This is a genomic window from Brevundimonas huaxiensis (assembly GCF_014218725.1).
In the GTDB taxonomy this organism is placed as follows: domain Bacteria; phylum Pseudomonadota; class Alphaproteobacteria; order Caulobacterales; family Caulobacteraceae; genus Brevundimonas; species Brevundimonas huaxiensis.
The window spans coordinates 1-57,265 of the sequence record NZ_JABBJE010000002.1 but is presented as its reverse complement, the minus strand read 5'-3'; the positions used below and the strand labels follow the sequence as shown (position 1 = coordinate 57,265).

The following is a 57,265-nucleotide window of genomic DNA, read 5'->3' as shown; positions in this document are numbered from 1 at the left end:
GCGTTGGCCAGGGTTTCCTGCGTCGTGAAGGTCTTGGACACGACCACCACCAGGGTGGTTTCGGGATCGAGACCCGTCAGCGCCTCGGCCAGGTCGCGCGGGTCGATATTGGCGACGAAGCGAAGGTCGATGGCCGGGTCCAGCGGGCGCAGCGCGTCCCAGACCACGCGCGGCCCCAGGTCCGATCCGCCGATGCCGATATGGACGATGGCCGCGAACCGCTTGCCCGTCGCCCCCGCCTCGGCGCCCGAGCGCACGGCGTCGGCATAGGCCCTCATGTCCGCCCGCACGGCGTCCACCTCGGCCGAGATCGGCTCGCCCAGGGCCTTGAAGTCGGCGCCCGGCGCGGCGCGCAGGGCCGGGTGCAGCACCGCCCGCCCCTCGGTCAGATTGACCGCCTCGCCAGCGAACAGGGCCGCGCGACGTCCCTCGACGTCTGATGCCCTCGCCAGATCGAGGCAGGCGTCGAAGGCGGCCTTGGTCCAGCTCTGTTTCGACAGGTCCAGATAGAGCCCCGCCGCCTCGACCGACATCCGCGCCAGCCGGTCGGGATCGGCGGCGAACTGATCCACGATGCGCGCAGAAGCGGCCTCGGCGGCGGCGTGGTCGAAGGCGGTCCAGGCGGCGTCGCGGGTCATCGTCGTCTCCATCGGGAATGACAGGGTAAACACTCGTTTACGGCTGGGGCGTATTCAGGTTCAACGTCCCAGCGGACGCTGAAACAGGAAGTCACCTCCATGTCCTGCGGCCTTGCTCTCACGATCGCCCTGGCGATGTCCAATCCCTCGGTGGCCCTGGCCGCCGAACAGCCGGCCGCCGCGCCCGGCGCGCCAGTCTCGGTGGCGGGTGAGCCGCTGTTCGCCGACATCATCTCGCGCTCGGCCAGCCTGAAGGCCGTGGTCGACGGTTGGGCCGCCGCCAAGGCCGCCGACGACGCCGCCTTCTTCACCAGCCAGGCCTTCACCGGCTTCAAGGCCCAGGCCGAACAGTTGGCCGCCCTGGACATGCAGGGCCACCTGATCCTGAAGGAACGCGGCACCGACGGCGATCTGAAATGCATCCTGCGCGGCATTTCCGAGGACATGCCCAAGAAGGTTCAGGCCGTTCAGGCCGCCGCCAACCCGGCCGAACGCGCCGTCGCCCTGTCGGAACTGTCCTATCTGCTGAACGACAACGTCGAAGTCATCACCGCCCCGCCCAAGCCGGAAGTCTGATCCGGCTATTATGATCCGTCATTCCGGGGCGTCCGAAGGACGAACCCGGAACCCAGGAGGCGGGCCCGGACGCCTGCCGTTTCCACGATACGCCTCTGGCCCTGGCTTCCGGGTTCCTCGCTGCGCTCAGCCCCGGAATGACGACGGGGGCCGTAACTAAAGGGTGGCCAGCGCCTCCAGCACACCCTTGCCGTAACGATCCAGCTTGGACTGGCCGACGCCGGAAATCGCGCCCAGACTGTTCAGGTCGCCCGGCTCGGCGTGGGCGATCTCCAGCAGCGTCCGGTCCTGGAAAATGACATAGGGCGGGACGTGCTGTTCCGAGGCGCGGTCGCGGCGCCAGGCGCGCAAGGCCTCGAACCGGGCGCGGACGTCCGCGTCCATCGTCTCCAGCGCCGCATTGCGCCCCTCGCCTGATCGGTCACGACGACGCGGGGCCGCATCGGCCCTCAGCGGCGCGCGACGCACCTCGATCTGGCGCTCGCCGCGATAGACGGCGCGCACCGCTTCGGGATCGCCCAGCCCGACCAGCGGCTTGCCGTCGTTGGGATCCTCGGCCAGCAGGCCTTCGAATAGCAGGTGATCGACGATCTCGCGCCAGCTGTTCAGCGAAATCTCGCGCCCGATGCCCCAGGTGGACAGTTGCTGCTCCCACGGCTGCACATCCTTGGTGCGGGCGGTCAGGTGATCGACGACGCGACCCCTCCCGAACCGGCCGCCCAGCCGCTGCACCGCCGCCAGCGCCTTCTGGGCCGGGACGGTCGCATCATAGAGCTGGGGCGGGTCGCCGCAGATGTCGCAGACGCCGCAAGGCTGGGCGTCATGCTCGCCGAAGTATCGCCGCACGGCCTGGGCGCGACAGACGGCGCCGTCCAGCATGGCGAACAGCTGACGGGTTTTGCGCACCTGGACCGATTTGACCTCCTCGGCCATCGGGCGGCTGTCGAGACGACGCAGGGACCAGGCGATGTCGGAGGGGCCATACAGGGTGATGCCCTCGGCCGGTTCGCCGTCGCGACCGCCGCGCCCGATCTCCTGCCAATAGGCCTCCAGGCTGCCCGGCGGATCCGCGTGGATGACGAAGCGGACATCGGCCTTGTCGACGCCCATGCCGAAGGCGATGGTGGCGACCATGACGGCGCCCTCTTCGGCCAGGAAGCGTTCCAGCCGGCGGTCGCGCTCCTTCGTGTCCATGCCGGCGTGATAGGCGATGGCGTTGGTCCCGGCGTCGCGCAGCGCCTGGGCCACGCGGTCGCAGCCGTCGCGGCTGCCGCAATAGACCACGCCCGACTTGCCCCGCCGCTCGCGCACCAGTTCGATGACCCGCGCATCGGTCTTGGCCCGAGACGCGCTTTCCTTGCGCTCGGCCGACAGTTGCAGGTTCGGACGCGCGAAACTGTCGACGAAGACCGTCGCCTCTTCCAGCCGCAGCGAGCGCAGGATGTCGTCGCGGGTGCGGGCGTCGGCGGTGGCGGTGACGGCGATGCGCGGCACGTCGGGGAACCGCTCGGCCAGCAGACCCAGGTTGCGATAGTCGGGGCGGAAGTCGTGGCCCCATTGCGAGACGCAGTGGGCCTCGTCGATGGCGATCAGGCTCAGCGGCAGTTCGGCCAGCCGGTCCATCATGGCGCCCGCCGCCAGGCCTTCGGGCGAGACATAGAGCAGGTCCAGCTCCCCCGACCGCGCCGCCGCCCAGATAGCCGAGCGCTCGTCCAGCGACACGCCGGAATCCAGCCGGGCCGCCGCGACGCCCTGCTGCTTCAACGCCTCGACCTGATCGGTCATCAAGGCGATCAGCGGCGACACCACCAGCCCCAGTCCGGGACGCAGGATGGCGGGGATCTGATAGCAGACGCTCTTGCCGCCGCCGGTCGGCAGGACCGCCAGCACATCCCCGCCCGACAGGATCCGCTCGACCACCCGCCCTTGCAATCCCCGGAAGTCGGCGTGCCCCCAGACGCGCGCCAGCAGCGCCCGCGCGTCGTTCAGGTCAGGGGTATCGGTCGAGGAGAACTGGGGGCGCGTGGCCGGCATCCTTAAGCTGTGCACTCTTTGTTCCCGAACAGAAGACGCCGCCGGCCGCGAAGGCGACCGGCGGCGGCGTCATAGGGAAGGGGTTTTAGTGGGCGGGCGCTTCGGCGAACTGGCCGCCGACGCGGTAGCGCCACAGATAGGACGGGGCGATCGCCGCCATGCCGGCCGGATGGTCGATGCCCAGATCGCTGAGGCCGAACGCATCGGCGGCGACCACATTGTCCTTCTCCAGCATCAGCACCTGATCGCGCGTCAGCGGCGGGGTCAGGCCGACGAACCGGCTCAGTTGCAGCAGCGACCCAAGGAGCTTGGCGACGATGAAGGGCACCGAAACCAGCATCCGGTCGCGGCCCGTCTCACGACGCACCAGCTCCAGCACCTCACGGAAGGTATAGAGGCTCGGCCCGCCCAGTTCATAGGTGCGGCCGGCGGCGTCCGCGCGGGTCACGCCGCGCGCGATGGCCTCGGCGACATCGCCGACATAGACCGGCTGGAACCGGGTCTCGCCGCCGCCGATCAGCGGCAGGGCCGGCGCCATCGTCGCCATGGCGGCGAAGCGATTGAGGAAGCCGTCGCCCGCGCCGAACACCAGCGACGGACGCAGGATCACCGCATCCGGATAGACCGCGCGCACGGCCGCCTCGGCCTTGGCCTTGGTGCGACCATAGGCCGAAGGGCTGGCGGCGTCGGCGCCGATGGCCGAGATCTGGACCAGGCGCTCAACGCCCGCCGCCTTTGCGGCCTCGGCGATGGTCTTGGCCGCCTCGGTGTGAACGGCGTCGAAGCCGCGCTTGCCGCCCGCGTCATGCAGCACGCCGACCAGATTGACGACGGCGTCCGCGCCGCGCACGGCCTGCGCCACATCCGCCGGGTTGGTGATGTCGCAGCGCATGAACTGGATCTGGCCGGGATCGCCCAGCGGCTGGATTTCGATCGCCAGGACCGGGTTGCGCACGGCGACCCGAATGCGCCAGCCGCGACGCGCCAGGGCGCGCACCGCCTGCGACCCGATAAAGCCCGAACCTCCGAAGAGGGTCACGACGCCGGGGGCGAGGTCAGCCATGGGGAAAGCTCCAGTCGAAATCCGTTTCGGCGGGATAGACGATAGGGCGCCGCACCGCAACGCGGGCCTTCACGGTCACGCTGGCGTTCGACGCGCGGCCGCCCATCTGAGGCGGATGAAGCTTTTCACCATTGGCTACGAGGGCGCGACCCAGGCCGACGTCATCGCGCGGTTGAAGACGGCCGGCGTGCAGACCCTGGTCGATGTCCGCGCGGTCGCCGCATCCCGCCGCGCCGGCTTTTCCAAGACGATCCTGGGTGAGAGCCTAAAGGCCGAAGGGATCGACTATGTCCACCTGCGCGGGCTGGGCACGCCGAAGGCTGGACGTGACGCGGCGCGCAAGGGCCGTGTCGACGAGATGCGCGCCATCTTCGCCGATCACCTGGCCGAACCCCAGGCGCAGATCGAGTACGAGCGGCTGAAGGCGCTGGCGGCCGACAGACCCGTCGCCCTGCTGTGCTTCGAGGCAGATCACGCCGGCTGCCACCGCGCCGTCCTGGCGGAACGACTGTCGGCGGAAACCGGCGTGGCGGTCGTGGACCTCTAGGCTTACGGCCGTCCGACCAACTGATCGACCGAACCGCTGGTGACCGGGTGATACAGCGGCCGGGCCTCGGCGTAGATGCGTCGCGCATTGCCGCGCCCCCAGTCGCCCTCGTTCCAGAGGGTCTGGAACAGCGGCAGGACGAACTTGCGACGGCCCTGGCTGGTCAGGAACTTCTCGGCCGTGGCGACCGACGGCTGATAGCGATGCGCCAGGGCGATCTGCAGCCAGGCGAAGGTCAGTTCGGCGTTGCCTTCGTTCGCCAGGTTCAGCGTGCGCTCCAGATCGGCCAGCTGCGCATTCGTCAGCCAGTCGGCGCCCGTCCGCAGGCCCTCGGGACGCCAGCCCAGGAAGCGCTGGCGCTGCTGGGTGTTCCAGTCCGCCCACGGAATGGCCGAGGCCAGTCCCTTGTCCTTGAAGAAGGCGGAGGCGGCCGCATCCACCGGCTCGAAGGCATGGGACACCGGCGCCACGGCGTTGGACGGCAGGCCGGGCTGATAGACCCAGGCGTCCATCTGCAGCTGGCTTTCCAGCGCCGCGTCGCCCTTGATCAGGTTGTCGCGGATGTCCTGCAGGAACATGGCCGTGGTCATCGGACGATAGGCGTTGCGGTCGAAATAGCCGCGCAGCCAGGCGTCGAACCGATCCCGTCCGACGGTGCGTTCGATGGTCCGCAGGAACAGGGCGCCCTTCTCGTAGGCGATGTCGTTCATGCCGTCGTCGGGGTCGCGGCCCTTCAGGTCCAGATGCAGGCGGGTGTCCGCCGCCGGCAGGGACTTCAGCGTGTCTTGAAGACTATCCCAGCCCAGCACCTGCTCCTGCATGGCGCGGTCATGGCCATAGACCGACTCCATGATCCGGTTCTCGAAATAGACGGTGAAGCCCTCGTTCAGCCAGAAGTCGTTCCAGGTCGCATTGGTGACCAGATTGCCCGACCAGGAGTGCGCCAGCTCGTGCGCGACCAGCGACACCAGCGAGCGATCGCCGGCGATAATGGTCGGGGTGGCGAAGGTCAGTTTCGGGTTCTCCATCCCGCCGAACGGGAAGGAGGGCGGCAGGACCAAGAGGTCGTAGCGGCCCCAGCGATACGGGCCGTACAGCTTCTCGGCCGCCGTCACCATCTGGGCGGTCGGTTCCAGCTCCCACTGGGCGGCGCGCAGGCGGCTGGGCTCGGTCCAGACCCCGGTGCGGCCGTCGAACGGGGCAAAGGCGATGTCGCCGACGCCCAGCGCGATCAGATAGGGCGGGATCGGATTGTCCATCCGGAAGCGCCAGGTCTTCATGCCGTTTGCGGCCCGCTCGCCGTTCGGCGTCAGGTGATCGGCGCTCATGACCACGGTCAGGTCTTCGGGCGCGGTGATGCGGGCGGAATAGGTCTGACGGATGCCGGGGCTGTCCTGGGTCGGCACCCAGGTGCGGGTCAGGATCGCCTGGCCCTGGCTGAACAGATAGGGCTTTTGTCCGCCCGCCGTCTGGCTGGGGTTCAGCCATTGCAGCGCCGCCGCATTCGGGCGGGTGGAATAGCGGATGGTGATCTTGCGTCGCTCATTGGCGGCGAAGGCCGGGAAATAGACCGTCAGCGGCTGGCCCAGGATCGGGTCGCTGTCGCCGACGACATAGCGCAGCGGCTGGCCCGCCGCGTCGCGCACGTCCTGAATGTCCAGATCGCGGATATCCAGCACGATCTCGTTGGCGCCCGGGATCGCCAGGATGTCCAGGGTCGCCGTGCCCGCCAGGGTTTTGGCGTTGAAGTCGGCGGTCAGGTCCAGGGCGACATCGACGACGCGGGCGATCTCGGGCCGGGCGTGGGTGTGGACGTCCACCGCTTCGGGACCGGGCGCCGGGGCGATGGCGGGCGGGGTCATGGCCGACCCTCCCGTCGTGGTGGAGCAGGCGCTCAGACCCATGGCCGCGGCCAGGGCGAGGGCGGAGACGAGACCTAGCGCTTTGCGCGTCATCGAGGTTTTCCTGGGCTGATCTTGACGATTGGCCCGGAGAACGCGCGGAAACGCGAAAAAGATCAAGCCTTGGCGGCGACCGGCGCGTGATGGGCCCGGAACAGCCGACCCCGCTCGGCGAACAGCACCCAGGCCAGGGCGATCAAACCAAAGACGGTGAAGCCGATCGACATCGGAATGGTCGTGCCGTTGAACTGTTGACCCACGGCAAAGCCCAAGAGAGAGCCGACGATGGTGGAGACGAACCCCTGGATCGAGGCCGCCGTGCCCGCGATCTTGCCCATCGTCTCCATGGCCATCGATCCGAAATTGCCCGCGATCAGACCGAAACAGAACATGGTCAGCGTCTGCAGCACTGCAAAGGTCCAGATCGATTCATGACCGCTGATCGCCACCACCGCATGGATGGCCGCGATGCTGGTGAAGCCGATCAGGGCCGTGTGCGAAATCCGGCGCGACCCCAGCTTCACCACCAGACGCGCATTGACGATCGAGGCCACGGCGATGCCGCCCGCGATCAGGGCGAAGATGGCCGGGAACGCCGCCTCGGCGTGAAAGACGTCGGCGAAGATCTGCTGCGACGAGTTGATGAAGCCGAACAGGGCCCCGGTGATCGCCGTCATGGCCAAGGTATAGCCGACGGCCGTGCGATCGGTCAGGGCGATCTTGTAGGCTGCGGTCAGCCGCTTGACCTGGATCGGCAGGCGATCCTCGGGCTTCAGCGTCTCGGGCAGACGCAACGACGCCCAGACGATCAGGCCGACCCCGATCAGGCCCAGCCCGGCGAAGATCCAGCGCCACGGCCCGACCAGCATGATCATCTGACCCAGCGACGGCGCCAGGATCGGCACGCCCAGGAAGACCAGGAAGCTGAACGACATGACCCGCGCCATGGTGCGCCCCTCATATCGGTCGCGCACGATGGAGACGGCCAGCACGCGGGTGCAGGCGCTGCCCAGACCCTGGCCGACGCGGGCCATGATCAGCGTCTCGAAGGTCGGGGCCAGGGTCGCCAGCAGGCTGAACATCACATAGACGCCGACGCCGAACAGCAGGACGGGTTTTCGGCCGAACCGATCCGCCAACGGACCGTAGAACAGCTGCGCCCCGCCGAAGCCCAGCAGATAGGCCGTCACCACCCATTGCCGGTCGTTGTCGGTCGCCACGTTCAGGTCGGCGCCGATGTGCGGCAGGGCCGGCAGCATGGAATCGATCGCCAGCGCATTCAGCGCCATCATCAGGGCGATGAGACAGACGAACTCGACGAAGCCGAGGTCCTTCTTGGCGGGCGCTGAAGCAAGGGAAGAAGACATCCGGGCCAGATGCGCCGTCACGCCCCGATCCGCAACCGCACGCCCGTCATAAATTGCTGCAATGCAGCGAAATCGGGTTTGAACGGGCGGCGCCTCGCCAAAGCCGCGAAGCTTCGCTAGAGGAAGTCATGACAGAACAGATGACAGCACAGGCGGCGCTGGACCGCCTCGAAACCCTCTACACCCAATCCGTGACCAACCTGCGCGACGCCGTGCGGGATTTCGTCAACACCGGCGCGCGGCCCGATCCGGTCAAACGCGCCGAAGGGGTGTTCGCCTATCCCGAACTTCGCATTCGCTGGGACGGGGATCGCCCCCAGGACCTGGAGCCGCGGGCCTACGCCCGGCTGTCGAGACAGGGCAGCTATTCGACCACGGTCACGCGGCCCGACCTGTTCCGCCCCTATCTGACCGAACAGCTGGGCCTCTTGGAGCAGGAATATAACGCGACCTTCGAGGTCGGCGTCTCGCGCCAGGAGATCCCCTTCCCCTATGTGACCGACGGCCTGGAGGTCGCGCTGGACCGGTCGATGACAGCGGCCTTGGCGCGCTGGTTCCCCACCACGGACCTGGCCCATATCGGCGACGAGATCGCCGACGGCCTGTTCGAAATGGGCGGCGACTTCCCCCTGTCGCACTTCGACGGCCTGCGGACCGACTTCTCGCTGGCGCGGCTGAAACACTACACCGGCACGCCGGTGGACGACGTTCAGTCCTATGTCCTGTTCACCAACTACAATCGTTACGTCGATGAGTTCGTGCGTTGGGCCATCGAGCAGCTTCGGACGCCCGGCTCGCCGTATCAGACCCTGTCCTGCGCCGGCGGCGTGGTGATTACGCGCGACACGCCCAACCCCGAGGCGGCGATCAGCGACACGGCCTGGAAGAAGCACCAGATGCCGGCCTATCACCTCACCGCGCCGGGCCATAAGGGCGTGACCCTGGTCAACATCGGCGTCGGCCCGTCCAACGCCAAGACGATCACGGATCACCTGGCGGTCACCCGTCCGCACGTCTGGCTGATGATCGGTCATTGCGGGGGCCTGCGCGCCAGCCAGACCATCGGCGACTACGTCCTGGCCCACGCCTATCTGCGCGACGATCACGTGCTGGACGCGGTCCTGCCGCCCGACATTCCGATCCCGTCGATCGCCGAGGTCCAGCGCGCGCTCTATGACGCCACCAAGTCGGTCAGCGGCATGCCCGGCGACGAGGTCAAGCTGCGCCTGCGCACCGGCACCGTCGTCACCACCGACGACCGGAACTGGGAGCTGCGCTACTCCAAATCGGCCCTGCGCTTCAACCAGTCCAGAGCCGTCGCCATCGACATGGAAAGCGCCACCATCGCGGCCCAGGGCTATCGCTTCCGCGTGCCCTACGGCACGCTGCTCTGCGTCTCGGACAAGCCGCTGCACGGCGAGATCAAATTGCCGGGTCAGGCCAACCGCTTCTACGAAGGTTCGATCTCCGAACACCTGCAGATCGGCATTCAGGCGGTGGACCTGATGCGCAGCGAAGGATCCAAGCTGCACTCACGCAAACTGCGCGCCTTCGACGAGCCGCCGTTCCGGTAGGCGAGAAAGTCTCCTCCCCACAGCGTGGGGAGGGGGACCGCGAAGCGGTGGAGGGGTTGTTGAAGTCCCACCGACGGCTGCGATGCGGGAAAGAATCCCTCCGTCTCTCCGCTACGCTTCGAGCCACCTCCCCGCTTCGCAGGGAGGAGACCGATCTGAGGTCTCTAGACCGCCGCCTTCTCCAAGGCGCCCGGCTCGACCGGGCTGGGCGCGGTGTTCGCCTTGCGGGTATCCTGACGGCGCGGCAGGCGCCAGACCTGGTGCGAGCGATAGCTGGTTCCATCCCAGGCCAGGGCCGTCACGGTGATGGTCTTGGCGTCCCAGTCGATCTGGTTGAAGCCGGGCGGCGCGCCGCGCTCGCGGTGCGACAGCGTCCCGCAGCCGACGGCGTAGGAGCAACGATCCGCCAGCGGGATCGGCATGGCGAACGGCACATGGACGTGGCCGGTCATGATCAGATCGACGCCCGCCTCGGCGAAGATCAGGGCCGCCTCGTCGCCGCGCTTGACGTCGCCGGTCATCGGCGTGCCCACCATCTCGATCAGCGGATGGTGGCAGGCCAGGATTCGCAGCGCGCCGATCGGCGCCTGACGCAGGGCCTCGGCCGCACGCCGCGTCTGATCCAGATCGATCACGCCCTTGGACCAGTTGGGCCGCGCCTGCCAGCCGCGCGCGGTGACGACGCCGCGCACCATGACCGCATCGCTGCAGAACTGGCCGTCGTGGGCCGGAAAGCCGGTCGCCGTCTCGAACGCCCGCCAGGGATGGAACACCCGCGCGATGGCGTCCCAATAGGGCACGTCGTGATTGCCGACGATGACGAAGCGCGGCTCGGGCATGGCCCGCATCCATTCGCCGGCGGCCTTGAACTCGTCGGGAAACCCCTTCTGGGTGATGTCGCCGGTGATCAGAACCAGATCGTTCGGCGTGGCGTGGGCGTATTCCAGAGCGGCGGCGCAGGCGCGTTTGTGCTCGCAGCCGAAATGGACGTCGGAGAACTGAAGAACGCGTCCCATCAGACGCTGTCCTCGGCCGAGGGCGGCTTGGGAGCCAGCGCTTTGAAGGCCTTGGGCACGAAGCGGATCACGGCCTCGGGCTTGAGCAGCAGCGGCTCGCCGTCGATCACGGCCGGGATCTTCGATCGCGCTCGCACCTCGATCCGTTTCGCCGGGCGGGTCGAGACGGCCGGATCCTGGCGCCAATCGCTGAACAGCGCCGTCGCGGCCAGGCGGAAGGCCTGGGTCGTGTCGCTGGGATCCATGGCCGCGGCTTCCAGGCCGACGGGATCCTCCATCGCCTTGGAGATCATCGGGCTGATCAGCACGAGCGCCTCGGTGCGTCGTTTCTCGCCGCCATCCAGGGTGAACCGCAGACGACCGGAAAAGGCGCGTTTCAGAGCGCGGCGGCCGTATTGCCAGGCCAGCTTGATCTTGCCGGTCCGCATCGCCTCGCGCGCCGGGGCCCACAACGCCGGCGATCCCAGAATGGCGGCGCAATAGAAGTATTCGCCCTGAACCTCGCCGCCTGAAACAGCCTGGGGCTCGCCTTCCTCCAGCGCCCGCTTCAGCGCCAGCTTCCAGTCGGCGGTGCCGTAAAGCGCCTTGGGCAACATGTTCATCGTGCCGCCCGGCAAGGGGGCGATCATCGGACCGTCCGGCTTGGCCTTGGACGCCACCGAGCGCGCCGTGCCGTCGCCGGCCAGAACGAAGATCACATCCGGCTTGGCGTCGAACGCCTCCGCGATCGTCTTGTCGAAGTCGCCGCCGCCCAGCGTCATGACCTCGGCCTTCAGATCATAGTCGGCCAGGATCGCCTCGGCCTCGCCCGCCGCGCGCGGTCCCACGCTGCCGGACAGCGGATTGACCAGCATCACGACGTGCCGGATCTGAGAGCGAATGGACGGCGCGCAGCGCACGTCTGTTTCGGGCGTATCGGGAGCAGCGACATCGGTCATGGCGGCCGAACGCCCCGCAGACGCCGTCGTTCCGCCCAAGCGTCACCATAGTTGCCGATGCAGTCTGTCGGTGCGGAACCTATGCCGCGAGGACACGTTTGCTGCCCACAGGGGCCAACACCCAGGGACAAAGGAATTCATCATGAAAAAGGCGATTATCGCGATTGCCGGCGCCGGCCTGCTGGCTTCGGCCTGCGCCAGCGACCCGTACGGCTATAACAACGGCTCGAACGAAACCGTCCGCCAAGGCGCCATCGGCGCCGGTCTGGGCGCTGTCGCCGGCGCCATCATCGGCAACAACGTCGGCGGCGGCAATGCTGCGACCGGCGCCCTGATCGGTGGCGCCCTGGGTGGCACCGCCGGCGCCATTCGCGGATCCAACCAGGACCGCAACAACCAGCAGCGTTATCGCGACAGCCAAGGTCGCTACTACTACTGCTACGACAACCGTCAGGACGAGTGCTACTGGGACAACGGTCAACGCCGTTATTGATCAGTGATCAAATGCCGGTCGCGAAGGTCCGCGACCGGCGTTAGGTTGAAGAGGCGGCCTGTCGGACGACGGGCCGCCTCTTTTGCGTAATGGGCCGGCCGAGCCGGAGGAGGGCTGAAATGAAGCGATCGATGGGTCTGGCTGTGGCGGCCATGGGTGTGCTGGCGGCGTGCGCGCCGATGCCCAAGCGCGAGGCGCTGGTGGTGGGCGAATCGCTGTGCGCGCCGGGGCGGTTCGATATCTATTTCCTGGAAAACCAGGCGCGGCTGACCGAGCCGGCGGCGATGGTGCTGAAGGCGGCGGCGACCAAGGCGAAGGATTGCGACGTGCGCAAGGTGCGCGTGGTGGGCCTGGCCGACGCCACGGGAACGCCCGAAGCCAATCTGAACCTGTCGCAGCGGCGCGCGCGGACCGTGGTCGAGGCGCTGACTCAGGCGGGCATGCCCGCGCCGATCTTCGAGCTGAACGCCGCAGGCGATGCGGGCGCCACAACGGCAGCCGGCAATGACGAACCGCTGCGGCGCCGCGCGGAAGTGATCTACGAGGCCTATCCGCGCTGATCGACGCGGGGGCGGGCGAAGCGATGGCGCGGGGACGCGTGACGCATTAGGTTGCGGCGCTCCCCTCGCCTGCCGGAACACGCGTTTGCGCCTCTTCGCCCTTCTCCTCGGCCTGCTGTTCAGTTTGACGGGCGTTTCGGCGGCCGTCGCCCAGCCGGTGCAGGCCCAGCCCACGGGCGTCGTCGCCTTCGGGCCGCAGCGGACCGAGCGGATCGAGGCCGAACTGGTCCCGATGTCGCAATGGGTCGCGCCCGGTTCGACGACCGTTGTGGCGGTGCGCCAGAAGATCGCGCCCGGCTGGCACACCTATTGGCGCAATCCGGGCGACAGCGGCGGTGCGACCAGCCTGATCTGGACCCTGCCCGCCGGGGTGACCGCCGATCCGATCCTGTGGCCCCTGCCCAGCCGCCAGCGGCTGATGAGCCTGATGAATTACGGCTATTCGGGCGCGGTGCTCTTGCCCGTGCCGATCCATGTGCCGCCCACGGCGCGGCCGGGCGAAGTGCTGACCCTGACGACGGATGTGCTGTTCCTGGTGTGCAGCGACCAGATGTGCGTGCCCGAGCCGATGACCCTGTCGCTGGCCCTGCCGGTGCGCGAGGGCGCAGCGCCGCTGGCCAAACCCTGGGGTGAAGAGATCGAGCGGCTGGTCGAAACCGCGCCGCGCCCGGCCGGGATCGAGGCGCGCGTCACGCGTCAGGGCGGCCAACTGATTCTGACCGCCACCGGCGGGCCGCTGATTGGGGCCGACATCGGACAGGTCTATTTCTATCCTTTCGACGGCGGGCGCATCGACCATGCGGCGACCCAGTCGGGCCAGCGGGGACCGAACGGCCTGACCCTGACGCTGACGGCCGGCAAGGATGCCACGCAGACGGCGCTGAGCGGGGTCCTGGCCACCGACAAGGGCGCCTGGGAGGTCACGGCGGAGCCGGGCGCGCCTCTGGCGGGCGCCCAAGGCGGCGCGGCGCTGAAGCCGCTGGACGAGACCACGCCCACGCCGGCGAGAACCGGCGCTCTGGTCTTCCTTCAGACGCTGGGTCTGGCGCTGTTGGGCGGGCTGGTGCTGAACCTGATGCCGTGCGTCTTCCCGGTTCTGGCGATGAAGGCGGCGTCGCTGTCGGCGGCGGCGCATGATCCGGCGCGGGCGCGGCGCGACGGCCTGGCCTTCACCGCCGGGGTGCTGGTCAGCTTCCTGGTTCTGGCCGGCGCCCTGCTGGCGCTGAGGGCGGCGGGTCAGGCGATCGGCTGGGGTTTCCAGCTTCAGTCGCCGGGCGTGGTCGCGGCCCTGGCCCTGGTCATGCTGCTGGTCGGGCTGAACCTGTCGGGAGTCTTCCATGTGGGCGCCGGATTGCAGAACGCGGGGTCCGGCCCCCTGTCGCGCCTGCCCGGTGCGGTAGGCGCCTTCTTCACCGGAGTTCTGGCCGTGGTCGTCGCAGCGCCCTGCACCGCGCCCTTCATGGCCGCAGCGCTCGGCGCGGCCCTGGTCCTGTCCTGGCCGATGGCGCTGGCCGTGTTCCTGGTGCTGGGGCTGGGTCTGGCCCTGCCCTATCTGGCGGTCAGCCTGTCGCCCGGCCTGCTGTCGCGCCTGCCGCGACCCGGCGTCTGGATGGAGCGGCTGAAGGGTCTGCTGGCCTTTCCCATGTATGGGGCGGCGCTGTGGCTGTTGTGGGTGTTCACGCGGCAGGGCGGCGTCGACGCCCTGGGCCTGCTGCTGACAGCGGCGCTGCTGCTGGCTCTGGCGGCCTGGTTGACGGGCCTGGCGCAAGCGGCGCGCCAGCGTGATGAACGGTCGATGCTGACCACGATCTGCGCGATCGTCATCGGCGTTCTGGCGCTGGGCCTGGCAGGCGTTGCGGCCGGTGCGGCGCGAGATATGGACGCCGCGCCTCAAGGCGACAGCGGCCCGCTGGCGGCCCAGCCCTGGTCGGCGGCGGCGGTGAATGCAGCGACCGCGTCGGGGCGACCCGTGCTGGTCAATCTGACCGCCGACTGGTGCGTGACGTGCAAGATCAACGAACGCGCGGCCCTGTCTTCGCCGCGTGTCGCCAAGGCGATGCGCGAAGCGAACGCCGCCTATCTGGTCGGCGACTGGACCCGGCGCGACGACGCCATCACCCGCGAGCTTCAGGCGCATGGGCGTTCAGGCGTGCCGCTGTATCTGCTGTATCGACCGGGCCGGGCCGATCCGGAAATCCTGCCGCAGCTGTTGACCGAGGGCGTGGTCGTGGATGCGCTGAAGGATTGAGCGTCAGCTCAGGAACCGCTGCACCGCCGCCAGAAACCGCTGCGGCTGCTGCATCATCACCTGGTGTTCGGCGCCTTCGATCCGCTCGAACCGGGCCGTGCGCGGCAAGCCTTCGAAGCCGTAGCGATACAGCCCCTCCAGCCGGTTGCGCGGCGCCTCGGGATTGCGGGTCCAGCCATAGACGACGGTGACCGGGGCGGTGATCTCAGACAGGCGGGGGCGCAGATCGACGGTCAGGGCCTCATACAGACCCTGAGCCAGGACGCGCCGGTCGCCGCCCTGAAGCCCCAGCCCCTCGAACACCATGTCGCCGGCCAGACCCATGTCCACGCCAAAGGCCGCGACCTGGGACTTCAGCGCCTGATCGCCGAACAGGAGCAGGGCCTGATAGCCCAGACGGGCCAGGGGCTCGACCTGATCGGATGTGGTGCGGGCATCGATCAGGGACGGGAAGAAGGGCGAGGAATCGACCACCATGACGCGCCCGATCCGGTCGCCCATATCGGCGGCGACGCGCAGGGCGATCTGGCCGCCCAGCGAATGGCCGATCACGGCGGGACGATCGATGCGCTGTTCGCGGATGTAGCGTTCGATCTCGCTGGCGGCGGGGCCGGCCAGACCGCCGCTGACATTGTCGCCGATCTGGGTCTCGCCAAAGCCGCGCAGGGTGACCAGATGCACCCGGTAGCGGTTATCGAGCCGATCCGCCGTCGACCGCCAGGCCGAGCCGGTCGAACCCAGGCCGGGAATGAAGATGATGTCCGGCCCCCGCCCGCGCGTCTCGACGATGATGCGGCTGGAGCTGAAGGCCGGGGCGGCCTGTGACTGCACCTTGGCCTGGACGGCGACCGGGGCGAGGACGAACAGGGTTGCAAGCAGCGAGGCGAGAAGGCGGATCATCATCCGCCCCTAACGCCCGATCACGGCGATCGGTTGACGCGTGCGTGCGACCTATCGCCCCTTGAACTCGGGTTTGCGCTTTTCGACGAAGGCGGACATACCTTCCTTCTGGTCCTCGAAGGCGAACAGGGAGTGGAACAGGCGGCGTTCGAACTGGACTCCTTGCGTCAAGGTCGTCTCCAGCGCGGCGTTGACCATCTCCTTATTGGCAATGATCGCCAGCGGGCTTTGCGAGGCGATTTTGGCGGCGATCTTGCGCGTTTCGTCCAGCAGGGTGTCGTGCGGGAAGACGCGCGAGGCCAGGCCGGCGCGTTCCGCTTCCGCCGCATCCATCATCCGGGCGGTCAGGACCATGTCCATGGCCTTGGACTTGCCCACCAGTCGGGTCAGGCGCTGGGACCCGCCGATGCCCGGCGCGACGCCCAGGTTGATCTCGGGCTGGCCGAACTTCGCCTTGTCCGAGGCGACGATGAAGTCGCACAGCATGGCCAGTTCGCAGCCGCCGCCCAGGGCGAAGCCGTTCACCGCGGCGATGATCGGCTTTCTGAACCGGGTGATGCGGTCGTGACCGAGGGCGAAATAGTTGCCCGTGTACATCTGGGCATAGGTCTGGTCCGCCATCTCCTTGATGTCGGCGCCGGCGGCGAAGGCCTTTTCGCCCGCGCCGGTCAGGATCAGGCAGCGCACGCTGTCGTCATGCTCGACGCTGTCCAGGAAGTCGGCCAGATCCTTGAACAGGGCCGCGTTCAGCGCGTTCAGAGCCTCGGGCCGGTTCAGGGTCACCACCGCATAGCCGTCGGCGTGGCGTTCGATCAGCAGGTTGGAATAGGCGTCGGCCATGGTTGGTCTCCTTTGACGGCGGTCATACAGGCGCGCGGCGGGGCCCGCTAGCGCAGGCGCTATCGTCGGGGCATCAGCGCCAAGGTCAGGGCGGCGCGGACCAGTTCGACCACGACGACCATGCCCAGCAGAAGATTGGCGGCGATCACCTGACCCCGCGCGCCCGACAGGTCCAGCGTCCAGCCGAAGACGGACGACAGGGCCAGGACCAGCGCCGAGATCAGGACCAGGCCCACCAGCAGCATCAGGGCGATATGGCCCGCCTTCAGCGCCGCCTGAAGCGTCGGCCCCTCGTCCAGCACGCGGGCGCGACGGCGCAACAGACGCGCGATCAGGCCGGTGGCGGCGGCCTCGGCGACGGCGGCGACGACCAGGGCGGCGACGAACCACCAGATCAGGTCGCCGAGATCGCCGGCGCGCAAACCCTGGACGAAGTGGACGAAATAGGCGCCCCAGACCAGGACGCCGACGATCAGACTGATCCACAGGTGGATTTTGCGCATCGTTCAGTCCTCCAGCCCGACCATGGCGGCCAGTTTCCGCACTGTGTTCCAGTTGCGGCCGGTGCCGACGCCGATCAGGCGCGGCTGGGCCTTTTCCGCCATCTTCGAGCGGCCCAGGCCGTCGGGGTGCCAGAAAAACAGGTCTCCGCCGACCGGCTCGACTCGCTCGGCGCCGGCCGCGAAGCCGCGCAGGGCCTCGACCGCCCCGTCCTTGATCCCGGCCTTCATCACCATGACCAGCAGTTTGGAGCTGTCGATCCTGGCCTGATCCGCGAACGGATTGGCGGCCATCAGCGCCGCCCATTGCGGCGGCGTGCGCACGATCACCTCGATGGGGCGACCGAAGTGGGCGGCGATGCCTTCTTCCAGCTGAGCCTCGACATCGGTTGGGTCGGCGTCGCTCTCGATCACCAGATTGCCGCTGGCCAGCAGGGTGCGCGGGTTGGCGAAACCGGCCTCGACGGCGATGGCCTTCAGCTCGGCCATCGGGACCTTAACCCCGCCCACATTGACGCCGCGCAACAGGCAGATGCGTTCGCTCATGGGCCTATCGTTTCTGGCAGGAGGGGCAGTAGAAGGTGGAGCGGCCGCCCTGGACGATGCGGGCGACCACGCCGGTGCATTTCTCACCACGGCAAGGCTCGCCCTCGCGGCTATAGACGTCGAAGCGGTGCTGGAAATAGCCCTGGCCGCCCTCGGCGTTGGCGAAGTCGCGCAGGGTCGAGCCGCCCGCCTCGATGGCGTCGTTCAGCACATTGCGGACCTCGGTCGCCAGACGCTCCAGCCGGGCCTTCGACACCGATCCGGCCGCGACCAGGGGCGAGATGCGGGCGCGGTACAGGGCCTCGCACACATAGATATTGCCCAGACCGGCGACGATCCGCTGATCCAGCAGACTGACCTTGATGTTCTGCTTCTTGCCGGCGAAGGCCTCGACCAGATGGGCGCCGGAAAAGCCGTTGCCCAGCGGCTCTGGCCCCAGGCCGGCGAACCAGGGATGGGTCTCGATCTGATCGGTGGAGATCAGGCCCATGAAGCCGAACCGGCGCGCGTCGGCGTACCCGATGCGGGTCGCCGCCCTATCGCGGATGGCGCAGCCGCTGAAATGTTCGTGCTTGCCGGCGATCGGCGCGGCCTCCTCGAACTCGCCCAGCAGGGTGCCGTCCAGAGTGAACCGGCCGGTCATGCCCAGGTGGGTGATCCAGGTCTCGCCGGTCGAGAGCGGCATGAGCAGATATTTGGCCCGCCGGTCCACCCGCAGGACCGTCGCCCCCTCCAGTCGTTCGACGAACCGCGCGGGGAAGGGAAATCGCAGGTCGGGCCGGTTGATCCGGACCCGCGAGAGCCGCGCGCTCTCCAGCACCGGCGTCAGGCCGCGTCGGACGGTTTCGACCTCGGGAAGTTCGGGCATGGGCCGGTCCTAGCCCGTCAGGGTCGCGGGGCCAAGCGGCGGGGGCGCTCGCATCTGACCGCGACCAGTTGCCGCCTGCGACAGAATGCGCTTACGTCCGCGCAAACGTGGGACCGCGCATATGACAGACGCCGCCGCCGCCCCGAAGGGCCGGCTAGAACTTACGCTCCGCGCCCTGGTGCTGGGCTGCCTGCTGGCGGTGATCTTCACCGCCGCCAACACCTATCTGGGCCTGCTGGTCGGCCTGACCTTCGCCTCGGCCATTCCGGCGGCGGTGATCTCGATGGCGGTGCTGCGGGCGTTCCGCACCTCGACCATCTGGGAGAATATGACCGTCCAGACCGTGGCCTCGGTCGGCGGGGCCATGAGCTCGATCATCTTCGTCCTGCCGGGCCTGGTGATGATCGGCTGGTGGCTGGAGTTTCCGTTCTGGCAGTCGGTGGCGATCTGCATTCTGGGCGGCGTGCTGGGCGTCACCTTCTCGATCCCGCTGCGCCGGGCGCTGGTCACGGGCGGCGGCCTGCCCTACCCCGAAGGCGTCGCCGCCGCCGAGGTGCTGAAGGTCGGCTCGCGCGGGGCCGAACAGACCGAAAGCGCGGTGCGCGAGAACAAGTCGGGCCTGTGGGTCGTGGTCGCCGGCGCCGTGGTGTCGGCCGGCTACGCCCTGCTGGTCGCGGGTCGGGTCTTTGCGGGCGAGGCGGCGAAGTTCTTCAAGCTGCCGGCCGCGCTGGGCGGCGGGGCCACGGGCATGGGCTTCGGCATGCAGTTCGCCCTGCTAGGGGCCGGTCACCTGATCGGCCTGACGGTCGGTCTGGCGCAACTGTTCGGCCTGGTGCTGGCCTGGGCCATCGCCGTGCCGATCCTGACCAGTCCGGACACAGTCGCCTGGCTGACGGCGCACGGCATTCCGTCGATCGCCTCGACCCTGCCCGCCGGCGCGCCGGCCGAGGAGCTGGCGACCACCGTCTGGGCGCGCGAGGTCCGCTTCATGGGCGCGGGCGTCATCGGGGTCGCCGCCATCTGGACCCTGATCAAACTGGCCGGTCCGCTGATCGGCGGCCTGACCTCGGCGCTGGCCGCCAACGCCAAACGCGCCCACGGCGAGGTGCTTGAGCGCACCGAACAAGATTTGCCGATCAAACTGGTGGGCGGCGTGTCGGTCGCCTGCCTGGTCGGCATCGCCGGCCTTCTGGCCTGGTTCGCCCAGAGCGCCCCGGCGCTGGCGGGCTCGACGCCGCTCCTGGTGATCGGCGGCCTGGTCTATGTGGTGCTGACCGGTTTCGCCGTGGCGGCCATCTGCGGGTACATGGCCGGTCTGATCGGCTCGTCGAACAGCCCCGTGTCGGGCGTCGGCATCCTGGCCATCGTCATCGCCTCGCTGCTGATGCTGGGCGTCATGGCCGTCGCCGGCGTGCCGGCCGATCCGTCGATCATCGCCTTCGCCCTGATCGTGACGGCGGTCGTCTTCGCCGTCGCCGTCATCGCCAATGACAACCTTCAGGACCTGAAGACGGGCCAGTTGGTCGAGGCCACGCCGTGGCGCCAGCAGGTCGCGCTGATCGTCGGCGTCGGCGCCGGCGCCTTGGTGATCCCCTTCATCCTGAACCTGCTGAACCAGGCCTTCGGCTTCGAAGGCGGCCCGCCCGCCATCGTGGAAGGCGCCAAGACCCTGGCGGCGCCCCAGGCGACCCTGATCTCGGCCCTGGCGCGCGGCGTCATCGGCGGCGATCTGCGCTGGGACCTGATCGGTCTGGGCGCGGCGATCGGCGTGGTCATCATCGTGCTGGACGCCGTGGTGTCGAAGGCGACCAAGGGCAAGGTCAAGCTGCCGCCGCTGGCCGTCGGCATCGGCTTCTATCTGCCGGCTGCGGTGACGACCATGTTGGTCATCGGCGCCGTCGCCGGATGGATCTACGACAAGGCGGTCTCGTCCACGCGCTACGCCGACGTGGCGCGGCGGATGGGCGTGCTGCTGGCCTCGGGCCTGATCGTGGGCGAGAGTCTGTTCGGCGTCTTCACCGCCGGCGTCATCGTGGCGACCAGGGACGACGCGCCCTTCGCCATGCTGCCCGAGGGTTCGGCCTGGCCGGCCATGCTGGCAGGCATCGTCGGCTTTGCCGTCGCGGTGTTCGGCCTGTACGCCTGGACCCGCAGCCGGGCTTCGAAGGTCTAGGGGCAAAGCCCAATCAAAAAGAAAGAAAGGCCGCCCTTCGGGCGGCCTTTTGCATTTCAGGCGGCGCTCCGCGTCGCGACCATCATATAGTTGATGCCCGCATCGTCGGTCTGGCTCCATCGGTCGTGAAGCGGGTCGTAGTTCAAGCCATAGGGGCCTTCGACCGTCACCGGCTCGGCGGCCAGCATCGTGCGGATTTCGTCGGGCTTGAGGAACTGGCGCCAGTCGTGGGTGCCGGCGGGAACCCAGCGCAGGATGTATTCCGCCGCCACCTTGCCCAGGGCCAGCGACTTCAGCGTGCGGTTCAGGGTAGCGACCATCATCACCCCGCCCGGCCGGACCAGGCGCGAACAGGCGCGCACGAAGCCTTCGGGATCGGCGACGTGTTCGATCACCTCCATCGTCAGGACCACGTCGAACGGCCCCGCCCCTTCCGCCTCGATCTGTTCGACCGTGGCGGCGCGATAGGCGATATCGAGGCCGACCATGTCGGCGTGGGCGCGGGCGGTGCCGATGTTCTCGGACGAGGCGTCGATGGCGGTGACGTCAAAGCCCATCCGCCGCATCGGCTCGGCGATAAGTCCGCCGCCGCACCCCACGTCCAGCAGGGTCAGACCTTCGAAGGGCGCCCGCGCCCTGGAATCGCGGCCCAGCCGCGTGCAAAGCTGGTCGCGGATCAAGGCCAGCCGCGCCGGGTTGAAGCGGTGCAGCGGCGCGAACGGCCCGTGCGCATCCCACCATTCGGCCGCCTGGGCCGAGAAGCGCGCCACGTCGGCGGGGTCGATCGATGCGCCGAACGCCGTTTCGGGCGAATTTTGCGAAAAACCATGCCCCTGTTGGGGTAGGCGAGACGGAGCGGCGCCGTTAGAAGCGGTCATGACGCGAGGGATGAACCTTCGCGCCCTTTCACGCAAGCAGGGGGCGGAACGCCACGATGACGCGGCCCGATACGACACGACTGGTGATGAAGTTCGGCGGCACCTCAATGGGCGACCTCGAACGCATTCGCCGTGCGGCGCGGATCGTCGCGGCCGAAGTGTCGGCGGGCAAACAGGTCGCCGTCGTCGTCTCCGCCATGGCGGGCAAGACCAACGAACTGGTCGCCTGGACCGACGGCGCCGGACCGGCCGCTGCGGGTCTGCCGCTCAGCGACGACGAATACGACGTGGTGGTCGCCTCGGGCGAACAGGTGACCTCGGGCCTGCTGGCCGCGACGCTGCGCAACATGGGCTTCAACGCGCGCTCGTGGATGGGCTGGCAGGTGCCGATCCTGACCGACGACGCCCACGCCCGCGCCCGCATCATCGACATTCCTGGCGAAAAACTGGGCGCCGCGGTCGACGCCGGCGAGATCGCCATCGTGCCCGGCTTCCAGGGCGTGACGTCGGACGGCAAGATCACGACCCTGGGGCGCGGCGGTTCGGACACCTCAGCGGTCGCCGTGGCGGCGGCCCTGGGCTGCCCCTGCGACATCTATACCGACGTGGACGGCGTCTATACGACCGATCCGCGCATCGAGAACCGTGCGCGCCGTCTGGCCAAGGTGTCCTACGAAGAGATGCTGGAAATGGCGTCCCTGGGCGCCAAGGTGCTGCAGACCCGCTCGGTCGAGCTGGCCATGGCCAAACAGGTCCCGGTCCGCGTCCTTTCAAGCTTTATCGAACCCGACGCGAATGGCGTCATGCCCGACAAGGGTGGAACCCTGATCTGCGACGAGGAGGAGATCGTGGAAAAACGTATCGTGTCCGGTGTGACCATGAGCCGTGACGAGGCCCGCATCACCCTGCTGGGCCTGTCCGACCGGGTGGACGCCCCCGCCGACGTCTTCACGCGCCTGGCCGAGGCCAACGTCAACGTCGACATGATCGTGCAGAGTCAGTCGCGCACCGCCGGAACCGTCAACCTGACCTTCACGACCGGCCGTCGCGACGCCGTGCGCGCCGCCGACCTGATGACCGCCGCCAAGGAGCAGCTCGGCTTCGAGGAAATCCGCGTCGACGAGGACGTGGCCAAGGTTTCGGTCGTCGGCGTGGGCATGCGCAGCCATGCGGGCGTCGCCCAGACCATGTTCAAGGCCTTGGCCGACAAGGGCGTGAAGTTCCAGGCGATCTCGACCTCCGAGATCAAGATCAGCGTGCTGATCGACGCCGCCTATGCCGAGCTGGCCGTTCGCGCCCTGCATTCGGCATATGGGCTGGACGCGGTATAGGGTGATTTCAGAAGGCGCCTAGGCGCCGGGGCGCGGGAGACATGATGCCGGCAGGCGGCGCGATGACCAGAGGACCCCGGATCCTCCTGCGCCAGATCCGCGAGGCTCTGGGCGGGGCCGGCGCGGGCGTGACGCCGGCGCAGGACCGGCTGAACATGGTCGTCAAGATCATCGCCCGGTCCATGGTCGCCGAAGTCTGCTCCATCTATCTGCGTCGCGCGTCGGGCGAGCTCGAGCTGTTCGCCACCGAGGGTCTGAATCCCGACGCCGTGCACAACACCCGGCTGCGGCCCGGCGAGGGCTTGGTCGGCGAGGTGGCGCGGATGGCCCAGCCCATCAGCCTGTCGGACGCCCCGTCGCATCCCTCCTTCTCCTATCGTCCCGAGACGGGCGAAGACCCCTATCACGCCTTCCTAGGCGCCCCCCTACTGCGCGGCGGCCGGGCCATCGGCGTCCTCGTCGTTCAGAACCGCACCGAGCGGCGCTATGACGAGGAAGAGGTCGAGGACATTCAGACCATCGCCATGGTCCTGTCCGAAACGGTGTCTTCCGGCGAGCTGCTGGCGCTGGACGAGCTGCGCGACGTGGAGCTGGCGCCGCACCGGCCCGAACGGCTGAAGGGCCAGAAGTTCGCCGACGGCCTGGCCTTTGGCCATGTGGTTCTGCACGAGGCGCCGCTGGCGCCCGAACGCCTGCTGTCCGACGACCCGGCGATGGAGGAGGCGCGGCTGAAGCTGGCGCTGGCCACGCTGAAGAGCGGTCTGGACGTCATGCTGGACAAGGGTCAGGGTCTGGCCGGTCCGTCGTTCGAGGTGCTGGAAACCTATCGGATGTTCGCCGACGACCGGGGCTGGAACCGGTCGCTGGAAGAGGCGGTGCGGAACGGTCTGACGGCCGAGGCGGCGGTGGACCGGGTCAGGAATGAACACCGCGCCCGCTTCGCCCAGGCGCGCGACCCCTATATCCGCGAGCGGCTGCACGACTTCGAGGACCTGGCCAACCGGCTGCTGCGGGTGCTGGCGGGCGACAAGCCGGGCGAGCGCGAACTGCCCGACGACGCCATCCTGGTGGCGCGCAACCTGGGCCCCGCTGACCTTTTGGAATATCCGCGCGACAAGCTGAAGGGGCTGTTGCTGGAAGAGGGCTCGGCCGCCAGCCACGCCGCCATCGTCGCGCGCGCGCTGCAGATACCGTGCGTCGGCCGTCTGATGGGCCTGCGCGACAGGCTGTCGGAAGGCGACATGGTCATCGCCGACGGCGAGACCGGCGAGACCTATCTGCGTCCCCGCCCCGACATGCTTGAGGCGGTGCAGTCGCGCATGGCCGTGCGCGAACAGCGCCAGGCCGAGTTCGCCCAGCTGCGCGACGTGCCGGCCGTGACCCTGGACGGTCAGCGGATCACGGTCCTGACCAATGCTGGCCTGGCGGTCGATCTGGAAAACATGATCGAGACCGGCGCCGAGGGCATCGGCCTGTTCCGCACCGAGTTCCAGTTCATGGTCTCGGACGAACTGCCCCGGCTGGATGCCCAGACGGCGCTGTACAAGCTGGTGCTGGACGCAGCGGGCGACAAACCCGTCACCTTCCGCACCCTGGACATCGGCGGCGACAAGGTCCTGCCCTATCTGGAGGCCGAGCGCGAAGAGAACCCGGCGCTGGGCCGTCGCGCCATCCGCCTGGGCCTGGATCGGCCGTCGCTGTTGCGAATGCAGCTGCGGGCGCTGCTGGCGGCGGGGGCGGGGCGCGAGCTGCGCGTCATGTTCCCGATGATCGCCACGGTGGACGAGTTCCGGGCCGCGCGCGAGCTGGTGGATATCGAATGCGCCTGGGCGCGGCGTCGCGGGCGCGCCTTGCCCGCCCTGCTGCGCGTCGGGGCGATGGTCGAATGCCCGTCGCTGCTGTGGCATCTGGACGCCCTGTTGCCGCTGACGGATTTCGTCTCCATCGGCACCAACGACCTGTTCCAGTACATGTACGCGGCCGACCGGACCAATCCGCTGGTGTCGGATCGCTACGACCCGCTGTCGCCGCCGACACTGCGGGCGCTCCAGACCATCCAGAAGGCCTGCGCCGACACCGGCACGCCGGTCTCGATCTGCGGCGAACTGGCGGGACGGCCGCTGGAGGCCTTCGCCCTGGTCGTGCTGGGCTTCACCCGGCTGTCGGCGCCGGCGGGCGGTGTCGGGCCGGTCAAGCGGATGATCCTGTCGGCGGACCTGAGTGCGGCCCGGCGCGGCATGGCCAATCTGCTGAACCTGTCCACCGGCTCGGTTCGAAACGAGATCGAATCCCTGGCGCGCAAGCTGAACGTCGCCGTCTGATCGCAGACGTCTGGACGCAGGTGTCAGCGCGCACGGGCGGCGTTGCTGGTCGGCGCGCAATCGTCTATCTCGGGCCCGTGAACGGCGCGTCGGCGCTGTGTTTCCCGGACATGGGGTCAGGCGTCATGGCGCGGAATGCGGGGGTCGCCCCCGAGTCGATCGAAAGCATTGCGGACCGGCCGGATCCGACGGCCGCCTTCGTCGACGCCGCGACCCTGGGCGACGGCTTTCGGGGCGCCCGAGAGCGGTCGGGCAAGTCGCCGGCCGAGCTGGCCGCCGAGACCAAGGTGCATCGCCGGTTCCTGACCGCCCTTGAGCAGAACGACTGGTCGTCCCTGCCCTCGCGCGTCTTCGCCCTGGGCTATGTGCGGGCCTACGCCTCGGCCCTGGCGCTGGACGAACAGACCGCCGTCGAGCGGTTCAAGCGCGAGAGCCCCGACACCTCCGTGCCGCTGAAGGCGCCCATCGGCATCGCCTTCGAGGACGTGAAACGCCATTCGCCGCGCATCGTCGCCGGCATCGCCGCCGTAGTGGTCGCCGTCATCGGCTGGAACGTGTTCCAGCGCGCCAGCCTGCATCGGACCGCCCATCCGTCCGATATCGCCGCCGTGCCCAAGGCCTGGACCGGGGCGGCCGATCCCGATCCGCAGGTCGCGCTCAGCGCGCCCATGTCCGCCCCTCCCGACCAGACGACGCCGGCGCTGTACATCACCCCGGGGCTGGAGGCCGAACTGACCGGGGTCGATCCGACCGATCCGGCCGTGATCGCCGCCGCCGCCAATCCCGAGCCGGTGCAGAAGGCGTTCAATCCGCGCGGGGCCGTCTATGGCGCCTCGGCCAACGCCTCGATGGTGGTGATTCAGGCCAAGACGGCCGGCGCCCTGGTCGTGCGGCTGGGCGACGGTCAGGCCCTGTTCGCGCGCCAGATGGCGCCGGGCGAGGCCTGGCGCGCGCCCATCGGCGTGGCGGCGACGGTGGACGTGTCCGACCCGGCCGCCTTCGACGTCTTCCTGAACGGCGAATACGGCGGACCGCTGGCCGGCGTGCTGACGCCATTGGCCCAGTTGAACAGCCGCGCGGACCAGGCGGCCAAACAACTGGCGGCGACCCAGGCGCGCGCCCAGGCCCAGGCTCAGGCCCGTACGCAGACGGCCGCGGCGCCTTCCCCCGCGCCCGCGTCCTCTTCACCCGCCCCTGCGCCGAACTGACACGACGGCCGTGGTCCCGCCGTCATCATCGGCCTATATGATGATCCCATGAGCGATCACACGCACGTCCGACCCTGGCGCCACATCGAGCGTCGCAAGAGCCGCCAGATCCGCGTCGGCTCCGTCCTGGTGGGCGGCGACGCCCCGATCAGCGTCCAGTCGATGACCAATACGCCGACGACGGACGCGGCGGCGACCATCGACCAGATCCGTCAGTTGGAAGAGGCCGGCGCCGACATCGTGCGCGTCTCCTGCCCCGACGTGGAATCGACCGCCGCCTTCAAGACCATCGTGCGCGAGGCCAAGGTTCCCTTGGTCGCCGACATCCACTTCCACTACAAGCGCGGCATCGAGGCCGCCGAGGCGGGCGCCGCCTGCCTGCGCATCAATCCGGGCAACATCGGTTCGGCCGACCGCGTCCGCGACGTGATCCAGGCAGCCAAGGATAACGGCTGTTCGATGCGGATCGGCGTCAACGCCGGCTCGCTGGAGAAGGAACTGCTGGAAAAATACGGCGAGCCCTGCCCCGACGCCATGGTCGAGAGCGCCCTGAACCACGCGCGCATCCTGCAGGACCACGACTTCCACGAGTTCAAGATCTCGGTGAAGGCGTCCGACCCCTTCCTGACCGTCGCCGCCTATCAGCAGCTGGCCGAGGCGATCGACTGCCCGCTTCATCTGGGCGTGACCGAGGCGGGGCCGTTGCGCACCGGCACCATCAAGTCCGCCATCGGCCTGGGGTCGATGTTGTGGGCGGGGATCGGCGACACCATCCGCGTCTCGCTCGCCGCCGATCCGGTGGAGGAGATCAAGGTCGGCTTCGACATCCTGAAGTCGCTGGGCCTGCGCCACCGGGGCGTCAACATCATCGCCTGCCCGTCCTGCGCGCGTCAGGGCTTCAACGTCATCGAGACGGTGGCGCTGCTGGAAGAGAAGCTGGCCCATATCTCGACGCCGATGAGCCTGTCGGTGATCGGCTGCGTCGTGAACGGACCGGGCGAGGCCCTCTATACCGACATCGGCTTCACCGGCGGCGGCAAGGGCGCGGGCATGATCTATCTGAATGGCAAGATCGCCCACAAACAGGCCAATGACGGCATGATCGACCACATCGTCGATCTGGTCGAACAGAAGGCCGCCGAACTGGACGCCGCCCGCGCGGCGGCGCTTCAGGCGGCGGAGTAGGCTGCGGAAGCCGCCTATGCGGGGTGGCGATGCCGACGGTATTCTTAAATCAAAGTCGAAATCGGATCGGCGGCGGGTGCGAGCCCGCCGCCGTTTTGCGTTTCAGATCACCTTGAACAGACGCAGAGCCTGATAGCCGGCGGACAGGAGCACCACGGCGCCAACGCCGTAGGTCAGGGTGCGGCGCGGGGCGATGCGGGCGATGACGCCGGCGAAGGGGGCGGCGATCAAACCACCGAGGATCAGGCCCAGCACGGCCATAGCGTGGGTGGAGAAGCCCTCGGCCTCCTGCCAGTGGCCCGTCAGCAGGGCGACCAGGAAGGTTGCCGAAATGGCGGAGGTGACGAAGAACTCCGCCGTATTGGTGGTGCCGATCGAGACGCGCGGATCCTGGCCCGTGCCGACCAGGGTGGTGGTGACCGTGGGTCCCCAGCCGCCGCCGCCGATGGCGTCGAAGAAGCCGCCGACCAGACCCAGGGGGCCGGCGAACTTGCGCGGAAAGATCCGCTCACGCGTCTGACGCGTGGCGCGCCAGATGATCACCACGCCCATGATAGCCAGATAGGTGGTGATGAAGGGCTTGAGCAGATCGCCGTCGATACTGGTCAGCACAAAGGCGCCGAAGCCGCCGCCGACGACGCCGCCGAGCGCCAGCGGCACGAACAGCTTCCAGTTCACGTTCTTGTTGACCGTATGGGACCCGGCTGAGGCCGCCGTGGTGAAGACCTCGGCGGCGTGGACGCTGGCGGACGCCGTCGCGGGCGGCACGCCAAACGACAGCAGGACGGTGGAGGATATCACGCCATAGGCCATGCCCAGCGCCCCATCCACGATCTGGGCCAGAAATCCGACGGCGAGGAAGAGCAGGAAATCTTGCATGACGGCCTCTGAAACGTGGTGGAACGGTGCGGGCTATTTCCCTAGTCGGTCAATACGAGAAGAAATGACGGCGGCTTGCAGAAGGGTTCGCGCCTCGAAGACGGCGGCGATCGCGTCGCGCCCGTCCTGAAGCACGGGCTGCAACGGACAGGTCTCGACATCCGGGCAGGTTTCGCACGGGCCGTAGGCGGTGCGCGAGGCGCAGGGCGCGAGGGCCAGCGGGCCTTCCAGCGCGCGGATGACGTCGGCGAAGCTGATCGCGTCGGCGGGCGCGCCCAGCGCATAGCCGCCCGCCCGGCCCCGCTTCGAAGCCAGCAGACCCTGACGGCGCAAATCCAGCAGGATGGCCTCCAGGAACTTTCGCGGGGCCGCCGCCGCCTCGGCGATCTCGGCAATGGTCGCGGGACCGCCGTCCGGCAGACCGGCCAGATGCACCATGGCGCGCAGAGCATAGCGAGTCCGGTTCGACAGCATGATCCGTGATCGCCCGGCTGCGCCTTAGACGCAAGCCGGGGGACTCGATCCGCCCTCAGGCGAGGCGCGCCACCGCCTCCAAAATCTGCGCGCCGTTGTAGGGTTTCAGCACCAGGGCCTCGGCCATGTCCGCATTCTTCGCGGCGGCGGCGACATCGCCGGAGATGAAGATGACCCGCACGGCCCAGCGGTCGGTCAGGACGCGGGCCAGTTCCACCCCGGTCATCTCGCCCGACAGGTTGATGTCCAGCAGGGCCGCATCGATGCTGTGCAGCGCAGCGGCGGCCTCGGCGGCGGCGGCGCTGTGGAACGGGCCGACGACATTATGGCCCGCCTCGGTCAGCAGTTCGGTCAGGGAGGCGGCGGCGTCGGGATCGTCCTCGACCACCAGCAGGGTCAGGGCCTCGATCTCGGCCGGCGCCGTGGCGTCAAGCGGCGCCTGGCGGGTGACGACGGCGCGAAGGTCGCGCCAGACCTCGGTCGAGGGGCGGTCGGTGTCCAGATCGTAGATGGCGGCCATGGCCCTCAGTTCGCGGGCGTCCTCGGGCGACAGGTCGCCGTCGGTCTCGGCCAGACGGCTGTCGTACAGGCGGCACAGGCGATCGACGCTTTCGGCGACCTCAGCGGCGTCGGGCTGCGATGGGGGCGGGCGATCGAACATGGCGTCCTCCTCACGGTTGTTCGACCTCAACTAATGGCTTTGAGCCGATTGCGTCACCGCGACTGACGTCATCGTGACCCAGTTGTCATCGCCGATCACAAGCGCGGCGCCGGCGCCGACCCACGCCCCAACACGGCTTGCAATCGACACGACGCCCCCCGGCGGGTAAGGACGGCGCTCCGCATTTTCTCAGGACATTTCCCTCTTGCGACTGCCCCAGGCCCGTCTCGATCAGGTGCTCGACCGTTTCCACGAGGTGGAGGCGCGCATGGGTTCGGCGACCGACGGCGCCGAGATCGTGAGGCTGTCCAAAGAGCACGCCGAGCTGAAGCCCGTTGTCGATGCGGTTCAGGGCCTGGCGCGCGCGCGCGCCGAAATGGCGGACCTGGAGGCCATGACGGCCGATCCGGAAATGGCGGCGATGGCCGAGGAGGAGCTGCAGGCGCTGACCGACAGGCTGCCCGAGCTGGAACGGGAGGTCGCGCTGCTGCTGGCCCCGCGCGACGCCGACGAGAACGCCTCGGCCGTTCTGGAAGTGCGCGCCGGCACCGGTGGGGACGAGGCGGCCCTATTCGCAGGTGATCTGTTCCGCATGTATTCGCGCTACGCCTCCACGCGCGGCTGGCGGATCGAGCTGGATTCCGCGACCGAGGGCGACGCCGGCGGCTATAAGGAAATCATCGCCACGGTGACGGGCGAAGGCGTGTTCGGCCGGCTGAAGTTCGAGAGCGGCGTTCACCGGGTGCAGCGGGTGCCGACGACCGAGTCGCAGGGACGCATCCACACCTCTGCGGCGACGGTGGCGGTCCTGCCCGAGGTCGAGGACGTGGAGATCGAAATCCACGACAAGGACATCCGCATCGACACCTTCCGCGCGTCGGGCTCGGGCGGCCAGCACGTCAATACGACCGATTCCGCCGTGCGCATCACCCACCTGCCCACCGGAATCATGGTGACGTCGTCGGAGAAGTCTCAGCACGTCAACCGCGACAAGGCGATGAAGAACCTGCGCGTGCGCCTGTACGACATGCAGCGCCAGGCCAAGGATCTGGCCCGCTCGGACAGCCGCAAGTCCCAGGTCGGGTCGGGCGACCGGTCCGAACGGATCCGCACCTACAACTATCCGCAAGGGCGGGTCAGCGATCACCGCATCAACCTGACCCTGCACAGCCTGCCGCAGATCATGGAAGGCGACATCGATCCGCTGCTGAACGCCCTGATCGCCGAGGACCAGGCGGCGCGTCTGGCCGATCTGGAAGCCGAGTTCGGCTGATCAGCCCAGGACGCCAGTCAGCGGCAGCCACAGCACCACGCCGGTGACGGCGGTGTAGGCGGCGAAGGCATGCACCGACTTCAACCGGCCGCTGGCCAGGGGGCTGTCGAGATCGGCGCGGTTGACCCACAGTAGATAGGCGGCCTGGATCGCCCAACCGGCGAGGAAGGCGACCACGGCCCAGGCGCTGAGCGCCGCCAGCGCGACGCCGGACATCAGCACCACCACGCCGCCCAGGGCGATCACGCCGTCTGCGATCTGATCGTCTGCCGGAACGGCGATGACGCCGGACAAGGCCCGTTGCAGACGCCAGTTGAGCCAGGCCTGATACAAAAGCATCAGTCCGCCCAAGACGTAGAACATCCCTATTGCGCGCGCCGCCCACTCCATGTCCGAAATAAGGCGCCATTTTCGGCGCTTGTAATCAGGGAAAATGCGACGCCGATTCGGATCGTTAACGACCGGCGCAAATTAGACACAACCGTTGGTCTGCGAGCGCGCCCGCTAAGCTTTGGCGGCCAGGGCGCGCCGGACCGCCGGCCGCGCCTTCATGCGATCGAAATGCGCCTGGACGCGTGGGAACGCGGCGATGTCCACGCCGTCGCTTTCCAGCCAGCCGGCGAAGGTGAACAGATAGGGGTCCGCGACCGTATAGGCGTCGCCCATCGCCCATTCGCCGGTCAGATCCGCCTCGATCAGGGCGAAGCCGTCGCGCATGTTCTGCGTGACCTTGGCCGCCATCGACGCTTGGGCGGCGGCATCGTCGCTCCAGCGCGCGGCGCGGCGACCGTGGGCGTGGGCGACGTGGACGGTGGTGGCCAGATAGAGGTTGAACGACTGCATCCGCGCAAAGGCAAAGGGATCGGTCGCCGCCAAGAGGCCGGGCGGCGACAGGGCGGCGATGTGCGCCAAAATGGCCGGGCTTTCGGTCAGGACGCCCTGATCGGTCGCGAGCGCAGGAACGCGCCCCTTGGGATTGATCGCCAGATAGGCCGGCTCGCGCTGCTCGGCCCTGGCGAAATCGACCAGACGAACCTCATAGGCCAGCCCCGACTCTTCCAGCGCGATATGGCTGGCCCGGCTGCAGGATCCGGTCGCGGCGTAGAGGGTCAGCATGGTCGCGCCTCGCAGCAAGAAAAAAGGCGGCGAGATCATCGCCGCCTTTCAGGAAATCAGAGGTCCAGCAGGGCCCGCGCCGGATCTTCCAGCAGTTCCTTGACCCGGACCAGGAAGGTCACGGCTTCCTTGCCGTCCACGATGCGGTGATCGTAGCTGAGGGCCAGATACATCATCGGGCGGATCTTGACCTCGCCGTTGATGGCCATCGGGCGCTGGACGATGTTGTGCATGCCCAGGATGCCCGACTGCGGCGCGTTCAGGATCGGCGTAGACATCAGCGAGCCATAGGTGCCGCCGTTGGTGATGGTGAAGGTGCCGCCCTGCATCTGATCCATGGTCAGCGAGCCGTCACGTGCGGCCTTGCCCAAGGCGCCGATGCCCTTTTCGATGCCGGCGAGCGACAGGGTGTCGGCGTCGCGCAGGACCGGAACCACCAGACCCTTGTCGGTGCCGACGGCGACGCCGATGTCGTAGTGGTTCTTGTAGATGATGTCGGTGCCGTCGATCTCGGCGTTGACGGCCGGGATCTCATGCAGGGCTGCGACGACGGCCTTGGTGAAGAAGGACATGAAGCCCAGCTTCACGCCGTGGCGCTTTTCGAACACGTCCTTGTACTGGGCGCGCAGGGCCATGACGTTGGTCATGTCCACCTCGTTGAAGGTGGTCAGCTGGGCGGCCGTGTTCTGCGATTCCTTCAAGCGACGGGCGATGGTCTGACGCAGGCGCGTCATCTTCACCCGCTCTTCGCGCGGCTGGTCGGCGCGTGGGGCGGCCGGAGCAGCGGCGGCGGCAGGGGCCGGAGCCGAAGCTTGGCCGATGGCGGCGATGGCGTCGGCCTTGGTGATGTTGCCCTTCGGTCCCGTGGCGTTGATAGCCTTGGGATCCAGATTGTTCTCGCCGACCACGCGCTGGACGGCGGGCGACAGGGTTTCGTTCCTGGCGGTCGAGACCTGGGCCGAGCCGGTGTTGGCCGGGGCGGCGGCGGGCGCCGGAGCGGCTGCGGCGGGAGCCGAGGCGGCGGCGGGCGCGCTCGCAGCACCCGAACCCGAGCCCGATCCTGAGATTGAGCCGATCTTCTGGCCCGGCGTGACGGTCGCGCCTTCGTCGGCGGCGATGGTCAGAACGCCGTCAGCCGGGGCGGAGACTTCGACCGCGACCTTGTCGGTCTCGATCTCGACCAGCAGTTCGTCCTTCTTGACCGTGTCGCCGTTCTTCTTGACCCACTTGCCCATCGAGCCCTCGGCGACGCTCTCGCCCATGACCGGCACGGTGATGTCGATCGCGGCGGCGGCGGCCGGAGCAGCGGCGGCCGGCGCGGCCTTGGCGTCAGGCTTGGCGGCCTTAGCAGGAGCGGGGGCCGGCGCAGCGGCCGGAGCGGCGCCGGCGGACGCGCCTTCCGTCACCGAACCCAGGACCGTGCCGGGAACGACATTGTCGCCCTCGGCCGCCTTGATGTCGCCCAGCACGCCGTCGGCGGGCGAGACGACCTCCAGCGAGACCTTGTCGGTCTCCAGCTCGACCAGCAGTTCGTCCTTCTTGACCGGATCACCGACCTTCTTGGTCCACTTTGCGATGGTGGCTTCGGTGACGGATTCACCGAGGGCGGGGGTCAGGATGTCGGCCATGTCAGGTCCAGCTCGTCTCTAGTCGGTCTTTTGTACGTGTATCAGGCGAAGGCTTCGGTCGTGAAGGCTTCGAGTTCCTTCAGATGCCGGCTCATCAGACCGGCGGCGGTCGAGGCCGAGCCGGGACGGCCGACGTAGCGGGCGCGCTTGGTCTTCACGTCCAGCTTGTCCAGCGTCAGCTCCAGCCACGGATCCACGAAGGTCCAGCCGCCCATGTTCTTCGGCTCTTCCTGGCACCAGACCAGTTCGGCGTTGGGGAAGCGGGCCAGTTCCTTGCGCAGCGACTGGATCGGCCACGGATAGAACTGTTCCAGACGCAGGATGTAGACGTCGTCCACCGCTTGGCCGTCCTTGGCCTTCTTCTCGCGCGCGTCCAGCAGGTCGTAATAGACCTTGCCCGAGCACAGGATGACGCGGCGGATGTCCTTGTCCGCCTTGATCGTGATGCCGGCGATCTCGGGCCGCGTCTGGGCGTCGTCGTGCAGGACGCGGTGGAAGGACGAGCCTTCGGCCAGATCGGCCAGGCTGGATACCGCCTTCTTGTGGCGCAGCAGCGACTTGGGCGTCATCAGGATCAGCGGCTTGCGGAACGGCCGGTGCATCTGGCGACGCAGGATGTGGAAATAGTTGGCCGGAGTGGTGCAGTTGGCGACCTGCATATTGTCTTCGGCGCAGGCCTGCAGGAAGCGCTCCAGACGGGCCGAGGAGTGTTCGGGTCCCTGGCCTTCATAGCCGTGCGGCAGCAGCATGGTCAGGCCGCTCATGCGCAGCCACTTGCGTTCGCCAGAGCTGATGAACTGGTCGATCACCACCTGGGCGCCGTTCACGAAGTCGCCGAACTGGGCTTCCCACATGACCAGCGTATTGGGGTCGGCCAGCGAATAGCCGTACTCGAAGCCCAGCACCGCCTCTTCGGACAGGGCCGAGTCGATGACCTCGAAATTGGCCTGGCCTTCGCGCAGGTTGTTCAGCGGGATGTAGCGCTCTTCGGTCGTCTGATCGATGATGCCCGAGTGACGCTGCGAGAAGGTGCCGCGCACCGAATCCTGACCCGACAGACGGATCGGGAAACCTTCATCGACCAGCGAGGCGAAGGCCAGGCTCTCGGCCGTGGCCCAGTCCAGGCCCTGGCCCGAGGTGACGGCTTCGCGGCGACCGTCGATGACGCGCTTCAGCGTCTTGTGCATGTCGACGCTGTTGGGGATCGTGGTCAGGCGATGGCCCAGGTCGGTCAGCTTGGCCAGCGGCACGGCGGTGTCGCCGCGCAGCTCGTCCTTGGGCGACTGGAAGCCCTGCCATTGGCCGTCCAGCCAGTCGGCCTTTTCGGCGGACCAGGTCTTGCCGGCCTCGAACTGCTCGTCGAGGAATTTCTCGAACCGCTCGACCTCGGCGTCCACCTCGGCCTGGCTGATCACGCCTTCGGCGACCAGACGCTGCGAATACAGTTCGCGCGTCGAGGGCTGGGCGCGGATCTTCGAATACATCAGCGGCTGGGTGAAGGTGGGGTCGTCCCCTTCGTTGTGGCCGAAGCGGCGGTAGCAGAACATGTCCACCACCACGTCCTTGTGGAACTTTTGGCGGTATTCGGTGGCCACCTTGGCGGCGAAGACGACCGCCTCGGGATCGTCGCCGTTGACGTGGAAGATCGGCGCCTGGACCATCAGGGCCACATCCGACGGATAGGGCGACGAGCGCGAGTTGCGCGGGCTGGTGGTGAAGCCGATCTGGTTGTTGATGACGAAGTGCAGCGTGCCGCCGGTGCGGTAGCCCTTCAGCCCCATCAGGGCGAAGCACTCCGCGACCACGCCCTGGCCGGCGAAGGCGGCGTCGCCGTGGATCAGCAGCGGCACGACCTTGGAACGGTCCAGCGCCCACTGCCCCTCGGGCACGCCCTCGTTGGCCTCGCGAATGTCGAACGCCTGTTTGGCGCGCGCCTTGCCCAGCACGACCGGGTTGACGATCTCGAGGTGGGACGGGTTGGCGGTCAGCGACAGGTGGACGTGGTTGCCGTCGAACTCGCGGTTCGACGAGGCGCCCATGTGATATTTGACGTCGCCCGAACCCTCGATGTCGCTCGGCACGGCCGAGCCGCCCTGGAACTCGTGGAAGATGACCTTGTAGGGCTTGCCCATCACGGCGGCGAGCACGTTCAGGCGGCCGCGGTGGGCCATGCCCAGCACGACTTCATCGACTCCCAGCGAACCGCCGCGCTTGATGACCTGCTCCAGCGCGGGGACCATGGCCTCGCCGCCGTCCAGGCCGAACCGCTTGGTGCCGGGGAAGCGCTTGTGCAGGAAGCGTTCGAAACCTTCGGCCTCGATCAGCTTGGACAGGATGGCCAGCTTGCCTTCCTTGGAGAAGGCGTTCTGCTCGAACTTGTCGGCGCCTTCGAACCGCTGCTGCAGCCAGGATTTCTCCTCGGGCTCAGCGATGTGCATGAACTGAATGCCGATGTTGCCGCAGTAGGTGCGCTTCAGAATCTCCAGCACTTCGCGGATCGTGCCGGTCTGAAGACCAAGCACGCCGTCCAGGAAGATCGGGCGGTCCAGATCGGCGCCGGTGAAGCCATAGAACTCGGGCGTCAGCTCGGGGTTCTCGACCGGCTGTTCGATACCCAGCGGGTCCAGCTTGGCCTGCAGGTGCCCGCGCACGCGATAGCTGCGGATCAGCATCAGGGCGCGGATGGAATCGTGGGCGGCGGCGCGGATCGCATCGGCCGAGACGTCGGCGGGCGCGGCCTTGGGCGCAGCAGCCGGCGCAGCGCCGGGCTTTTTGGGATCGGGCTTCGGCGCCGGCCAGCGACCGTCGAAGACGCCGGTCTCCTCCGTGGGTTCGGTCGCTGTGCCGCGACCCCAGCTGCCGGCGCCGGCCGAGGCGGTCACCACGGCGGCGTTGTCGCGCAGCTGGTCGAAGAAGGCTTTCCATTCGGCGGAGACGGAGCCGGGGTCTTTCGCCCACTTCTCCTGAAGCTCCTCGACGTAGGCCGCATTGGACCCGTAAAGGAATGAGGTCTCGGCAAAGACCTGGTTCAGCCGACCGGCATCGTCCGCCATCGTTTCGCAATCCCTGGGCCCCGACGGACACATCTCCGTGAGGGGCGCGCCTGTCATATAGGCGTCGTTTCCTGACGGGTCATGACCGAAACGGGGCAATTTGGTAGGAAATTGGTCGCAGGCCCAAGAAAAAACGCCCCCGGCCTGAGCCGAGGGCGTCCATCGATGCGTCACACGGCATTTTTGATGCCGAAAAGGCGCTCAAGCAGCGAGCCGCCGCGCGGCAAGCGATAGCGCCCGCGCGCAGCGCGCACTTGGAAAGGCTTAACCCTTCAGGACTTCGACCAAGGTCTTGCCGAGGCGCGCGGGCGATTCCGACATGCGGATGCCGGCGGCTTCCATCGCCGCGATCTTGGATTCCGCATCGCCCTTGCCGCCCGAGACGACGGCGCCGGCGTGGCCCATGGTGCGACCCTTGGGCGCCGTGCGGCCCGCGATGAAGCCGGCCATCGGCTTCTTGCGGCCCTTCTTGGCCTCGTCGATCAGGAACTGGGCGGCGTCTTCTTCCGCGCCGCCGCCGATTTCGCCGATCATGATGATCGAGGTGGTTTCCTCGTCGGCCAGGAACAGCTCAAGCACGTCGATGAATTCGGTGCCCTTGACCGGGTCGCCGCCGATGCCGACAGCCGTAGTCTGGCCCAGGCCTTCGTTGGTGGTCTGGAACACGGCTTCATAGGTCAGGGTGCCCGAACGCGACACGATGCCGACCGAGCCCTTCTTGAAGATGTTGCCCGGCATGATGCCGATCTTGCACTCGTCCGGCGTCAGGATGCCGGGGCAGTTCGGGCCCAGCAGGCGCGACTTGGAGCCTTCCAGGCGACGCTTGACCTTGACCATGTCCATCACCGGGATGCCCTCGGTGATGCAGGTGATGAAGGGGATTTCGGCGTCGATGGCTTCGATGATCGCGGCGGCCGCGCCCGACGGCGGGACGTAGATCACCGAGGCGTCGGCGCCCGTGGCGTCCTTGGCTTCGGCGACCGAGGCGTAGATCGGCAGGCTCTCACCGTGCGATCCGGTCCAGTTCGTGCCGCCCTTGGAGGGGTGCACGCCGGCGACCATCTGGGTGCCGTGATAGGCCAGCGCCTGTTCGGTGTGGAAGCCGCCGGTCTTGCCGGTCAGGCCCTGGACGATGATCTTGGTGTTCTTGTCGACGAGAATGGACATGGGTCTGTGCTCTGAATTCGATGTGTCAGCGGGGCGGTGGCGAGTAAGGCCGAAGCCTTAGCCGACCGCCGCGACGATCTTCTGGGCGGCGTCGTCGAGGTCGTCGGCGGCCTGGATGGTCAAGCCCGACTCGTTCAGGATTTTCTTGCCCAGTTCGGCGTTGGTGCCTTCCAGACGCACCACCAGCGGCACCTTCAGGCCCACTTCCTTCACGGCCGCGACCACACCCTCGGCGATGACGTCGCACTTCATGATGCCACCGAAGATGTTGACCAGGATGCCCTGGACGTTCGGGTCGGCGGTGATGATCTTGAAAGCCGCCGCGACCTTCTCCTTGCCGGCGCCGCCGCCGACGTCGCAAAAGTTGGCCGGCTCCTTGCCGTACAGCTTGATGATGTCCATCGTCGCCATGGCGAGCCCGGCGCCATTGACCATGCAGCCGATGTTGCCGTCCAGCGAGACGTAGGCGAGGTCCCACTTGGACGCTTCGATTTCCTTGGCGTCTTCTTCGGTTTCGTCGCGCAGTTCCTTGATGTCATCGTGGCGGAACAGGGCGTTGCCGTCGAAGCTGACCTTGGCGTCCAGAACGCGCAGGTGGCCGTCCTTCATCACGATCAGGGGGTTCACCTCCAGCATGTCCATGTCCTTCTCGACGAAGGCCTTGTACAGGGCGGGGAACAGCGACTTGGCGTCTTCGGCCGCGGCGCCGGTCAGGCCGTAGGCGGCGACGATGGCGGCGACGTCGGCGTCGGTTACGCCCGCGCTCGGGTCGATGACGATGTTCTGGATCTTCTCGGGCGTGTCGTGGGCGACGGTTTCGATGTCCATGCCGCCTTCGGTCGAGACGACGAAGGCGATGCGGCCATAGGCGCGGTCGACCAGCAGCGAGCAGTACAATTCACGCTCGATGTCGGCGCCGTCCTCGATGTAGAGGCGGTTGACCTGCTTGCCAGCGTCGCCCGTCTGGGCGGTGACCAGGGTGTTGCCCAGCATTTCCTTGGCGTGGGCGACGGCTTCCTCGACCGAGAAGGCCAGGCGAACGCCGCCCTTGGCGTCGGCCGGCAGTTCCTTGAACTTGCCCTTGCCGCGGCCGCCGGCGTGGATTTGCGACTTCACGACATAGAGCGGGCCGGGCAGCGACTTGGCGGCCGCCTCGACCTGATCGACCGACGTCACCGCGACGCCTTCGGCGACCGGGGCACCGAAGCCTTTGAGGACCTGCTTGGCCTGATATTCGTGAATGTTCATGGGGGACCGTCGCAACCGCTGCTGGGAGAGTTGCGGGGCTTATAGGCCGCTCTTTTGCATTGCGCTACCGGCCTTCGGCCTGCTTGAGCGCTTCGCCTTCGCAGGTGCAAGCGTCCACAGCCCCCCTTTAGTCGACCCAGTCCTTCTTGAGGGTGCGCGACGCCCCGATCAGCAGGATCGCGGCCAGCACATAGAACCCCATGCCGGTATAGATGGCCCAGCGCAGGCTCTCCTCGCCGAAGCGCGGCGCCAGCAGGTCGCTCATCCAGCCGAAATAGTAGAAGCCGACCGCGATCCCGAGCAGATTGTTCAGCAGCAGGAACAGGGCCGAGGCCGTCGAGCGCATGGCCGCCGGCACCAGATGCTGGACCGCCGCCGTGATCGGGCCCAGCCAGGCTAGGTTCAATCCGGTCGGCAACAGGAAGATCAGGAAGGCCAGGGTCAGCTGCTGAACGTGGCTGCCGCCGCCGGGCAGAACCAGGCCGATCAGCCAGGGCGAGTTCATCGCCAGGATGAAGCACGGCGCCGAGATCAGGAAGGCGACGGCGGGCGTCAGCGGATAGGCGCCCTTGCCCTTCTTGGACAGCTTGTCGGCGATCATGCCGCCCAGCCAGATGCCCAGGATGCCGCCGATCAGGGCGATGCCGGAATAATAAATGCTGGTCTGTTTCAGGGTCAGGTCGAAGCTGCGCATGAAGAACAGCGGCAGCCAGCCGGCGACGCCATAGCCGCAGACCGACGATGAGGCCGCGCCCAGGCCCAGGAGCCAGAAACTGGGCTTCCTGATCACCACCGAAGCGGTGCGACGCGCGATCATCAGAGAAACGCCGATCACCACCGCCAGCAGGCCGCCGAACGCCAGCACCAGCGGATTGCCGAGCGACATGCCCATCAGCCAGCTCAAGGCGCCGAGGATCAGCAGACCGGCGCCGAGGCCCAGCATGATTTGGGCGGCGATCTTGCCGGCCCGGTCCGTGCCGACCGGCGCGGCTGTCAGGGCCGCGACCTGAGCCTCGGTCTTGATGGCGTCTGCGCCGCCCCGCCTGGGATCACGCACCGTCAGACGCAGCAGGGGCGCGACCAGCACGCCCAGCAGGCCGACGACGATGAAGGCGGTGCGCCAGCCGTAGGTCGCCGCCAGCAGGCCGCCGACCAGGGTTCCCGCCGCCATGCCCAGCGGAATGCCGAAGGCGAAGGCCGCCATGGCGCGCGCGCGCTGATGGGGCGGGAAGTAGTCGGCGATCAGCGAATAGGCCGGAGCCACGCCGCCCGCCTCGCCGATGCCCACGCCCATCCGGCACAGGAACAGTTGGCCGAACGAGCCGGCCATGCCGCACAGGGCGGTAAAGCCCGACCAGACGGCCAGGGCGCCGGTCATGATCCAGACCCGGCTGAACCGATCCGCCAGCCAGGCCAGGGGAATGGCCAATGTCGAATAGACCGAGGCGAAGGCGATGCCGCCCAACAGGCCGAACTGGCTGTCGGACATGCCGAACTCTTCCTTCAACGGCGCGGCCAGTATGCCGATGATCTGGCGATCCAGGAAGTTCAGCATGTAGATCAGGATCAGCACCGCCAGCACATAGTAGCGATAGCCGGGCCGCTCAGGCCGCTCGGGCCGCGCCTCCTGGACCGTCAGCGTCTCCGTCGTCATCGGCGTTTCCCCTCGGCGTCTTGTTGTTTGTTGAGGCGAGCCTAGCCGCAAGTCCGCCCTGTGCAAAATAGGCCTGGCGGAGCGAAAAGGGGCGGCGGCCCGGAGACCGCCGCCCCTCGTCGTCAGGCGTTAGGAATGGAGATCAGAAGCGATAGGTCAGGCGCGCCGAATAGGTGGTCGGCGGGCCGTAGAAGGCGCTGATCGAGTTGTTGTAGGTCGCGCCCGGGAAGCTGTAGCCGCCGACCTTGTAGCGAACGTCGGTCAGGTTGCGACCGAACAGGCCGACCTCCCAGCGCTTGCTCGGCGCCGTCCAGACCACGCTGGCGTCGGCCAGGACGTAACCCTTCTGATCCAGGATGGGATCGGGGGTGTCGAACAGGTGGTAGTCCGAACGGTAGGACAGCGACGGGGTGACGCGGATTTCACCACCCAGGATGTCGCCGCGCCAGGTCATGCCGTAATAGGCCGACCATTCCGGCGAGTTCTGCGGCTCGCGCGTGTTCGAGATATCGACCGGGGTGCCGGTGATGCGGGTGATGAACTCGTCGAACTCGTTCTTCAGATAGCCGACCGAGAAGTTGGCGGTGATGTCGCTGGTCAGATAGGCCGAGCCTTCCAGCTCGAAGCCGTAGATGGTCGAGGCGCCGGCGTTGTCGACGACCGAGGCGATGCCGACGGCGGGCGGCGTGGCCACCTGCTGGGTCGTGATCTGCTGGTCCTTGTAGTCCGAATAGAAGATCGCCGAGGCGAAGTTCATGCGGCGGTCGAAGGCCGAGCCCTTCAGGCCGACTTCATAGGTGGTGACCGTCTCGGGCTGATAGCCGTTGACCGTCTGGGGCACCAGGGCGGCGTCGCCGCGCATGTCCCAGCCGCCCGACTTGAAGCCCTGGCTGACGGAGGCGTAGCCGGTCATCTCGTCGCTGAAATCGTACGAGATGCTGGCGCGCGGCGTGAACTTCTCAAAGGTGTCCGAGGCCGTATAGTTGGTGCGGGTCGCAAAGACCGCGCGCGGCGTGCCGCCGGTCAGCGGGCTGCGCGTGGCGCCGAGATAGAACTGGCGCAGGACGGCGGCGTCCTTGTCGTCGCGGGTGTAACGGCCGCCCAGCGACAGGTGCAGACGATCGGTCAGATCATAGCTGAAGTCGCCAAAGATCGAGAAGGACTTGGTGTCCACCGATCCCGCCGCTGCAATCGACAGGCCCAGGTTGCCGGCGATGGTGTCGAAGACGCCTGACGACGTGCCGTCCAGATAATAGACGCCGGCCACGCCGGACCAGCGCTCGCCGGTGAATAGGGCCTGAAACTCCTGGCTGAACTGATGGTCGGCGTAGATAGCCGGCACATCCAGGGTCGGGTTCGGCGTCTGGTCGAAGTCGATGATGGTGGCCGTGTCGCCCGAACGATAGGCCGAGATCGACTTGAGGGTCAGCATGTCGTTGACCCGGTATTCGCCGGTCAGGGCCACGCCCTCGGTCACGACCTTCTGTTCGCCGGTGATGCCGGCGTAGGTGTCGTATTTGCCGGCCGGTGCGCGCCACAGGCCATCGGTCGAGGTGACCTCGCGGTGGCCGTGGCGGGGGCTGGAGTTGTCTTCGACCCGGTCCCAGGCCAGGCGGAAGAACAGTTTGTCGTTGGGCGTCCATTCCGCGCTGGCGCGATAGGCGGTGACGTCCTTGTCGTACTGGTCCTGACCCGTGTTCAGATTCTTGCCGTAGCCGTCGTGATTGTAGGTGGCGACGGCGCCGCCGATGGCGAAGGTCTGGCCAACCGGCACCGAGCCCGACAGCAGGAAGTTGTGCTCGTTATAGGCGCCGACCTCGGCGCGGGCGGTCAGACTGGGGTCCTGCCCCAGACGTTTGGTGACGTACTTGATCGCGCCGCCGATGGTGTTGCGGCCGTACAGAGTGCCCTGCGGTCCGCGCAGCACCTCGATACGCGAGATGTCGAAGATGTCCAGTACCGCGCCCTGAGGACGGGCGACATAGACGTCGTCGACGTATAGACCCACGCCCGGCTCAAAGCCCCAGAGCGGATCCTGCTGGCCGACGCCGCGGATGAAGCTGATCAGGGTGGAGTTGGAGCCGCGCGCGATCTGGACCGTGGCGTTCGGCGTCTGCTGCTGCAGAGCCGTGATGTTGACGGCGCCCGTCTGTTCGAGCCGTTCAGCGCTGAGCGCCGAGACGGCGATCGGCACGTCCTTCAGCTGCTCGTCGCGCCGGCGGGCGGTGACGACGATGTCGTCGACGGTCGCCGCGCTCTGATCTGCATTCGCCGCCTGGGCTGCGGCCTCCGCGTCCTGGGCGACCGTGGCCCCCGCAAGCACGCCCCACGCCGCGCCGGCCAGCAGCGCGCACTTCACATGACGGTTCATGATCCTAGACCCCTTTGTCGTTTCCAGCCCGATGGACGCTTTTATTCAGCGTTCAATGATTTTCACGGAACCTACCCGGTTTCGGCCGTCTGTCAAACACTGGACTGACGCAGCGTCACTTGGTTCCCCGACCGTGGCGCCGTTGCACCGTCGCGGTCGTGCGCCTAGCCTTGCCGGATGAGCAAGCCGGACGCCGCCACCCTTCCCCGCCCCGTCGCCGCCGCGCGCCGCAAGGCGGCGGGCGTTGCGCCGGCGCGGCGCGGCCGGCCGCCCAAGACCGAGGCCAAGGCGGCGGGCGAGACGCGCGATCTGATCCTGGATGCGGCCGAGGATCTGTTTTCCAAACACGGCTTCTACGGCGTCACCATCCGCGAGGTGGCGCGCGAGGCGGGCGTCGATACGGCCCTGGTGCATTACTATTTCGGGGCCAAGCGCGAGCTGTTCGACGCCGTCTTCCTGCGCCGGGCCGAGGTCTGGAACGACGACCGCGTCGCCGCTATCGATCGCTATGCCGAGACGGCGGGCGACGACATGACGCTGGAGGGTTTGCTGGAAGCCTTCCTGCGGCCGCCGTTCGAATGGTCGCTGAAGGGCGGGCCGGGCTGGAAACACTATTCCGCCCTGGTGGCTCAGACCAACGCCAACCCCAGCTTCGGCGGCGAGACGATGGCGCGCTATTTCGACCCGGCCATCCACCGACTGATTGAGCTGATCGCCAAGGTGCTGCCGGGCGCCAGCGAGGTCGATCTGTACTGGGGCTATCACAATCTGTCGGGCGCCCTGACCCTGACCCTGGGCGAGACCGGACGCCTGGACCGGCTGTCGAACGGGCGGGCGCGGTCGGGCGATCTGGAGACCGCCGGCGACTATATGGTCCGGTTCGCGGCGGCCGGCTTCCGCGCCGTGGCGGGAATGACCCCGCGCCAAGGCTGATCGTTCACGCCGACCGGCCGTTGCGCGCCCGGCTTTCGCCCGGCCGAAAATCATGGTTTCAAGGCGCGATCTTCCGACTGCGAAAGCCCCGATGACCTCCCCTGCCGCCGACCGCCGCCGCACCTTTTTGCGCGGTCTCATCGTCGCCGTTCTGGCAGGCGTCTTTCTGGCGGTGACCGGCGCCTTCGGCAGCGCAGGCGCGTCGCTGCCCGTACGGCTGGCCTATTGGGTGCTGGTCATGGTGCTGGGCGGGCTTTGGGGGCATCTGTGCGGCGTCGTGGTCAGCCGGTTCCTGGATTCGGACGAGCGGCCGTGGCTGAGCATCGCGGTCATGGTCGTGATCATCACCGGGCCGCTGTGCGTGCTGGTCTGGGCGGCGACGGGCCTGTTCTTCGCCCAGAGACTCTATCCGCTGGCGGTGCTGCCGGAACTGATCGTGCCCGTCGTGGTCATCACGGCGGCGGTGACGACGTTGAACGTCTTTTTGGGGCGGGCCACGCCAGTCCAGACCCATGCGGCGCCGCCCGAGACAGCGGCCCGCCCGGTGCGGTTTCTGGATCGGCTGCCGCTGAAGCTGAAAGGCGCGACGATTCGCGCGGTGCAGGCCGAGGACCATTATTTGCGCATCCACACCGACCGGGGGTCGGACCTGATCCTGATGCGGCTGTCGGACGCCGTGGATGAGCTGGAGGGGCTGGAGGGCGCCCAGACGCACCGCAGCTGGTGGGTGGCGCGCGAGGCAGTGCGCGCCGTCGAACGCGGCGACGGCCGCGCGACCCTGACGCTGGACGGCGGCCTGTCGGCGCCGGTCAGCCGCCGCTACGCTCGGATGCTGCGCGACGCCGAATGGTGGTGACGCTCTCTTTGAGCGCATGATTCACGCTTCGGACGGGGCCGCGTTGCGCCCCGATCCGAAACGATCACGCGCTAGGGCGCCGGCTGGGTCGTCAGCATCGACGCCGGCGCAGCGCAGCCGGTCAGCTCGTCGTCGCCGATCTCGACCTTGGCCGTCAGCGGATAGGTTCGGTCGCTCATGCCATCCGAACATTCGGTGGCGATCAACACGACGTTCAGCGCCTTGTTCAGATTGGTCGAACTGGCGAAGGTCGCGACCGTGCCCTGGACCGTCGCGCCATGGTTCGGCGCGCGCTGGGTCGGCTGATCGACGCGGGTGTAGATCAGGGCGTCCGGCGTGATCTCCACGCCCCAGAAGGGTTCGGTCCCGAGCGCCCGCACCGGCTGGCCCAGATCGACACCGCCCAGGGTCACGGCGGCCTGGGGCTGCGGCGCCGGTTTGGGCTTGGAATCCTCGCGGTCGTAGCAGGCGCCGAGCGAGAGGCCGGCCAGAGCGATGGCGAGCGGGGCGGCGGCGAACGGAATGAGGCGCATGACGGCTCCTTTTGGTTCGGGCGCAGGTGAGGTCCGCGCCGCCCTCGGTCAAGGGGCGCGGCTGGGTTATGCTGATCCCATGTCGATTCGCCCCACCGCATTCGAGTTCTTCGCCGGGGGCGGTCTTGCGGGGCTGGGGCTGTTCGCCGCCGGCATCGACACCGTCTTCGCCAACGACATGGACGCGGCCAAGGCGCGCGCCTTTGTGGCCAATCATCCGCATACCCCGTTTCGTCAGGGCGATGTCTGGAGCCTGACCGTCGATAATCTGCCGGGACGGCCGGACATGGCCTGGGCCTCGTCCCCCTGTCAGGACGTCAGCCTGGCGGGCGCGCGCGGCGGGCTGGAGGCTGGGCGGTCGGGCGCCTTCTGGGGCTTCTGGCGATTGATGCAGGGGCTGGCGGCCCAGGGACGCGGCCCGCGCGTGATCGTGCTGGAGAACGTCATCGGCCTGCTGACCTCAGGGCCCGGGACCGAAGTGGGGCGGGATTTCGCGGCCGTGTGCACGGCGATGGTCGAGGCGGGCTATACGGTCGGCGCGCTGGAGATGGACGCCGCCCACTGGCTGCCCCAGTCGCGCCCGCGCTTGTTCGTCGTGGCCATTCAGGGTGAAGCGCCGCGCGCGGCCGGTCCGACACAGCCCTTCCATTCAGCGCGTCTGGTGGCCGCCCACGCGCGCCTGCCCGAGGCGGTGAAGGCGGCCTGGGCCTGGTGGTCGCTGCCTGCGCCGTCGCAGCGCAATCTGGACCTGGCGGCCATGCTGGAGCCGGACGACGCCGTCACCTGGCTGGACAATGCGGACGCCATCCTGGCCCTGGCCGCGCCGCTGCACCGCGCCCGGATCGCGTCGGCCCTGGCCTCGGGACAGCGTTGCGTCGGCGCCGCCTATCGCCGGGTGCGGACCGAGAACGGCCGCAAGGTCCAACGGCTGGAAATCCGGTTCGATGGCCTGGCGGGATGTCTGAGGACGCCGGCCGGCGGCTCGTCGCGTCAATATGTGGTGGTGTGCGATCGGGGCTTGGCGCGGGTTCGGCGGCTGACCGGGCGCGAGACCGCGCGGTTGATGGGCGTGTCTGACGACTATCGGTTGCCGTCGAGCGAAAGCGCGGCGCTGAAGCTGATGGGCGATGCGGTCGCCGTCCCGGTGGTCAGGGCTTTGGCGGAGGGGCTGTTGCTGCCCGCGCTGCTGGATCGACGCGCGGCGGCCTGATCGGGCGACGGCGGCGGAACTGCACCTCGACGAAAAACAGTGCAATGCGTGCAATCTCACGTCAGCATTTTGTTTTTGTTGGAATAAACTTGGCGTCTAATTGCACCCATGCAAGAAAGTGCAATTCGCTCAGTGAAGTTGGACTCCGAAAACAGCCCAACGAGTCCAAGTCGTGCGGATGGCGATGTCAAAGACCGGGCCGGCATCATAACCCGGTCTGGGGTCGCGCGAAGGAAGATGACGATCCAGCGGACTAATGAACTGAAAAGGCCGCGTTTCTTTTCGCACAATAGGATGGGTGGGCTGTCCGAGAAGGCTTGAGGCCTCGCAGATCGTGCCTGACCCGCCGTGGACCCTCGGGAAAAGCCCGAGGGTGAAGGTCTTTTTTGCCTTAGCGCTGGACCCACTGACCCTGGGCGTTGCGGTACCATTGGCCCGAGGAGATGCGGGGCAGCAGCTGGGCCTCGAACATCCGGGCCCCGGCGACATCGGCCGAGGTGCCGGCGTCGGCGGCGCTGCGGGCGTAGGCGGCGCGGCGGCCGGAGTTGGTGGCGTCCACGGCGGCGCGCAGGCTGGCGTCCGAGGTCGGGGTGCGGAAGCCCAGGTAACCGTCGGCCTGCTCACCCACGGTGCCAGCGGCCTTGGCCTGGTCGATCTGCGCCTTCTGGGCGCTGGTCTGGGCGAGGGCGGCGCTCGCGACGCCCAGGGCCGCGAGGGCGGCGCCGATCACGAAGAGTTTGCGGAAGGTCATGTCAGCCTGTCCCTTTCAGAGAGAAGCGGGAAATCAGAAGAGGTTGGGGTTCTGCTGCAACAGCCGTTGCAGCTCCTGGTCCAGACGAACGCGCACGTCGGCGTTCAGCTTGGCGTAGATCTGGATCGGCGCGACCTCGAGACGAATGGTCGGGGCGCAGGCCGCGAGAGCGACGACGACGGCTCCAAAACCGAGGCCGGCCAGTTGGCGCTTGTGGATCATGACATGGGCTCCGGTTCGGCCGAGGGTGATGTCTCTATTAGCACGCCGTCCAATGAACGCGCGCTGAATGGTGAAGTTCAATCGGCAGGCGCCGGGACGGGCGCCGGCGTCGCCTCCTGTTGACCTTGGCGGGCGCGATTGACGGCCAGCAGGTCCGAGATCAGCTGGTTGGCGTTCAGGGTCGTGTCCAGCGTCAGATCGATCTGGGTGTTCGACGGCAACGGCAGTTTGCGGTTGAGGAACTGGCGGCTGATCAGTTCGCCGATCGTCAGCCGAAGTTCCTGGCGTTTGGGCGGGTCGTGGCGGCCGCGGATGTGGAACAGGACCGCCAGACGCCCGCCGTCCAGGCTGTTCACATCGGCGCTCAGCTGATCGAAGGACAGATTCTCCATCGCCTGATAGGCCAGGTCCTCGACGACGTTCTCCGACACCTCGCCGCCGCCGCCGCTGGCGGCGACATCGGTCAGGACGTCACGCTTGATCGACAGGCGGCCCGGCTGGACCGCCTCCAGCTTGCCGGCGGTGATCTTGAGCCCGCGCTTGGGGTCCATGATGAAGGGCAGGCGGCCCGAGACGACGGCGTCCAGCTGCACCTTGTCGTCAAAGCCGGTGTCGGCGACGATATCGCCCAACTGCACCCGGTCCAGCACGATCACGCCGCTGTAGGGCTGGGTCGCGTCCAGCGGGACGGTGAAGGGCTCGACCGAGACGGTGCCGCCGCCGGCGACGACCTGGGCCCCGTCGATCAGCACGCCGGCCTCGTTGATCGAGAAGGTCACATCCAGGGCCGTGACCGCCGTGCCGACGGCCAGGCTGTCGGCCGTCAGCTTCTGGTTCGGGGCGGTGATCAGGGGTGTCAGGCTGCTGAAGACGATGTCGCCGCGCAGTCCCTTCACGGCCCCGACCGGACTGACGAAATCCAGGCCCGGCGTGACCAGATGGCCGCTGGAGGTCGGTTCGGCGTCCTTGGTCCAGTCGAAACGCCCGTCGAAGCTGACGGCGCCTTCGACCGGCGACTGCAGGAAGTCGGCGGCGAGAGGGCTGAGCATCGCCGGCTGAAGCCCATGCTCGGCGAAGGTCACGTTTGGGGCGGTGATGACGATGCCGCCCGACCCGGTGCGACCATCGTGCGCCAGGGTCAGGCGACCGAGACCATAGGCGGCGGCCGCGCCCGTGCCCTTCAGATCGAAGGCGCCGCTCCAGCGTTCGTTGGCCAGCGTCGCAGATCCTGTGGCCGAAAGCGGTTCGAACCGTTCCGGCGTCAGGGCGTCGATGACGCGGGCGGCGGCCACATTGGCGGTCAGGCCGATGCCCGCCTTGGTCCCGTCGACGGTGACACGGCCCGAGGCGTCGGCGAACCGCATGCCGAGGAAGGGCGCCTGGGCCGACACCTGACTGAACCCGCCCGCGACGCGCCAGACGCCGTCCTTGGACGTCAACAGCGGACCGCCCTGGGGACACAGTTTGCCGGCGACCTGATGGACGTCGTTCTCGTCCAGCTCCAGCCGCTCGACGGTCAGGTCGACGCAGTCCGATGTCGCATAGGTCAGCCGGCCGGCGTTCAGGGCCAGGACGCCGCGCGTCCGGGCGTCGATGCCGCGCGCCAGGTCGAAATCCAGTCGGGCGCGACCGTCCAGCGTCGCTTCGAACCCGCCCTCGGTCAGGCGCCAGTTCGGGACCGCGACGGACATTTCCGGCAGGCCCTTGCCGCGCCTGGCGGTGAGGGTCAGCGCCCCGCCGCCCAGCCGTCCCGGCTCGGCCTGATAGGCGCCGCCCTGACCTTGAGCCACCGTCAGGACGCCGCCGTTGGCGGGCGTCAGGGTCACGGGACGCGACAGGGCGACGGTCGTGCCGGCCGCGCCCGTGGCGAAGCGGACGGCGGGCGCATTCAGGGCGAAGCGTCCCAGCGCGCGCTTCATCTCGGCCAGCTCGGCGATGTCGTCGGCGCCCACCGCGCCGAAAAGGGGCCAGGCGCCGTCCGCGGCGCGAAGCGATCCGTTCGCCGCGATCTGAATCCCGCCATCGCTGACCACGTCCAAGTCCACATCGGCGCGACCGCGCTTCAGCGCCAGGTCGCCGAAACCGAAACGGTCGAAGGTCGCGCTCAAAGGCCCAGTCGCCTCGAAGGCCGCGTCCTTGCCGCCCAAGGCCAGGTCGCGCGACGTCAACGACAGTCCGCCGATCGTCGTCTGACCCGTCCGTCCCGAACCGGCGGTCAGGGCCAGCGGCCCCTGCATGCGCCAGCGCACGGCGTCGTCGCGCGACACCGTCAGCTTGCCGCGCGTCGCCGTCGCGGCGACATCGGCGATGCGCAGGTCCGCGCCCTCGACGGCCGCCGCCTCCAGCGCGGTGGTGACTTCGCCGTCCAGCCGGAAGGTTTCGATCCAGCCGGAGACGACGCCGTCGAACCGGGCGGCGACATCGGCGCTGCGGGCGCTTAGCGTCGGGGTTCCCAGGCGATCGCCCGTCAGACGAGCGTCCAGAACCGCCCGGCCGTCGCCGCGCCGCGTCTTCAGATCCGGATAGGGCAGGTCGCCGGTCAGCGTCAGCGCCGCCCCCTGCCCTCGGGCCGCCGGTGTCGCGAAGCTGTCGGCGGCGGCCGACAGCTTGATCGCCATCCGGTCGCCGGTCGTGGTCAGATCCAGCAAGCCGGTCAGGCCCTGGGCCTGCGTCTCCCCGCTCTTCAGCGCGGCCTTCGGCAGCCTCGCCGCCAGCCGCATCAGCTTGCCGTCGTCGATCCGGGCGTCAGCCAGCAGGTCGACCGGCCCGTATTCCGTATTCAACCGCCCGCGGCCGCTCTCGACGATGACCAGGGGCCCGCGTGAGTCCGGTCGCGGCGGCCCGCCGGTGAACTCCTTGATCAGCGGGTCCAGCGAGCCGAACGACAGCTTTCCACCCTTCCAGCTGGCCCGGACGACAGGTCGAACCAGGCGGATGCGGCTGGGGGTGACGCCCAGGCCCGACTTGGACCACGGCAGGGCGACGGCGTAATCGACCTCGGCCCGCTCGACCACGACATCGGGATTGTCGGGATCGCCGATGCGGATGCGACCGACGAAGCCGTCGATCTCGATCCGCTCCACCTCGACATCGGCCGGAATCCCGCGCTGGTCCAGCCAGCCCACCAGGACATTGCGCGCCACAGCGCGGCGATTGAGGTAGATCAGAGCCGCGACGACGCCTATCAGCAGCGCCAGGATCAGAACCCCGACGGCGACAGCGCGCAGGATGCGACGGGTCTTGGCCTGCGGCTTTGGCTTGGGCTTGGACGGTGTGTCGGTCAAACGGATCGATCGCGTGATTGAAACAGCGGGCCGTCCACCTTGGTCATCCTTGTCCCCAGCACAAGATCAAAGCATGACGGTCGGTCTTCGGCGCCCGTCTCCTGCCGGTCAAGCTGGGCCAGATAACGGCGAATCGGCCGGTCGGGATCCCTGCATCGTCGAGCTTTGGCTGACGCACGTTAACCGTTTGTAACGGTCTGCTTTCCAAAATGAGACAAGCGCGGTATAGGACCGCCTTCGCGCCACGGGCGATACGGCGCGATCTTCGAGAACGAGTAAAGCTTTGGCGCCGAAGGCGTCGCAATACGACGGGGACCGATGGCTCAGTTCGACCCACGCCGCCAGCCGACGCGGCTCGCGCCGCACATGCTCACGGCGGCGGCTGCAATCTCGGTGGCGATGCTCGCTGGTCGAGCCTATCAACCCGCTCAGGCCGAAGAAGTTCCCGCCCTGACCTCGGCCCAGATGGCGGCCATGGAAGCCAAGGCCTTCGCCGCCGCCAACGCGCCCGCCGGCCTGACCGCGCCCGAGGCCGTCAACGTCCAGATCCGCCGCGGCGAAACCTTCGAGCAGGCCGTGCGCCGCACCGGCGTCGCCCCCGAAGAAGCCAGCGCCGTCGCCGCCACCGTCGCCAACGCCTTCGATCTGGCCGATCTGCGCGCCGGACTGAAGTTCGAAACCGCCATCGCCAAACCGCGCAACGGCCGGGGCGACGCCCGGCTGATCGGCCTGACCATGCGCACCGGCCCGGCGTCGCAGCTGACCGTATCGCGCAGCTTCGACGGCGCCCTGCGCCTGCGTTCGCTGGAAGAAAAAGTCACCCACGAGACCGTCGTCCTGAAGGGCGATGTCGAGCGCAGCCTGTCCGCCAGCGCGCGTGAACTGGGCGCCACCGCCTCCATCGTCCGCTCGGCCAGCCGTCTGTTCGCCACCAAGTTCGACATGCAGCGCGACATTCGCGCCTCCGACGAGTTCACCATGGTCTTCGACCGTGAAGTGACCGAGGCCGGCCGCACCGTGGACGTGGGCGACCTGATGTACGCCGAACTGCGCGGCGTGACCTTCTATCGCTTCAAGCCCGCCGGCGCGAAAGAGGCCCAGTTCTTCGATTCGAACGGCAAGAACCTGCGTTCCGCCATGATGCGCACGCCGCTGCAGAACTTCCGCCGTGTGTCCTCGGGCTTCGGTTTCCGCACCCACCCGATCTCGGGCTACAAGAAGATGCACCAGGGCATCGACTTCGCCGCCGGAACCGGCACGCCGGTCGTGGCTCCCGCTGACGGCGTGGTGGTCGAGGCGCGGCGCTGGGGCGGTTATGGCAACTGGCTGCGCATCCGCCACAACAACGGTCTGGAAAGCGGCTACGGACACCTGTCGCGTTACGGCTCGGGCATCCGCGCCGGCCAGCGGGTCAGCCAGGGTCAGATCGTCGCCTATGTCGGTTCGACCGGCGCCTCCACCGGTCCGCACCTTCACTATGAGCTGTGGCGTGGCGGACAGCGGATCAATCCCGCCGGCGTGCGCACCCAGGAAGGCACCGAACTGGCCGGCGCCGACCTGACCGCCTTCCGCGCCGAAAAGGCCCGTATCGACCGCATCATCGCCTCGGGCGGTCAAAAGCGTCCGGCCATGCAGCAGGCCTCGGCCGAAGGCCTGCGTCCCGCCCGCGGCTAAGGTTCAGCCGACCAGACGCGGGGTCGCGCGCCCCGGCGTCGGACAGGACAGGCCGTGGACCGTCACATCGGCCTCGCCCAGCTTCAGGCCCAACAGGTCCAGCACGGGATTGAGCGCGCCGTCCAGCACCGGCCCCAGCGGCTCCAGCAGCCGCCCCAGGGCCCTGGTCAGGTCGCCGAATCCCAGGCCCAGCCCGATCACGTTCACATCCACGTCCAAGCGCGCCAACAGGCTGGCGACCGCACCGCTGGCGAAGCCGCGTGAGGCCATGGTCTTGGCGCGTTGATTGTCGATGTCGCCCGCGTCGAACCTCAGTGGCCTGAAACCGGCGTCCGCCGCCTCGACATCCGCCTTTCCGGTGATGCTGACCAGGCCCAGGACCGACAGCAGTGTCGCGCGCTGGGGCGTCAGCGGGGTCTTGAAGTCGCCCAGCCTACCCTCGTCCACCACACCGATCGATGCGCGCGCCAGGCCCGGCCGCACATCGACCTCGACCGCGCGCGTCGGATCGCAGGACAGCGACTTCAGCCGCGCCTCGGACGCCGCCAGTTCGATCAGGATCGGCAGTTCGACCCGCGCCAGACCCGACAGGGATTGCGCCATCCTGGCCCGCACATAGAGCCGGGCCTGGGCCGTGCGGATGATCGGCTGGCCGTCGGCAGTCACCGTCAGCCAGGGCGAGCGATTGGGCCGTTCGCCGATCGCCAGGCTGGTCTTCAGATCGGCCAGCCCTGCCGGCACGCCTAGGTTCAGCGCGACCTGGCGATCCCCGCCCCCGACCTCCAGCATGGCCATGACCAGATCCATGGCCGACACAGACGCGTCCAGCCCTTCGCGGATCCCGTCCGGTGATCGCGCCTCCAGTCCGATCAGGTCGCCCAGCCGGACCTTCGTGCCAACCGAGGCCGAGGCCAGCTTGCCCAGCGCCCCGCCGTCCTGGCCGCCCGCCACCCGCTCCAGCACCCTCAGCGCACGGCCGGCGTCGACCTGGGTCGCCAGAAGCCGGTCGTAGTCGCCGATCTGGACGCCCAGATCGGTCGCCAGGGCGTCGGTGAACCACAGCAGATTGACGTCGAGATCGATCAGACGGCGATAGTCCATGACGCTGAGCGACACCTTGGACCCGGTCAGGCCGCCGAGCAGTTGGTTGGCCACGCCGCCGTCCAGTCGCGCCAGACGCGACCCGATCGAGACCATGGCCTTGGGCGTCGCCCCGCCCGTCGTCGCCGTGGCCCGGCGGGTGACCCGCACCTGATCGCGGCCCAGCAACACCGGCGTGAAGAACATCGGCGCCCGGCTGGTGACCTCGACCCGCGCGGCGTTCGGCTTCACGCCGCCCGTCATGAACCGGTCATTGCGCGCCTTGGCCGGATCGGGCGTATAGACGCCCAGCGCCGTCGCCACCGTGACCGAGACGTCGGGCGCGACATTGGCTTCGACCGTCGCCTGGGCCGCGCGCGAGACTGCGCCCTCGCCCTGCGCCAGGTTTCGCACCGCCGACAGCGCCGCGAGATCCGCCGCCCCCTGAACCCGGCGCGTGTGCAGGACCAGAACGCCCAGGTCGATCACCGCCGCCGTGAACAGACACAACAGACCGCCCGCGACCGCCGCGATCACCGCCACCGCCCCGCGCCGATCGGCGCCGAACCGGAGCCGCAGACAAGGCGCCCGGACGCTCATCAGTAATCGCCCACATGGATGACCGCCGAGCGCCGAATAACGGACGGCGGACGCGGCAGCATCCCGCCCAGCGCCATGATCAGGCTGTCGCTGGCGTCATAAACCACGACGACCCGCAGTCGGCCGGCGTCCTCCCTCACCTCGATGGTCGTGTGATCGGGGTTCAGCGCCACGCCCCGCACCGCCTCGCTGACCTCGCGCCGCGCCAGACCGTCGCGCTCGGCCGCGTCCAGCCCTCCGATCGCCGCCCGGGCGCCCTCGGCTTGGTCCGCGCCAAAGGCAAACGCTGGATGTTTCTGCCGCTGCCCTCAGTGCCAGAAACGGGTGACCTGACGGTTACGGCCGACATCCCGCGCATGACACGAGGCTGACATGGCCATCCTGGGGGGCAAAAGAACAACGGCGATAACAACGATCGTGATGATCGCCATCGCCCCACATGTCAGCGCGTCCGACCTGTCGAATGTGCCCACCGAAGCGGTAGTGGTTTTGCATCCGCAGGATCGCGCCTCGCGGCAGCCTCAGATCGTCGAGCTGGTCGTGCCGGTCCGTGAACGCGGCCCATTGGGGCAGGTATCTGTACTCTTGGGCCCGGACAATTTGGTGCGTGTGCGCGGCTCCGATCTCGTACCTCTGCTTTCACGCATGATAACGCCGGAGGCTGCGCAGACCTTGACCGCCACGGCCGACAGCGACGGCTTTATCACGCCGGAAGCGGCGAGTACTGTCGGCTTTGAACTGACGTTCGACACCGGCCTGCTAGACTTGGCCGTGGTGATCCCGCTGGACGCACGGCGTCGTCAAAGCCTCACTCTAGGTTTCGATTCTGAGCAGTTTTCACCACCAGTTACAGACGAGCCGGCTCCTGTGGCGGCCTATCTGAACTATCGAGCTTCGCTTGACTATCTACACAAGCCCACCGGCGCGCGAGAACAGGGGTTTCAGGCTCCGCGCTTTGACCTGGAGTTCATGGGCACGGTCGGAAAAATCGCGTTTGAGAACTATGCAACGGTCGATCCGGACGCTGACCGATCGTTTCAACGCAACGCATCGCGCTTGATCTTTGATCAACCCGAAAAAGCGCTGCGCTGGACCGCAGGCGACCTTGTGCCTGAGGGGGCGTCATTTCAGAGCGCCAGCGACATCGCGGGTGTCAGCGTGGCCCGCCTGTACAGTTTGACCGGTGGTGATCGCTTGGCCGTAACACGATCATCGCGCACTATAACCATCCGCGAACCCTCGACTGTTGAAATCCGTATTAACGGCCTGACGGCGCGCACGCTGACGCTCAGCCCAGGCACCTATGACCTGCGTGACCTTCCGCTGACGCAGGGCGCAAACGCCGTTGAGTTGGTGATAGAAGGACCTTCTGGCGCGCGCGAGATCATCAGTTTCGACTTCTTCAGCGACACCACATTGCTGGCGCCAGGGGTGGACGAATTCTACCTTTCCGCCGGCATTCGAGCGCCGCGCCAAGATGGTCGTATCGAATATCTTGAGGACGACCCCGTCGTTTCCGGGTTCTATCGCCGCGGCATTTCCGAGCAAATTACTATGGGCGGTAATATTCAGGCGACAAAGGACGCAGCCCTGATCGGCGCAGAGGCCCTGTACGGCAGCATCTGGGGGCTGACGGCCTTCGATCTTGCGGTCAGTCGGCGTGATCAAGGCGGCAGTGGTTTCGCGCTACGTGGCCAGCACAGAGCCTATCGGGAACTCCGGACATTCCCCGGCCGCGAAAGTCTGGATGTATCACTGGAGTATCGGAGCGAGAATTTCTCCTCCATTGAAAATCTCGGTCCAGCTTTGAACTACGCGTTCTTGGGAGCCGTGCGCTATTCACGCCCGCTGAACCCCAGACTGACAGCCTCCCTCGGCGTGGACTACGCGCACGGACGAGGCTCGCTGGAGAATCGCTACGGAGTTTCCGCCTTTGGCACATGGAGGACCGATTTCGACACCAATATAACTTTTGGCGCCACCTACAACTCGGCTGGCCTTCAAGGTGAAGAAACCAATTTGTTCGTCAATCTGACGCGACGATTTGGCGCGCGCTCTACTGTTTCGGCTCGAGCTGAAACTCGCAACGGCTTGATACAGGCCGGCTATTCGCGCGCACCCGAGCGTACTATCGACGACTGGGCCCTCAGCATCGATGCGTCTCGGACCAACAGCGATTTTGGGGTGAATGGATCGGCCGTCTACATCGCCAACCGAGGCGAGTTTGAGATCAACCACGCCTCCGTGTTCGACGAGAGTGGAGATGTGTCGAACCAGCAAACGTCTTTGCGAGCTTACGGCGCCTTGGCTTACGTGGGGAGACGCTTCGGAATCGGCCGACGGATCTATGATTCATTCGCTTTGGTTTCGGGCCATCGCAGTCTAGAAGGTCGGCCCGTCCTGATTAGAGGCGCTTCGGCATTGGAAGAGAGCGCTCGTTCAGGATTGCTCGGACCGGCTCTGACGCCCCTGGGTTCCTATTTCCCGCAGTCAGTGCCCTATGATGTTTCCGACCTGCCTGTAGGGTACGATCTGGGATCCGGCCTTTTCCAGCTTCAGCCTCGTCTTCACTCCGGATACTCGTTGATTGTAGGTTCAGCCTACAATGTATCGGCCTCCGGCGTGATGCTGGACGATCAAGACCGTCCGGTCAGCTTGCGCATCGCACGCGCAGTCTCGCTGGATGATCCGACCGCACCGCCGGCGGAAGTCATCACTAATCGAACAGGTCGCTTTGCAATCACAGGGCTGTCCCCTGGTCGTTGGCGCATCACTTTGGCCGGCCAGCCCGCGCTGATTGACGTGCCCCTGAGTTTTCATCCAGCGGCGACCAGAGTCCTTGGGTTAGTTACGCCTCGCAGCGTGGGGTGAGCAACAGGCCGGGCCGCGCAGC

47 protein-coding genes and 1 pseudogene (1 of these 48 cut by a window edge) are annotated in these 57,265 nt (G+C 67.8%); 17 read left to right on the top strand and 31 right to left on the bottom strand.

The window, feature by feature from the left end:
- Positions 1-638: the start of a glucose-6-phosphate isomerase gene (gene pgi, locus HF680_RS05435; protein WP_185224362.1), read on the bottom strand. It extends 970 nt beyond the left edge of the window; 638 of the gene's 1,608 nt are visible here — the first part of the coding sequence; the start codon lies at positions 636-638; its stop codon lies off the left edge, out of view.
- 99 nt (positions 639-737) lie between these two features.
- Here pgi and HF680_RS05430 point away from each other — a divergent pair, with 99 nt between their 5' ends.
- Entirely contained in the window at positions 738-1,214 is a 477-nt protein-coding gene (locus tag HF680_RS05430; RefSeq protein WP_039245799.1) for a hypothetical protein, read from the top strand.
- Positions 1,215-1,370: 156 nt separating this feature from the next.
- Here the strand turns inward: HF680_RS05430 and recQ are convergent, their stop codons facing one another.
- Positions 1,371-3,248: a DNA helicase RecQ gene (gene recQ / locus HF680_RS05425; RefSeq protein WP_185224361.1), complete on the bottom strand. Its 1,878-nt coding sequence runs from the start codon at positions 3,246-3,248 to the stop codon at positions 1,371-1,373.
- Positions 3,249-3,333: 85 nt separating this feature from the next.
- Entirely contained in the window at positions 3,334-4,311 is a 978-nt protein-coding gene (locus tag HF680_RS05420; protein ID WP_185224360.1) for a complex I NDUFA9 subunit family protein, read from the bottom strand.
- A 115-nt stretch (positions 4,312-4,426) separates the two neighbouring features.
- On the opposite strand from HF680_RS05420, the gene HF680_RS05415 reads away from it, so the two are divergent.
- Positions 4,427-4,858, top strand: coding sequence for a DUF488 domain-containing protein (locus HF680_RS05415; protein WP_185224359.1), 432 nt, complete (start codon positions 4,427-4,429; stop codon positions 4,856-4,858).
- A gap of 2 nt (positions 4,859-4,860) precedes the next feature.
- Here HF680_RS05415 and HF680_RS05410 read toward each other — a convergent pair whose 3' ends face one another.
- Both HF680_RS05410 and HF680_RS05405 read right to left on the bottom strand, forming a co-directional pair.
- Complete coding sequence (locus HF680_RS05410; protein WP_185224358.1) at positions 4,861-6,813, bottom strand: M1 family metallopeptidase; 1,953 nt, start codon at positions 6,811-6,813, stop codon at positions 4,861-4,863.
- Between the two features lie 62 nt (positions 6,814-6,875).
- Positions 6,876-8,126 carry a multidrug effflux MFS transporter gene (locus HF680_RS05405; RefSeq protein WP_185224357.1) on the bottom strand — a complete coding sequence of 417 codons (1,251 nt, stop codon included), beginning with the start codon at positions 8,124-8,126 and terminating at the stop codon, positions 6,876-6,878.
- Between the two features lie 128 nt (positions 8,127-8,254).
- Here HF680_RS05405 and HF680_RS05400 point away from each other — a divergent pair, with 128 nt between their 5' ends.
- Positions 8,255-9,700 (top strand): AMP nucleosidase, encoded by a 1,446-nt coding sequence (locus HF680_RS05400; protein ID WP_017505461.1) that lies wholly within the window; start codon positions 8,255-8,257, stop codon positions 9,698-9,700.
- A gap of 164 nt (positions 9,701-9,864) precedes the next feature.
- Here HF680_RS05400 and HF680_RS05395 read toward each other — a convergent pair whose 3' ends face one another.
- Positions 9,865-10,716: a metallophosphoesterase family protein gene (locus HF680_RS05395; protein ID WP_185224356.1), complete on the bottom strand. Its 852-nt coding sequence runs from the start codon at positions 10,714-10,716 to the stop codon at positions 9,865-9,867.
- Positions 10,716-11,654 carry a diacylglycerol/lipid kinase family protein gene (locus tag HF680_RS05390; protein WP_185224355.1) on the bottom strand — a complete coding sequence of 313 codons (939 nt, stop codon included), beginning with the start codon at positions 11,652-11,654 and terminating at the stop codon, positions 10,716-10,718. Before HF680_RS05390 ends, HF680_RS05395 begins: the two co-directional genes overlap by 1 nt.
- Positions 11,655-11,796: 142 nt before the next feature.
- On the opposite strand from HF680_RS05390, the gene HF680_RS05385 reads away from it, so the two are divergent.
- The 3 genes from HF680_RS05385 (at position 11,797) to HF680_RS05375 (ending at position 14,955) form a co-directional block, all read left to right on the top strand.
- A complete protein-coding gene (locus tag HF680_RS05385) occupies positions 11,797-12,147 on the top strand; it encodes a glycine zipper domain-containing protein (RefSeq protein WP_066625255.1) in 351 nt (116 codons plus the stop codon).
- 119 nt (positions 12,148-12,266) lie between these two features.
- Positions 12,267-12,707 (top strand): OmpA family protein, encoded by a 441-nt coding sequence (locus HF680_RS05380; protein ID WP_205196069.1) that lies wholly within the window; start codon positions 12,267-12,269, stop codon positions 12,705-12,707.
- An 85-nt stretch (positions 12,708-12,792) separates the two neighbouring features.
- Positions 12,793-14,955 carry a protein-disulfide reductase DsbD family protein gene (locus HF680_RS05375; RefSeq protein WP_276568681.1) on the top strand — a complete coding sequence of 721 codons (2,163 nt, stop codon included), beginning with the start codon at positions 12,793-12,795 and terminating at the stop codon, positions 14,953-14,955.
- 3 nt (positions 14,956-14,958) lie between these two features.
- On the opposite strand, the gene HF680_RS05370 is transcribed toward HF680_RS05375, so the two are convergent.
- Genes HF680_RS05370 through mutM form a run of 5 tightly spaced genes read right to left on the bottom strand, consistent with a single transcriptional unit; the run spans position 14,959 to position 18,609 of the window.
- Positions 14,959-15,855 (bottom strand): alpha/beta fold hydrolase, encoded by an 897-nt coding sequence (locus HF680_RS05370; RefSeq protein WP_197070948.1) that lies wholly within the window; start codon positions 15,853-15,855, stop codon positions 14,959-14,961.
- Positions 15,856-15,906: 51 nt separating this feature from the next.
- On the bottom strand, positions 15,907-16,695 hold the full coding sequence (locus HF680_RS05365) for an enoyl-CoA hydratase-related protein (protein ID WP_045809489.1): 789 nt from the start codon (positions 16,693-16,695) through the stop codon (positions 15,907-15,909).
- A 59-nt stretch (positions 16,696-16,754) separates the two neighbouring features.
- Positions 16,755-17,198: a hypothetical protein gene (locus HF680_RS05360; protein WP_045809488.1), complete on the bottom strand. Its 444-nt coding sequence runs from the start codon at positions 17,196-17,198 to the stop codon at positions 16,755-16,757.
- A 3-nt stretch (positions 17,199-17,201) separates the two neighbouring features.
- Entirely contained in the window at positions 17,202-17,741 is a 540-nt protein-coding gene (locus HF680_RS05355) for a DUF1697 domain-containing protein (RefSeq protein WP_045809487.1), read from the bottom strand.
- Between the two features lie 4 nt (positions 17,742-17,745).
- Positions 17,746-18,609 carry a bifunctional DNA-formamidopyrimidine glycosylase/DNA-(apurinic or apyrimidinic site) lyase gene (mutM, locus tag HF680_RS05350; protein ID WP_045809486.1) on the bottom strand — a complete coding sequence of 288 codons (864 nt, stop codon included), beginning with the start codon at positions 18,607-18,609 and terminating at the stop codon, positions 17,746-17,748.
- Positions 18,610-18,730: 121 nt separating this feature from the next.
- Between mutM and HF680_RS05345 the strand changes: the two genes are divergently transcribed.
- Complete coding sequence (locus HF680_RS05345) at positions 18,731-20,782, top strand: OPT family oligopeptide transporter (protein ID WP_045809485.1); 2,052 nt, start codon at positions 18,731-18,733, stop codon at positions 20,780-20,782.
- 56 nt (positions 20,783-20,838) lie between these two features.
- On the opposite strand, the gene ubiG is transcribed toward HF680_RS05345, so the two are convergent.
- Entirely contained in the window at positions 20,839-21,660 is an 822-nt protein-coding gene (ubiG, locus tag HF680_RS05340) for a bifunctional 2-polyprenyl-6-hydroxyphenol methylase/3-demethylubiquinol 3-O-methyltransferase UbiG (protein ID WP_185224354.1), read from the bottom strand.
- Positions 21,661-21,716: 56 nt separating this feature from the next.
- On the opposite strand from ubiG, the gene HF680_RS05335 reads away from it, so the two are divergent.
- The 4 genes from HF680_RS05335 (at position 21,717) to ispG (ending at position 27,705) form a co-directional block, all read left to right on the top strand.
- On the top strand, positions 21,717-22,991 hold the full coding sequence (locus tag HF680_RS05335; RefSeq protein ID WP_045809484.1) for an aspartate kinase: 1,275 nt from the start codon (positions 21,717-21,719) through the stop codon (positions 22,989-22,991).
- Positions 22,992-23,053: 62 nt separating this feature from the next.
- Positions 23,054-25,312: a phosphoenolpyruvate--protein phosphotransferase gene (gene ptsP / locus HF680_RS05330; protein WP_394353521.1), complete on the top strand. Its 2,259-nt coding sequence runs from the start codon at positions 23,054-23,056 to the stop codon at positions 25,310-25,312.
- Between the two features lie 110 nt (positions 25,313-25,422).
- Positions 25,423-26,520, top strand: coding sequence for a helix-turn-helix domain-containing protein (locus HF680_RS05325; RefSeq protein WP_235968871.1), 1,098 nt, complete (start codon positions 25,423-25,425; stop codon positions 26,518-26,520).
- A gap of 48 nt (positions 26,521-26,568) precedes the next feature.
- Positions 26,569-27,705, top strand: coding sequence for a flavodoxin-dependent (E)-4-hydroxy-3-methylbut-2-enyl-diphosphate synthase (ispG, locus tag HF680_RS05320; RefSeq protein ID WP_045809482.1), 1,137 nt, complete (start codon positions 26,569-26,571; stop codon positions 27,703-27,705).
- A gap of 102 nt (positions 27,706-27,807) precedes the next feature.
- Here ispG and HF680_RS05315 read toward each other — a convergent pair whose 3' ends face one another.
- From HF680_RS05315 to HF680_RS05305, 3 genes are read right to left on the bottom strand one after another with little or no spacing between them, the layout of a single operon-like run.
- On the bottom strand, positions 27,808-28,584 hold the full coding sequence (locus tag HF680_RS05315; protein ID WP_185224352.1) for a sulfite exporter TauE/SafE family protein: 777 nt from the start codon (positions 28,582-28,584) through the stop codon (positions 27,808-27,810).
- A gap of 33 nt (positions 28,585-28,617) precedes the next feature.
- A complete protein-coding gene (locus HF680_RS05310; RefSeq protein ID WP_185224351.1) occupies positions 28,618-29,058 on the bottom strand; it encodes an RrF2 family transcriptional regulator in 441 nt (146 codons plus the stop codon).
- Between the two features lie 55 nt (positions 29,059-29,113).
- Positions 29,114-29,719, bottom strand: a complete 606-nt coding sequence (locus tag HF680_RS05305) for a response regulator (protein WP_185224350.1) — start codon at positions 29,717-29,719, stop codon at positions 29,114-29,116.
- A gap of 205 nt (positions 29,720-29,924) precedes the next feature.
- On the opposite strand from HF680_RS05305, the gene prfA reads away from it, so the two are divergent.
- Positions 29,925-30,992 carry a peptide chain release factor 1 gene (prfA, locus tag HF680_RS05300; RefSeq protein ID WP_185224349.1) on the top strand — a complete coding sequence of 356 codons (1,068 nt, stop codon included), beginning with the start codon at positions 29,925-29,927 and terminating at the stop codon, positions 30,990-30,992.
- On the opposite strand, the gene HF680_RS05295 is transcribed toward prfA, so the two are convergent.
- From HF680_RS05295 to HF680_RS05260, 9 genes and pseudogenes are all read right to left on the bottom strand, one after another.
- On the bottom strand, positions 30,993-31,355 hold the full coding sequence (locus HF680_RS05295) for a hypothetical protein (protein ID WP_205196067.1): 363 nt from the start codon (positions 31,353-31,355) through the stop codon (positions 30,993-30,995).
- 141 nt (positions 31,356-31,496) lie between these two features.
- Positions 31,497-32,108, bottom strand: a complete 612-nt coding sequence (locus tag HF680_RS05290) for a glutathione S-transferase family protein (protein ID WP_185224348.1) — start codon at positions 32,106-32,108, stop codon at positions 31,497-31,499.
- Positions 32,109-32,164: 56 nt separating this feature from the next.
- The gene (gene odhB, locus HF680_RS05285; protein ID WP_449374898.1) at positions 32,165-33,379 is read right to left on the bottom strand and encodes a 2-oxoglutarate dehydrogenase complex dihydrolipoyllysine-residue succinyltransferase; all 1,215 of its coding nucleotides are present in this window, start codon (positions 33,377-33,379) and stop codon (positions 32,165-32,167) included.
- Between the two features lie 14 nt (positions 33,380-33,393).
- Positions 33,394-33,736: pseudogene (locus HF680_RS16310) on the bottom strand (biotin/lipoyl-containing protein); the annotation flags it as partial.
- Between the two features lie 41 nt (positions 33,737-33,777).
- Positions 33,778-36,789: a 2-oxoglutarate dehydrogenase E1 component gene (locus tag HF680_RS05280; RefSeq protein ID WP_185224346.1), complete on the bottom strand. Its 3,012-nt coding sequence runs from the start codon at positions 36,787-36,789 to the stop codon at positions 33,778-33,780.
- Positions 36,790-37,053: 264 nt separating this feature from the next.
- Positions 37,054-37,956, bottom strand: a complete 903-nt coding sequence (gene sucD / locus HF680_RS05275) for a succinate--CoA ligase subunit alpha (protein WP_045809475.1) — start codon at positions 37,954-37,956, stop codon at positions 37,054-37,056.
- A 57-nt stretch (positions 37,957-38,013) separates the two neighbouring features.
- Positions 38,014-39,204, bottom strand: a complete 1,191-nt coding sequence (gene sucC / locus HF680_RS05270; protein WP_055808784.1) for an ADP-forming succinate--CoA ligase subunit beta — start codon at positions 39,202-39,204, stop codon at positions 38,014-38,016.
- Positions 39,205-39,331: 127 nt separating this feature from the next.
- A complete protein-coding gene (locus HF680_RS05265; protein ID WP_045809473.1) occupies positions 39,332-40,858 on the bottom strand; it encodes a spinster family MFS transporter in 1,527 nt (508 codons plus the stop codon).
- A gap of 142 nt (positions 40,859-41,000) precedes the next feature.
- Positions 41,001-43,229 (bottom strand): TonB-dependent receptor, encoded by a 2,229-nt coding sequence (locus HF680_RS05260; RefSeq protein WP_045809472.1) that lies wholly within the window; start codon positions 43,227-43,229, stop codon positions 41,001-41,003.
- A 177-nt stretch (positions 43,230-43,406) separates the two neighbouring features.
- On the opposite strand from HF680_RS05260, the gene HF680_RS05255 reads away from it, so the two are divergent.
- Entirely contained in the window at positions 43,407-44,162 is a 756-nt protein-coding gene (locus tag HF680_RS05255) for a TetR/AcrR family transcriptional regulator (protein WP_185224345.1), read from the top strand.
- 91 nt (positions 44,163-44,253) lie between these two features.
- Complete coding sequence (locus tag HF680_RS05250) at positions 44,254-45,018, top strand: LytTR family DNA-binding domain-containing protein (RefSeq protein ID WP_185224344.1); 765 nt, start codon at positions 44,254-44,256, stop codon at positions 45,016-45,018.
- Positions 45,019-45,089: 71 nt separating this feature from the next.
- On the opposite strand, the gene HF680_RS05245 is transcribed toward HF680_RS05250, so the two are convergent.
- Positions 45,090-45,551, bottom strand: coding sequence for a COG3650 family protein (locus HF680_RS05245; protein WP_185224343.1), 462 nt, complete (start codon positions 45,549-45,551; stop codon positions 45,090-45,092).
- Between the two features lie 79 nt (positions 45,552-45,630).
- On the opposite strand from HF680_RS05245, the gene HF680_RS05240 reads away from it, so the two are divergent.
- Positions 45,631-46,761, top strand: a complete 1,131-nt coding sequence (locus HF680_RS05240; protein WP_185224342.1) for a DNA cytosine methyltransferase — start codon at positions 45,631-45,633, stop codon at positions 46,759-46,761.
- A gap of 391 nt (positions 46,762-47,152) precedes the next feature.
- On the opposite strand, the gene HF680_RS05235 is transcribed toward HF680_RS05240, so the two are convergent.
- From HF680_RS05235 to HF680_RS05225, 3 genes are all read right to left on the bottom strand, one after another.
- Positions 47,153-47,512 (bottom strand): DUF1318 domain-containing protein, encoded by a 360-nt coding sequence (locus tag HF680_RS05235; RefSeq protein ID WP_185224341.1) that lies wholly within the window; start codon positions 47,510-47,512, stop codon positions 47,153-47,155.
- A 33-nt stretch (positions 47,513-47,545) separates the two neighbouring features.
- Complete coding sequence (locus HF680_RS05230; protein WP_185224340.1) at positions 47,546-47,734, bottom strand: YnbE family lipoprotein; 189 nt, start codon at positions 47,732-47,734, stop codon at positions 47,546-47,548.
- A gap of 77 nt (positions 47,735-47,811) precedes the next feature.
- On the bottom strand, positions 47,812-51,018 hold the full coding sequence (locus HF680_RS05225) for an intermembrane phospholipid transport protein YdbH family protein (RefSeq protein ID WP_185224339.1): 3,207 nt from the start codon (positions 51,016-51,018) through the stop codon (positions 47,812-47,814).
- A gap of 318 nt (positions 51,019-51,336) precedes the next feature.
- Here HF680_RS05225 and HF680_RS05220 point away from each other — a divergent pair, with 318 nt between their 5' ends.
- Positions 51,337-52,692 (top strand): M23 family metallopeptidase, encoded by a 1,356-nt coding sequence (locus HF680_RS05220; RefSeq protein ID WP_039245764.1) that lies wholly within the window; start codon positions 51,337-51,339, stop codon positions 52,690-52,692.
- 3 nt (positions 52,693-52,695) lie between these two features.
- Here the strand turns inward: HF680_RS05220 and HF680_RS05215 are convergent, their stop codons facing one another.
- Positions 52,696-54,372: a TadG family pilus assembly protein gene (locus HF680_RS05215; protein ID WP_185224338.1), complete on the bottom strand. Its 1,677-nt coding sequence runs from the start codon at positions 54,370-54,372 to the stop codon at positions 52,696-52,698.
- The gene (locus tag HF680_RS05210; RefSeq protein ID WP_185224337.1) at positions 54,372-54,545 is read right to left on the bottom strand and encodes a hypothetical protein; all 174 of its coding nucleotides are present in this window, start codon (positions 54,543-54,545) and stop codon (positions 54,372-54,374) included. Before HF680_RS05210 ends, HF680_RS05215 begins: the two co-directional genes overlap by 1 nt.
- A gap of 199 nt (positions 54,546-54,744) precedes the next feature.
- Between HF680_RS05210 and HF680_RS05205 the strand changes: the two genes are divergently transcribed.
- A complete protein-coding gene (locus HF680_RS05205; RefSeq protein WP_185224336.1) occupies positions 54,745-57,243 on the top strand; it encodes a fimbria/pilus outer membrane usher protein in 2,499 nt (832 codons plus the stop codon).
- The last annotated feature ends 22 nt before the right edge of the window (positions 57,244-57,265 follow it).

What these genes read in the sequence shown, in the direction of transcription:
- HF680_RS05295 (WP_205196067.1), bottom strand. Translation starts at nt 31,355, where the DNA reads ATGTTCTACGTCTTGGGCGGACTGATGCTTTTGTATCAGGCCTGGCTC.
- HF680_RS05395 (WP_185224356.1), bottom strand. Translation starts at nt 10,716, where the DNA reads ATGGGACGCGTTCTTCAGTTCTCCGACGTCCATTTCGGCTGCGAGCAC.
- HF680_RS05255 (WP_185224345.1), top strand. Translation starts at nt 43,407, where the DNA reads ATGAGCAAGCCGGACGCCGCCACCCTTCCCCGCCCCGTCGCCGCCGCG.
- ispG (WP_045809482.1), top strand. Translation starts at nt 26,569, where the DNA reads ATGAGCGATCACACGCACGTCCGACCCTGGCGCCACATCGAGCGTCGC.
- HF680_RS05310 (WP_185224351.1), bottom strand. Translation starts at nt 29,058, where the DNA reads ATGCTGTCGAACCGGACTCGCTATGCTCTGCGCGCCATGGTGCATCTG.
- HF680_RS05325 (WP_235968871.1), top strand. Translation starts at nt 25,423, where the DNA reads ATGGGGTCAGGCGTCATGGCGCGGAATGCGGGGGTCGCCCCCGAGTCG.
- HF680_RS05355 (WP_045809487.1), bottom strand. Translation starts at nt 17,741, where the DNA reads ATGAGCGAACGCATCTGCCTGTTGCGCGGCGTCAATGTGGGCGGGGTT.
- HF680_RS05405 (WP_185224357.1), bottom strand. Translation starts at nt 8,126, where the DNA reads ATGTCTTCTTCCCTTGCTTCAGCGCCCGCCAAGAAGGACCTCGGCTTC.
- HF680_RS05335 (WP_045809484.1), top strand. Translation starts at nt 21,717, where the DNA reads ATGACGCGGCCCGATACGACACGACTGGTGATGAAGTTCGGCGGCACC.
- HF680_RS05245 (WP_185224343.1), bottom strand. Translation starts at nt 45,551, where the DNA reads ATGCGCCTCATTCCGTTCGCCGCCGCCCCGCTCGCCATCGCTCTGGCC.
- HF680_RS05215 (WP_185224338.1), bottom strand. Translation starts at nt 54,372, where the DNA reads ATGAGCGTCCGGGCGCCTTGTCTGCGGCTCCGGTTCGGCGCCGATCGG.
- HF680_RS05390 (WP_185224355.1), bottom strand. Translation starts at nt 11,654, where the DNA reads ATGACCGATGTCGCTGCTCCCGATACGCCCGAAACAGACGTGCGCTGC.
- HF680_RS05235 (WP_185224341.1), bottom strand. Translation starts at nt 47,512, where the DNA reads ATGACCTTCCGCAAACTCTTCGTGATCGGCGCCGCCCTCGCGGCCCTG.
- recQ (WP_185224361.1), bottom strand. Translation starts at nt 3,248, where the DNA reads ATGCCGGCCACGCGCCCCCAGTTCTCCTCGACCGATACCCCTGACCTG.
- HF680_RS05265 (WP_045809473.1), bottom strand. Translation starts at nt 40,858, where the DNA reads ATGACGACGGAGACGCTGACGGTCCAGGAGGCGCGGCCCGAGCGGCCT.
- HF680_RS05240 (WP_185224342.1), top strand. Translation starts at nt 45,631, where the DNA reads ATGTCGATTCGCCCCACCGCATTCGAGTTCTTCGCCGGGGGCGGTCTT.
- HF680_RS05305 (WP_185224350.1), bottom strand. Translation starts at nt 29,719, where the DNA reads ATGTTCGATCGCCCGCCCCCATCGCAGCCCGACGCCGCTGAGGTCGCC.
- ubiG (WP_185224354.1), bottom strand. Translation starts at nt 21,660, where the DNA reads ATGACCGCTTCTAACGGCGCCGCTCCGTCTCGCCTACCCCAACAGGGG.
- mutM (WP_045809486.1), bottom strand. Translation starts at nt 18,609, where the DNA reads ATGCCCGAACTTCCCGAGGTCGAAACCGTCCGACGCGGCCTGACGCCG.
- HF680_RS05280 (WP_185224346.1), bottom strand. Translation starts at nt 36,789, where the DNA reads ATGGCGGACGATGCCGGTCGGCTGAACCAGGTCTTTGCCGAGACCTCA.
- HF680_RS05410 (WP_185224358.1), bottom strand. Translation starts at nt 6,813, where the DNA reads ATGACGCGCAAAGCGCTAGGTCTCGTCTCCGCCCTCGCCCTGGCCGCG.
- HF680_RS05385 (WP_066625255.1), top strand. Translation starts at nt 11,797, where the DNA reads ATGAAAAAGGCGATTATCGCGATTGCCGGCGCCGGCCTGCTGGCTTCG.
- HF680_RS05370 (WP_197070948.1), bottom strand. Translation starts at nt 15,855, where the DNA reads ATGATCCGCCTTCTCGCCTCGCTGCTTGCAACCCTGTTCGTCCTCGCC.
- HF680_RS05260 (WP_045809472.1), bottom strand. Translation starts at nt 43,229, where the DNA reads ATGAACCGTCATGTGAAGTGCGCGCTGCTGGCCGGCGCGGCGTGGGGC.
- HF680_RS05400 (WP_017505461.1), top strand. Translation starts at nt 8,255, where the DNA reads ATGACAGAACAGATGACAGCACAGGCGGCGCTGGACCGCCTCGAAACC.
- HF680_RS05365 (WP_045809489.1), bottom strand. Translation starts at nt 16,695, where the DNA reads ATGGCCGACGCCTATTCCAACCTGCTGATCGAACGCCACGCCGACGGC.
- sucC (WP_055808784.1), bottom strand. Translation starts at nt 39,204, where the DNA reads ATGAACATTCACGAATATCAGGCCAAGCAGGTCCTCAAAGGCTTCGGT.
- HF680_RS05250 (WP_185224344.1), top strand. Translation starts at nt 44,254, where the DNA reads ATGACCTCCCCTGCCGCCGACCGCCGCCGCACCTTTTTGCGCGGTCTC.
- HF680_RS05230 (WP_185224340.1), bottom strand. Translation starts at nt 47,734, where the DNA reads ATGATCCACAAGCGCCAACTGGCCGGCCTCGGTTTTGGAGCCGTCGTC.
- ptsP (WP_394353521.1), top strand. Translation starts at nt 23,054, where the DNA reads ATGACCAGAGGACCCCGGATCCTCCTGCGCCAGATCCGCGAGGCTCTG.
- HF680_RS05345 (WP_045809485.1), top strand. Translation starts at nt 18,731, where the DNA reads ATGACAGACGCCGCCGCCGCCCCGAAGGGCCGGCTAGAACTTACGCTC.
- HF680_RS05420 (WP_185224360.1), bottom strand. Translation starts at nt 4,311, where the DNA reads ATGGCTGACCTCGCCCCCGGCGTCGTGACCCTCTTCGGAGGTTCGGGC.
- HF680_RS05205 (WP_185224336.1), top strand. Translation starts at nt 54,745, where the DNA reads ATGGCCATCCTGGGGGGCAAAAGAACAACGGCGATAACAACGATCGTG.
- HF680_RS05315 (WP_185224352.1), bottom strand. Translation starts at nt 28,584, where the DNA reads ATGCAAGATTTCCTGCTCTTCCTCGCCGTCGGATTTCTGGCCCAGATC.
- HF680_RS05430 (WP_039245799.1), top strand. Translation starts at nt 738, where the DNA reads ATGTCCTGCGGCCTTGCTCTCACGATCGCCCTGGCGATGTCCAATCCC.
- HF680_RS05290 (WP_185224348.1), bottom strand. Translation starts at nt 32,108, where the DNA reads ATGCTGACCCTCTACGCCGCGACCGGATCCTGCAGCCGGGCCAGCCAT.
- HF680_RS05380 (WP_205196069.1), top strand. Translation starts at nt 12,267, where the DNA reads ATGAAGCGATCGATGGGTCTGGCTGTGGCGGCCATGGGTGTGCTGGCG.
- HF680_RS05220 (WP_039245764.1), top strand. Translation starts at nt 51,337, where the DNA reads ATGGCTCAGTTCGACCCACGCCGCCAGCCGACGCGGCTCGCGCCGCAC.
- sucD (WP_045809475.1), bottom strand. Translation starts at nt 37,956, where the DNA reads ATGTCCATTCTCGTCGACAAGAACACCAAGATCATCGTCCAGGGCCTG.
- HF680_RS05415 (WP_185224359.1), top strand. Translation starts at nt 4,427, where the DNA reads ATGAAGCTTTTCACCATTGGCTACGAGGGCGCGACCCAGGCCGACGTC.
- HF680_RS05360 (WP_045809488.1), bottom strand. Translation starts at nt 17,198, where the DNA reads ATGCGCAAAATCCACCTGTGGATCAGTCTGATCGTCGGCGTCCTGGTC.